The following is a 57671-nucleotide window of genomic DNA, read 5'->3' as shown; positions in this document are numbered from 1 at the left end:
TGGGACGGCGCGCCCAAGCTCCAGAACGTCCGCTACGTGGCGCTCTCCGGCAACCAGGCGGGTGCCGACGCGCTGGCCGCCGGCCAGATCGACTGGCAGACCGGGCCGGTGCCCGACATGGCCAACGTCGAGGAGAACTACCCGGGTTACAAGGCCATCACCGTCCACGCCTTCCAGATGGTCCTGGACACTTGCTCCGACGCGGAGCTCGGCTGTGAGGGTCCGCAGACCGACCCCGCGGTGCGCCGGGCCATTTACTACGCGATGGACCGCGACCAGCTCAACGCGCTGGCCTTCCAGAACACCGCCAGCGAGGTTTCCCCCGGATTCGCGCTCCCCGAGCGTGACGCGGCGTTCCTCTCCGCGGACCTGGAGACCCAGACCGCGCCGATGTCGGCCGACGTCGAGACCGCGCAGGAGATCCTGGAGGAGGCCGGCTGGTCCAGGGGCGGCGACGGCGTCTACGAGAAGGACGGCGAGAAGCTGGCGCTCAGCGTCACCGTCGTCTCCGGCTGGACCGACTACATCACCGCTGTTGACACGATGTCCGAGCAGCTCAAGGCCGCCGGCATCGAACTGACCGTCAACCAGGTCTCGTTCAACGAGATGTCGGACTCCCGCGGCCGGGGCGACTACCAGTTGCTGATCGACTCCCTCTACCCGGGCCCGGTCGCCGACCCGTACTTCGTTTACAACAACTTCTTCAACAGCTCGAACACCGCTCCGGTGGGCGAGACCGCCAACCCGAACTTCGCCCGGTACTCCAACCCCGAGGTGGACGAGGCCATCGACGCCATCGCCCAGATCAACCCGGAGGACGCCGAGGCGCGGCAGGAGCACTACGACACGATCCAGACCGCGCTCGAGCGGGACATGCCCTACATCCCGATCATGCTCGGCGGCACCACCAGCGAGTTCAACGCGGAGAAGTTCACGGGCTGGCCGACGGATGTGAACCTGTACGCCTACCCGGCCGTGTGGCAGAAGCCGGACCAGTCGCAGATCTACATGAACCTCGAACCGGCTGGTGAGTGACGTAATCCCATGAGGTACTACGCCCGGAAGCTCGGGTTCTATCTCGTCGCCCTGTGGGCGGCGCTGACCCTGAACTTCTTCATTCCTCGAATGATGCCGGGCAACCCTGTCGACACGCTGCTGGCCAAGCTCCAGCAGCGTGGCGGCTCGGTTGGACCCGAGGTCCGCAGGTCCTACGAGTTGATGCTCGGTACGGACACCGGAGACCCCCTGTACGAGCAGTACTTCTCGTACCTGGGCAACATGTTCCGCGGCGAACTTGGTGTCTCCGTCAGCGCCTTCCCGGCGAATGTCACCGACGTCATCTCGCAGTCCTTGCCCTGGACGATCGTGCTGGTGGGCATCGCCACCTTCCTCTCGTTCCTGGTGGGCGTGGTACTGGGCATGGTGGTCGGCTGGAAGCGCGGCAGTTGGCTGGACTCCCTGATTCCGGCCACCACCGTGCTGTCGGCGGTGCCGTACTTCTGGCTGGCGCTGATCTTCGTGCTGATCTTCGCGTCGACGCTGGACTGGTTCCCGCTCAACGGCGGGTACGACGTCACCCTGTCCCCGGGCTGGAACTACGACTTCATCGACTCCGCCGTGTACCACGGCTTCCTGCCGGCCCTGACGATCGTCGTCTCCTCGGTCGGCGGCTGGCTGCTGGGCATGCGGAACATGATGGTGTCGACGATGTCCGAGGACTACATCCTCACGGCGCAGGCCAAGGGTCTGCGCAACCGTCGGATCATGACCCGCTACGCCGCCCGGAACGCGGTCCTGCCCTCCGTGGCCGGCTTCGCGATCTCCCTCGGCTTCGTGGTCTCCGGCTCCATCATCACCGAACAGGTCTTCTCCTACCCCGGTATCGGATCGAAGCTCCTGCAGGCCGTGGAGAACAGCGACTACGCCCTGATGCAGGGGATCTTCCTGATCATCACGGTGGCGGTGCTCGCCGCCAACCTGGTCGTCGACCTGCTGTACGGCCTCATCGACCCCCGCACCCGAGTCGAGAACTGACCAGGAAGGAGCAGGCATCGTGACCAATATCAGCCCGCTCACCGGCAGCGCCGACGAGGGCGCGCCGCTCGCGGGGACCGCATCGGAGCCCGCGGGGAAGCCCGTCAAGCAGGGGCGCGCCAGCGGTATGCGCGCGCTGCTGCCGAGCTGGTCCCCCAAGCTCGCCATCGGCCTCTTCCTCGTCCTCGGCATCGGCCTGTTCGGCATATTCGGGCCCATGCTCGTGGGCGATCCGAACGCCATCAACAACATCGGCATGACCGAGCCCAGCGGCGACTACTGGCTGGGCACCACCCAGACCGGCCAGGACGTCCTGGCCCAGCTCGCCCACGCCACCCGGGGCTCCCTCCAGGTCGGCCTGGTGGTGGGCATCCTCGCCACCGTGCTGTCCGCCTTCTTCGGCATCATCGGCGGTTACGCCGGCGGCGCCGTGGACGAGGGCTTCAACCTCTTCTCCAACGTCATGCTGGTCATCCCCGGCCTGCCGCTGGTGATCGTCATCGCCGGCTTCGTGCCGGCCGAGGACCGCGGCTGGTGGACCGTCGCGCTGGTCCTCGCGGTGACGAGCTGGGCCGCCTCGGCCCGGGTGCTGCGCGCGCAGACCCTGTCCCTGCGCAACCGTGACTACGTGGCCGCGGCCCGGGTCGCGGGCGAGAAGCGCTGGCGCATCGTCACGGTGGAGATCCTGCCGAACCTGCTGCCGCTGCTGGCCTCGCAGTTCGTCTTCGCCATCATCGCGGCGATCCTCTCCGAGGCGGGCCTGTCGTTCCTCGGCCTGGGCGCGTCCAACTCCCACACCCTGGGCACGATGCTCTTCTTCGCCCAGAACGGCTTCGCCCTCCAGTACGAGGCCTGGTGGTGGTTCGGTCCTCCCGGCCTGGTGATCGCCCTCTTCGGCTGTGGCCTGTCGCTGATCAACTTCAGCATCGACGAGATCATCAACCCCAAGCTGCGCGTGGCCAAGCCGGCCGCGGCCAAGGCCGGCGCCGTGCCGGTCGCGCCGCCGGTCCCGGTGGCGGGCGTCGCGGCCGAGGCCCCGCCGACCGAGTCCCCGGCCGAGGCCGAGGCGCGGGCGGAGGAGCGCCGGAACGCGGTGCTCACCGTCAAGGGCCTCAACGTCATCTACCAGACCGAGAAGCCCGTGCACGCCGTCAAGGACGTCTCGATCAGTCTGGGCCGCGGCGAAATCCTCGGCCTGGCCGGCGAGTCCGGCTGTGGCAAGACCACGCTGGCCTACGCCATCAACCGGCTGCACCGCCCGCCGGCCGAGGTCGCCTCCGGCTCGGTCACCTTCCACGACCGCGACGGCAAGGACATCGACCTGCTGGCGCTGGACAAGGAGGAGCTGCGACAGTTCCGCTGGGCGAAGCTGTCGATGGTCTTCCAGGGCGCGATGAACTCGCTCAACCCCGTCATCTCCATTCACGAGCAGCTCGACGACGTGCTCACCACGCACAAGCCGGACATGCCCAAGAAGGAGCGGCGGGAGCGCTGCGAGGAAGTCCTCCGCCTGGTCGGGGTCGACCCCCAGCGGCTGGACTCCTTCCCGCACGAGCTGTCCGGCGGTATGCGCCAGCGCGTCATGATCGCCATGGCGATGCTGCTCGACCCCCAGGTCATGATCATGGACGAGCCCACCACGGCGCTCGACGTGGTCGTCCAGCGGGGCATCCTGCGGGAGATCATCCGGCTGCGCGACGAGCTCGGCTTCGCGGTCATCTTCATCACCCACGACCTGCCGATGCTGCTCGAACTCAGCGACCGGATCGCCGTCATGCGGGCCGGTGAGGTCGTCGAGTACGCGCCCGCCGACCAGATCTACGAGAGCCCCCAGCACCCGTACACCCGCCAGTTGCTGGACTCCTTCCCGAGCCTGACCGGCGAGCGGGGGGCGTTCATCCGCACCGGCGAATCCAGCGAACGCGCCGGCGGGCTCCGGACACCGAACGCGAACGAGAGGGCCCCGCGATGACCGCACTGGAGGTCCGCGACCTGGTCAAGGACTACCCCATCCGCTCGGGGCTGAGGCATTCCAAGCTCCGCGCGGTGGACCACGTCTCCTTCACGCTCACGCCCGGCCGCACCGTGGCGCTGGTGGGCGAGTCGGGCTCCGGCAAGTCCACCGTGGCGAAGATGATCGCCCGGCTGGAGCGGCCGACCGGCGGCGAGATCATCGCCACCAAGCCGGACGGCAAGCGCGTGGGCGACCGGGAGTACCGGGACCACGTGCAGATGGTGTTCCAGGACCCGTTCGCCTCGCTCAACCCGTTCCACACGATCGAGCACCACCTGGCCCGGCCGCTGCGTCTGCACGGCCGCGCCAAGGGGCGCGCGGAGACCCGGCGCCTGGTCGAACAGCTCCTGGAGCGCGTCAACCTGACGCCCGCGGACGAGATGGCGCCGCGCCGTCCGCACGAGCTGTCCGGCGGCCAGCGCCAGCGCGTGGCCATCGCCCGGGCGCTCGCGCCCGGCGCCCAGGTGGTCATCGCCGACGAGCCGGTGTCCATGCTGGATGTGTCCATCCGGCTGGGCGTGCTCAACCTGCTGGCGCGGCTCCAGCGCGAGGACAACCTGGCGGTGCTCTACATCACCCACGACCTCGCCACCGCGCGCCACTTCTCCGACGAGATCCTGGTGATGTACCGCGGCCATGTCGTCGAACGCGGACCCGCGGACGACGTCATCCTCACCCCGCAGCACTCCTACACGAAGCTGCTGGCCGCCGCGGCGCCCAACCCGGACGAGCGCGGCCGGTCGCTGGCCGACTCGCCCGGCGCGATCACCGAGGAGGACCTGACCAGGACGTACGACCACTACACCAAGTCCTGGCAGCCCTTCGTGAAGGCGGCGCCGATCGCCGCGGCGCTGGCCAACCCTGCCGGAGGAAAGCCCTGATGACCGACCGTACCCGGCTGGCCTGGGCCGGCGGTGACGCACAGCTCGTCCTCGGCGTGGGCGGAGAGCAGCCGGTCTCGCTGCTGTCGCTCCGCCCCGCCACGGCCGACGGGGCGCCGGAGCTCGACGAGGCGGCGGCCCCGCCGCTGGTCGAGCTCCAGGCGCTGGGGCACGGCCGGTTCCCCGGCAGCCACCGGTACGCCGACTCCACCGTCGGCGCCCGGCTGCGCTACGTCCGGCACGAGGAGTCCGCCGACGAGGCGGGCGCCGAGCTGCGCGTCGTCCAGGAGGACGAGGCCGCCGGCCTGGTCGTCACCTCGGTCTTCCGTGCCACCGCGGGCGTGCCCGCGGTGCGCACCTGGACCGAGGTGGCCGTCACCGGCGGCGCGCGCGTGCGGCTCCAGGCCGTCTCCTCCGTGGTCACCGGCGCGTTCCTGGCCGACTCCGGCCGCGGCGTCGGCGAACTCGACGTCGTCTGCGCCGACTCCGACTGGGTGGCCGAGTCCCGGTGGCGGCGCACGCCGCTGCGCGAGACCGGCCTGGTGGACATCGATCCCGAGATCCACCACCACGCCTCCCGCAGCCGGTTCGCCGTCACCTCGCGCAGCTCGTGGTCGACGGGCGAGCGGCTGCCCACCGGCGCCGTCGTCGCCGCGGACGACTCCTGGGCGCTGGCCTGGCAGATTGAGCACAACGGCGCCTGGCACTGGGAGCTGGGCGAACGGCGCAAGGGCGCGTATCTGGCGCTGCTGGGGCCCACCGACGCGGAGCACCAGTGGAGCACCGTCGTCACCGCCGAACGCGGGTTCACCACCGTGCCGGTGTCCCTGGCGGTCGCCGCCGGCGGCGTCGACGACGCGTTCGCCGCGCTCACCCTGCAACGCCGGGCCCTGCGGGCCGGGCGGTCGCGGGAGCTGCCGGTGATCTTCAACGACTACATGAACACCCTGATGGGCAACCCGACGACGGCCAGGCTGCTGCCGCTGATCGACGCGGCGGCCGAGGCGGGCGCGGAGTACTTCTGCATCGACGCAGGCTGGTACGACGAGGACGGCCGCTGGTGGGACAGCGTGGGGGAGTGGCGGCCGTCGGCCACCCGCTTCCCCGGCGGTCTCGGCGAGGTCGTGGACCACATCAGGAGCCGCGGCATGGTGCCGGGCCTGTGGCTGGAGCCGGAGGTCGTCGGCGTCCGCTCGCCGATGGCCGAACGGCTGCCCGACGAGGCGTTCTTCCAGCGGCACGGCGAACGCGTCATGGAGCACGGCCGTTACCACCTGGACCTGCGGCACCCCGCCGCGCGGGCGCACGTGGACGCGATCGTGGACGGGCTGATCGCCGAATTCGGCGTCGGCTTCTTCAAGTTCGACTACAACATCATGCCGGGGCCGGGCACCGACCTGGGCGGACTGACCCCGGGCGAGGGCCTGCTCGCCCACAACCGGGCTCATCTCGACTGGCTCGACGAGCTGTTGGAACGCCACCCCGGCGTGCTTATCGAGAACTGCGCCTCGGGCGCGATGCGGATGGACTACGCCATGCTCTCCCGGCTCCATCTGCAATCCACCTCCGACCAGCAGAACCCGCTGCTCTACCCGCCCATCGCCGCCGCGGCGCCCGCCTCCGTGCTGCCCGAGCAGGCCGGCAACTGGGCGTACACGCAGCCGGAGATGACGGTGGAGGAGTCGGCGTTCACCCTGGCCACCGGCATCCTCGGGCGGCTGTATCTCTCCGGGTACCTCAACCGCATGGCGCCCGGCCAGCTCGCGCTGGTCCGGCACGCCGTGACGGTGCACAAGGAGCTGCGCGCCGAGATCGCCGCCGCGGTGCCGTTCTGGCCGCTGGGCCTGACCGGCACCGACGGCACCTGGGTGGCGATGGGGCTGAGATCCCCGGAGCCGTCCGGCGGCAGCCTGCTCACCCTCTGGCGCCGCCCCGGCGCCCCGGGTGAGCTGACGGTACCGGTCGCCCATCTGCGCGGGGTGGACGTCACCCCGGAGGTCATCTTCCCCGGCCCGGGCACCGGCGCGGCCGACTGGACACTGGCATGGGACGCGGAACAGGGCGAACTGCGCCTGACGAGCCCGGACTCCGGGCCCGCGGCGACCGCCCGCGTCATCCGGCTGCGGTAGCCGCGCGTGCCCCGGCTCTTCTCCCGGACGGCGTCCGGGAGAAGAGCCGGGGTGCGGCCGGCCTAGACGGCCGTGGCGCGAACCAGCACCAGCCGTTCGGGGAAGAGCACCGGCGCCTGGAGCCCCGCGTCCTCCAGCACGCGGCCCGGCAGGCGCACCCCTTCCTCGGTCCACCACGGCAGGGGGACGCCCCAGCGGTGCGCGTTGCCGTCGGGGACGTCCCCGGGCGGCAGCGGCCGGACGTGGTAGGCGACGTCCGGCAGCAGGCCGGGCAGCCGGACCGGGCCGGGCGGGTAGAGCTGGGAGGTGGCGTGCGCGACGATCGCGAAGACCGCGTCGGAGCCGTCCTCCGCGACCACCCCGGACACCTCGTAGGCGGGGTCGGCGTGGTCGGCGTGCACGGCCGTCCCCGTGTGCAGCAGCCCGCGCAGCTCCTTGTACAGCGCCACCCACTCGGTCAGCCGCGCCAGGTCCGCCGGATCGGCCTTGGTGAGGTCCCATTCGATGCCGAAGTGCCCGAACAGGGCGGTGCCGGCCCGGAAGTCGATGGGGTGGCGGCGGTCGGTGGTGTGCGCGACGCCGGAGCCGACGTGCGTGCCCATGAGTTCGAGCGGGATCAGCGCGTTGGTCCAGCGCTGGATGCGCTGCCGCTCCAGGGCGTCGATGCAGTCCGAGACCCACACCCGGTCGGTGCGTTCCAGGATCTCCAGGTCCACGCGGGCGCCGCCGGAGGAGCAGGACTCGATCTCCACGTCCGGGTGGCGGCGGCGCAGTTCGTCGAGCAGCCGGTACACCGCGAGGGTCTGGTCGTGCACCCCGGCCCGACCGCCGGGCTGGTGCCCGGCCTCGACCAGGTCGCGGTTGTGGTCCCACTTGAGGTAGGAGACGGGGTAGCTGGTGAGGAGGTCGTCGAGGCGTTCCAGGATGTAGGCGAACGCCTCGGGCCGGGCCAGGTCCAGCACCTGCTGCGCGCGGGCCGAGCCGGGCAGCCGGCCGCCGGTGGCCATGATCCAGTCGGGGTGGGCGCGGGCCAGGTCGGAGTCCTCGTTGATCATCTCCGGCTCCACCCAGATCCCGAACTGCATGCCCAGGCCGGTGACATGGTCGGTGAGCGGGCCGAGTCCGTCCGGCCAGACCTCGTCGGAGACGTACCAGTCGCCCAGCCCGCGCCGGTCGTTCCGGCGGGAGCCGAACCAGCCGTCGTCCAGGACGAACCGCTCGGCGCCCACGGCCGCCGCGGCGTCGGCCAGCTTCCGCAGCCGGTCCAGGTCGTGGTCGAAGTAGACGGCCTCCCAGGTGTTGACGACCACCGGGCGCGGGGTCGCCGGGTGCTGCGGGCGGGCGCGCAACTGCCGGTGGAACCGGCCCGACACCTGATCGAGTCCCCTGCCCCAGGAGCCGTACTGCCAGGGGGAGGTGTAGGCGTCATCGGGGCCGAGCACGACCTCGCCGGACAGCAGCAGTTCGCCGGAGCCGAGCAACGACACGGAGTGGAAGGTGCGTTCGGCGAAGGTGCGGTGGTTGCCGGACCAGGCGGTGTGCACCGCCCAGACCTGGCCGGAGCGGTTGCCGAAGCCCTCGGTGCCGGCTGCGAGCAGATACGCCGCGTCGTAGCCGGTGCGGCCGGTGCGGTTCTCGCGAACCCGCAGGCCCTGGGTGAACGGCGTCCGCAGCGGGTCGCGTTCCCGCAGGTGATGGCCCGTGAAGTCGAGCAGTTCGGTCGCGTCGGGCGGCACCGGCAGGGTGAGGTTGACCGCGTCCACGGTGAACGGGGTGGTGCCGCGGTTGGTCACGGTGGCGCGCTGGCGCACCAGGCCGGCCGCGGTCAGCTCGATGGTGAGCGCCAACTCCAGCCCGGCGGCGGGGTCCTGGGCCGTGACCAGCACGCGCGTCTCGTCGGTCTCGGCCGCCGTCACCGTGAAGGCGGTGGAGAAGTCGGCGCCGCCCCGGTTGCCGACCAGGCCCGGGGTGCCGAGCCAGCCGGCCGACTGCTCGGGCAGCACGGCGACGTCCACGGGGCCGTCGACGGAGAAGCCGATGGGCTGGGGGCGTTGGGTGAGGTGGAGCGCGCCGAGCTCCTCGGACGTGAGCGGTCCGAGATCGGCTCCCCAGTACACGGCGCGGGGCAGCGTGGCGCCGGAGAGGTCGAGCACGAGGCTGACGCCGGCCGCGCGCAGGTGCGTCAGGCCGGAGTCGGCGGGAGAGACGGATGAAGGTGCCACGCGGATCTGAGTCCTTCGCTGATCGATGGTGTGCTGGTCTGTTGAGTCTGTTGACTTACTTTATTTGGTTGCATAACAATCTCTACCCGGTCCGAGCAGATAATTTCCAGGGAGTGTTCAACGATGATCCGCCACGCGTTGCATGACGGCTGGCACCTGACCGCGACTGCCGGGCCGGTCCCCGAGCACATCGCCGGCCGCACCGTTCCCGCACAGGTCCCGGGCAGCGCCCACCTCGACCTGATGGCGGCGGGCCTGATCCCCGACCCCTACCTGGACCGGGTGGAGGAGGAACTGGTCTGGGCGCACCGCACCGACTGGCGGTTCGCCACCACCGTCCAGGCCCCGGCCGCCGCCGACGACGAGCGCGTCGACCTCGTCTTCGAGGGCCTCGACACGGTCGCCACCGTCGCCCTGGCCGGCCAGGTGCTCGGCACCACCGCGAACATGCACCGCTCCTACCGCTTCGATGTCCGCGAGGTGCTGGACGGCGGCGAGGCCGACCTCGTCGTCACCTTCCGCTCGGCCCTCGAATACGCCGAGGAGAACCAGGAACGGCTCGGCTCCCGCCCCCGCGCCTACCCGCACGCCATGAACATGGTCCGGAAGATGGCCTGTAGCTTCGGCTGGGACTGGGGCCCGGACCTCCAGACCGCGGGCATCTGGAAGCCGGTGCGCCTGGAGCGCTGGCGCACCGCCCGTCTCGCCGAGGTGCGCCCGCTGGTCACCGTCGCCGAGGACGGCACCGGACGCGCCGAGGTGCACGCCGTCATCGAGCGCTCCGGCCTGGGCGACGACACCGACCTCACCCTCACCGCCACGGTGGACGGGCACACCGCCACCGTCACCGTGCCGGCCGGCGCCACCACGGCGCACGTCACGGTCGAGGTCCCCGGCGCCCGGCTGTGGTGGCCGGTGGGCCACGGCGAACAGCCGCTGTACGACCTCGCGGTCACGCTGGCCGGCGGCGACCGGGACGCGGAACTCGACACGTGGGAGCGCCGCATCGGCTTCCGCACCATCACCGTCGACACCACCCCCGACGAGGTGGGCACGCCGTTCACCTTCGTCGTCAACGGCAAGCCCATCTTCATCAAGGGCGCCAACTGGATCCCCGACGACCACTTCCTGACCCGCATCACCCGCGAGCGCCTGGAGCGCCGCGTGGACCAGGCCGTCGACGCGAACATGAACATGCTGCGCATCTGGGGCGGCGGCATCTACGAGACCGAGGACTTCTACGACGTCTGCGACGAGCGCGGCGTGCTGGTCTGGCAGGACTTCCTGCTGGCCTGCGCCGCCTACCCGGAGGAGGAGCCGCTGTGGAGCGAGTTCGAGGCCGAGGCGCGTGAGAACGTCGCCCGCCTGACGAGCCACGCCTCCCTCGCCCTGTGGAACGGCGGCAACGAGAACCTCTGGGGCTTCATGGACTGGGGCTGGCAGTATCAGCTCCAGGGTCGCACCTGGGGACTGCGCTACTACACCGAGCTGTTCCCGAGCATCGTCGCCGAGCTCGACCCGACCCGCGTGTACGCCGACGGCAGCCCCTACAGCCCGCGCTTCGCCCCCGAGGAGAAGCACCCCAACGACCAGGACCACGGCACCCGCCACGAGTGGGAGGTCTGGAACCGCGTCGACTACACCCACTACCGCGACCACATCCCGCGGTTCTGCTCCGAGTTCGGCTTCCAGGGCCCGCCCACCTGGGCCACCCTGACCCAGTGGATCCACGACGAGCCGATGACCCCCACCTCGCCCGCCTTCCTGCTGCATCAGAAGGCCGAGGACGGCAACGGCAAGCTCGACCGGGGCATGGCGCCCCACCTGCCGGAGCCCGCCACCTTCGCCGACTGGCACTGGGCCACCCAGCTCAACCAGGCGCGCGCCGTCGTCTACGGCATCGAGCACTTCCGCTCCTGGTGGCCGCGCACCGCCGGCTCGCTGGTCTGGCAGATCAACGACTGCTGGCCGGTGACCTCCTGGGCCGCGGTGGACGGCGACGAGCGGCCCAAGCCGCTGTGGTACGGCCTGCGGCACGCGTACGCCCCGCGCCTGCTCACCGTCCAGCCGCGCGCCGGCCGGCCCGCGCTGCTCGCGGTGAACGACACCGACGAGGCGTGGCAGGGTCAACTCAGCCTCCAGCGCCTGTCCTTCGACGGCGAGGTGCTGGACAGCGCTACGATCACCCTCGACGTGTCGGCGCGTTCCGTCGCCGAACTGGAACTGGCCGACTCGCTGGTGAAGCCGGCGGACGCGGCACGGGAGGTGTTGGTGGCCAGCGCGGACGAGACACGTACGGTGCACCTGTTCGGCGAGGACCGCGATCTGGCCTACGACGCGGGCGCGTTGACCGCCGAGGCGGTGGCGGTGCCCGGCGGCTACCGGGTCGACGTGCGCGCCGCGTCGTTCGCCCGCGATGTCGCCGTGCTGGCGGACCGCGTGGCGCCCGACGCCCGGGTCGACGACATGCTCGTGTCGCTGCTGCCCGGCGAGACGCGGTCGTTCACCGTTCGCACGGACGCCCAACTGGACCCGACCGAGCTGACCGGGCCGCTGGTGCTCCGCAGCGTCAACTCCCTCTTCGCGCCGGTGGCGGGCTGAGTGAGCCGCTCGGAGGCCGTCGGGCTCGTGCTCGCTCGCCCGGCGAGGCTGCTCGGCGTTGAACCGTTCTTCATGGAGTTCATCGCCGGTATAGAGGAGAAGCTCGCCGAGCGCGGTCTGTCCGTGCTGCTCCACGTCGTCGCCGCGCACGACGAGGAGATCGCCACCCACCGCCGGTGGGCCGGACGGGGACTGGTCGACGCGGTCGTCGTGGTCAATCTGACCGTCGACGACCGCCGGCCCGCCGTCCTCGCCGAACTCGAGCTGCCGGCCATCATGGTCGGCGCCTGGAACGGCGGGCCGGACACCCCCGCGGTGATCACGGACAACGCCGGACCGGTGCGGGAGGCGCTCGCCGAGCTGCTGCGCCTGGGGCACCGCCGCATCGCGCGCATCACCGGCCCGGCCGAGCTGGTCCATACCCGGGCCAGAACGGTCGCGTTGACCGAGGGCTGCGCCGCGGCCGGCATCGAGCCGGTGCTGCTGGAGGGCGACTACTCGGCGGAGGCGGGCGCCCGGCTCACCGCGCAGTTGCTGCGCCGCCCGGAGCGGCCGACGGCCGTCCTCTACGACAACGACGTGATGGCCGTCGCCGGGCTCGGCGTCGCCAAGGACCTCGGGCTGGCGGTGCCGGCGGAGCTGTCCCTCATCGCCTGGGACGATTCGACGATGTGCCGGCTGGCGTCGCCTGCGCTGTCCACGATGAGCGTCGATGTGCACCAATTCGGCATTTCGGTGGCCGAGTCGGTGCTGGAACTGATCGATGGCGCCCCCGTGGTGCAACGCTGGTCGCCGCCCGCGCGGTTCACCTCCCGCGGCACCACGGCCCCGGCGCCGGACCGCGCCTGACGGCCGGACGTTCCCGGTGCGGCGCGCCCCATCACGCGGGGCGCGCCTGGCCGTTCGCCTGTCGGTGCCGCCGACGGCGAACCATTGGGCGTCGCCGGGCCCGTTCAGCCCGCCGCGGTGGCCAGTGCGGCGGGGCCGACCTCGGTGACGGTCTCGGTGACCGCCACCCGGCCGCCCAGCCTCAGCGCGGAGAGCGGTCCCGGATCGTGGCCGAGCAGCAGACGCACCGCCGCCCAGGGCAGGTTCACCCCGGTGAAGGCCGTCTGGAAGATCCCCGCCGACGCGCGGGGGTTGGCCTCCAGCAGCACCGGCCGCCCGTGCCGGTGACGCAACTGGACATTGGAGAGATAGGCCAGCCCGAAGTGTCCGACCAACTGGCGGGCGATCGAGATGAGCGCCGGGTTGTCCAACAGGAGCCGATAACGGCCCTGTTTGGCCCGGGGTATGGCCGTCAGCAGCGTCCCGTCGGGGGCCGAGAGGCAGTCGACGCTGACCTCGGGCCCCTCCAGATACGGCATGACGATGAACTTCGGCACCTTCTCCTGCTCGTCCGCGGCCCTTTTCAGCGCGTCGGCCACGGCGTTCACCGAGACCAGCGGCCGGGCCGGGGCGAGCAGATCCCGCATGCTGAGCGGACTGTCGTCCAGGATGCGGAAGCCGAACGCCGAGTATTCGCCCGCGGGTTTGATGCAGACCGTGTCCCCGGCCCGCGCGATGTCCTCCACGGCCTCCCGCAGCCCGTCGGCGTCGGAGACGACCCGCCAGTCCGGCACGGGAACGCCGATGGCACGGGCCGCCTCATAGGTCCGGCTCTTGCTGGTGAGCACGCTGATCGCCGCGGGGGACGAGCACATCAGCCGGGTGCCGGCGGCGGCGAACGCGTCGGTGTGCCCGGCCAGGGCGTCGAGACGGCGGGGCGGAATGAGCACGTCGATCTCGTGCCTGCGGCAGAAATCGAGCGCGAAGTCGGCGTAGACGTCGTTGTTGACGCGATGGGGTTCGACCTCCCCCACATCGCAGGCCGCGAGGGCGGGCGCGGCGGGGTCCACGTTCGTTCCGTAGATACGGACCGCGGCGGCGTCGGGATTGTCGCGCAACATCCGGATCACCTGAGTCGTGGCTGCCCCCGCGCTGCTGAGCCAAATACGTAGTGCTATCGCGACGCTCCCCTCATCACCGAATTCTGTTGTCATAGTTCGCTCATGTAAGACCGCCGACGATCGCGCAGGGGCCAACTGCCCACGCCCGTTGCCACGGTCGCCAGCCATACATGATCAGGTGTGAAACGGATCCTAGCCCCGCCGGATTGCGTCGGTGTTTCCGCGCGCGGGGGAGCCGCCGGGCGCCCGCTCCCGGGGGCGGCCGAAAGTGTGCGCGTGCGGGGCAAGGATTGAGCCGCCCTTCCGGGCCGGCGCATCGCCCCCGCGGCGCGGGGGTATCCGTGAGGCGCAAGCAACGGGTGACCCGTCTGTGAAAGGAGTTTCATGTACGAGGAACCGTCTGCGGAGGAGCCGGAGGTCTATGAACCGCCGGTCCTGATGGAGGTCGGCGGCTTCGCCGAGGAAACCCAGGGCCAGTGGGGCTGGCGCTGGTCCGAGGGACCGGGGCGGGGCTACTACGGCACGTGAGGTCGTCGCCGCCCGATGGCGGGTGCCGCTTCCCGGCCCCTCTGGGCCGGGCGGCGGTGCCCGCCGCCCGGCGCCGGTGGATCGCCGGTCCGGGGAACCGCCCGTAACGAGCCCGGAGGGTTGGGACTGCCCATGGCAGACGCGTCCGAGACGTCCGTGTCCTGCGGCGCGAGCTGGTTCGTGGTGCTGCCGGACCACGAACGGGCCCGCGCCCTGGCCGGCCGACTGAGCGCCCGTGCCTGCCGCGTGCTGCCGCACGCCTCGGGCCGGCCATGGCTCGTCGGCTGCTGGGACGAGACGCGGATGACGGTGGCCGGCGCCGGTGGCGTCCGGCTGGCGGTGGCCGGCTCCTGTTCCCTGACCGCGCCCGAACTGACCGCGCGGAGCCGGGCGTTGCGCGCGGCGGCGGACGCGGAGTCGGTGGTGGCGGGCGTGGCGGGCAGCTTCCACCTCCTGGCGTCGGTGGACGGCGAGGTGTACGCCCGCGGCTCCCTGGCCGGCGACCGGCGGCTGTACCGGGCCCGGATCGACGGCGTCACGACGGTCGGTGACCGGGCGCGCACCCTCGCCTGGCTGACCGGCCGCGGGCCCGACCCGGCGCGGCTGGCGGCCTGCCTGGTCGTGCCGTCCCTGCCGTATCCGCTGGCCCATGAGTCCGTGTGGCGCGGCGTCACCACGGCGCCGCCCGGCGAGGCGCTGCACCTGGACGCGGACGGCTCGTTCCGCACCGCCCGCTGGTGGCGGCCGCCGTCGGCCGACCTCCCGCTCGACGACGCGGCGAAGGGACTGCGGGACGCGCTGCGGGCGGCGGTGGCGGCCCGCGTCTCGCCGGGCGAGGTGTGGGGCGCCGACCTGTCGGGCGGCATGGATTCGACCTCGCTGTGCTTCCTGGCCGCCGAGGCGGGTGCCCGGCTGGTGACAGTCACCCTGGAGTGGTCGGCCGTCGGCAACGAGGACGCCCACTACGCGCGCCGCGCCGCCGAACACCTGCCGGGCGTCACCCGCCTGACGTTCCCCTCGGCCGCCCTGCCAGCGCACTTCGCCGACCTGGGCGAACGGCGCGACCCCGGCGACGAGCCCACCGTGCTGCTGCGCGACCGCGCCCAGCAGCGGGAAGTGATCCGCGCGCTTGTCGAGCACGGCGCCCGGCGCCGGCTCTCCGGTTACGGCGGGGACCACGTGGTCACCCCGCCGCCCGCCTACCTCCACGCCCTGCTGCGCCGCCGCCCGGTGACCGCGCTGCGGCACGCCGCCGCGCACCGCGCCCGCGGCCGGTGGCCGCTCGCCGCCACCCTGCGGGAACTGCTCTCCCGCCGCCCGCTCGCGCAGTGGCTGGCGGCGCAGGCCGGCACCCTCGGGCCCACCGGCCGCGGCCCCGAGCCCGAGTGCGGCTGGGCGCCCTCGATGGCGCTGCCGCCCTGGGCCACCGGACGGGCGCGCGACCTGGTGTCCGAACTGCTGCGGCACGCCGCCGACGCCGGCCCCGAGCCGTCGGCCGCCGACCGCGGCGCGCACGCCTGGCTGCACACCGCCCGCGTCGCCGGCACCAGCGCCGCCCACCTCGCCCACTGGTCCGCCGGGGCCGGGCTGCCCGTGGAGACGCCGTTCTGCGACGACGCGGTCATCACCGCCGCCCTGCGGGTACGCCCCGACCTGGCCGGCCACCCGGCCCGTTACAAACCGCTGCTCGCCGCGGCCATGAGCGGCATCGTCCCCGCCCCGGTCCTCGCGCGCACCACCAAGGACCACAGCGGCGAGGAGTGGCTGACCGGCCTGTCCGCGCAACGCCGCCTGCTCGCCGCGTGGGCGGACGACTCCCGGCTCGCCGCGCTCGGCCTGGCCGACACCGGCGCGCTGCGCCGGGCCCTGCTCGCCCCCGGCCTGCTCAACGGCGGCGCCGCGGAGCTCGAATTCTCCCTCGGAACCGAGGCGTGGCTGCGCGATCTCGACGACCACCCCCACCCCGCCCACCTGAAGGAACACCCCAGTGAACCTGCCGAGTCCACGTCTGCGGCTGCGCCGTGACGTCACCGCCTGCGACACCGACGGCGGCATGGTCCTGCTCGACGAGCGGACCGGCCGCTACTGGCAGTTGAACTCCACGGGCGCCCAGGTGCTGCGCGCCCTGCTGGACGGTGCCACCCCCGAGGAGGTCACCGGCCGCCTCGCGGAAACCCGCGCCGTCGCCCCCGACCGGGTGGCCGCCGACATCGGAACGCTGCTCGGGCAGCTCGCGGACGCCGGTCTGACCGAGCCCGGAGCCACGCGGTGAGCGACGGGCATGCGGCTGCCGGGCCGCGGATACCGACGAGTCGCTCGCTATGCCGCATGGCCGGAGAAGCGAACGAGGAGGCGCTTTGAGCCAGATCCTGGACGCCCCCGGACACCGGCCGCCGCTGCGCCGCCGCGTCGCCGCGCGCACGGCCGTCGCCGCCGCCCGGCTCCTCGCCCGCCTGCCACCGCGCCGGATCCGCGCCGTGCTGAGCCTGGTGCGCCGCGGCGCCGCCCCGGCCAGTTACGACCAGGCGCTGGCCGCCCGCCGGGACGTCACCGCCACCAGCACCCGGTGCGCCGGCCGCTACTGCCTCCCGCGGTCCCTGGCCGCCGCGCTGCTGTGCCGCATGCGCGGCACCTGGCCCACCTGGTGCACCGGCGTGCGCACGCCCCCGTTCGCCGCCCATGCCTGGATCGAGGCCGACGGCAGGCCCGTCGGCGAACCGGCGGACACCGCCACCTACCGTTCCCTGATCCGCATCCCGCCGGCGGCGCCGAGGGGCTGAGCCCGCCCGCCGGCCTGTCATGGCGGTCCCGGCCGGTCGGCGGGCGGTGGCGCGGCCAGGTGCCGCGTCGCGCGCTCCGCCGTGGCCCGGGCCCGGCGCCCGGTGGTGGCCAGCCCCAGCAGCAGCACCAGGGCGCCGCAGCCCGCGATGACCGACCAGGCCGCGGTACGCGAGCCCGCGGCCAGCAGCGTGCCCACCACGGCGACGCCCAGCGCGGACCCGACCTGGCGGCCGGTCGAGGCGACGCCCGCGGCCACGCCCGCCTGGGCGCGCGGCATGCCGGTGACCGCGGTGTTGGTGATGGGCGCGTTCACCAGGGCGAAGCCGATACCGAACGCCACATAGGCGGTGAACAGCTCGGACAGCGGGGTGTCCGGCCCCAGACGCGTGAGCAGCACACCGCTGACGGTGATGAGCACGCCCGCCACCAGGAGCGGGACGCGCGGGCCGTGGTGGCCCACCAGGTATCCGGAGAGTGGCGCGAACACCAGCGTCGTCGCGGCCATCGGCAGCAGATGCAGGCCGCCGTCCAGCGCGGACAGGCCGCGGTCGTTCTGGAGGTAGAGCGTGTTGAGGAACAGGAAGCCGCCCAGCCCGGCGAACGAGGCGATCGCGATCACGAAGGCGCCGCTGAACGGCACGCTGCGGAAGAAGCGCAGCTCCAGCAGCGGATCGCGGCGGCGCGGCTCGTACAGCAGCAGGCCCGCCAGCGCGGCCAGCGCGATCCCGAAGCAGGTCAGCAGCACCGGCGAGGTCCAGCCGGCCCGCCCGCCCTCGATGATCCCGAACGTGAGCGAGCCCAGCAGCACGATCACCAGAAGCTGCCCCACCGGGTCCAGCCGCCGTGGCCGGGGCGCGCGAGACTCCGGCACATACCGCGAGGTCAGCACCAGCGCGGCCAGGCCCACCGGCAGATTGAGCCAGAAGATCGCCCGCCAGCCGAACGAGTGCACAAGCGCCCCGCCCAGGATGGGCCCCACCGCCATGGAGATGCCCACCACCCCGCCCCAGGCGCCGATCGCGCGGGCCAGCTCCCGGGGATCCCGGAACGTGTTGGTGATGATCGACATCGCCACCGGGTTGAGCATGGACCCGCCGACGGCCTGCGCGGCGCGGAAGACGATCAGCCAGCCCAGCCCCGGCGCCAGCGCGCACAGCACCGAGCCGGCCGTGAAGATCACCAGCCCGGTCCGGAAGACCCGGCGGCGGCCCACCCGGTCGGCGGTGGAACCGGCGAGCATCAGGAACGACGCCAGCACCACCGTGTAGACGTCGATCGTCCACTGGAGGCCGGAGACGTCCGCGCCCAGCTCGCGCTGGAGCGAGGGCAGCGCGACGTTCAGCGCGGTCACGTCCAGGCTCACGATCAGCAGGCTCATGCAGCAGATCGCCAGCACCAGGAACCGGCGGCGACGGCTGAGGCTCTCGGTCGTGGCCCTGCTCCTCACTGTGTCCGGGCGTTTTCGCGCGCTGTCCGGGCGGTCCGCACCGTCTTCCGCGGTAGCCCCGGCGGGTGGCGGGGAATCCCAGGAGGGAATACCGGTCACGCGGAACGCGTTGACCACTCTCTGGACCACGTGCCGCCGACTCGTTCCCAAGGAGGGCCCGTGCCCGAAGCCACACCGGAAACCAATGTCATCGCCTATCGTGCGGCCGAGCAACTGCTCCAGGCCCGCGACCCGCGCGGCGCGCTGAAGCTGCTCGACCCCGTGATCACCGCTCACCCGGAGAACACCGCGGCCCGGCTGCTGCGCGCCCGGGCCTTCTTCCTGGCCGCCCAGCTCAGGTCGGCCGAGCTGGAGTTCCAGCTGGTGCTGGAGCGCGAGCCCGACAACTCGTTCGCCCACTTCGCGCTGGCCCGCACTCTGGAGCGCGCCGGCCGCGACGCCGAGGCACGCCGCCACTTCCGGCTGGCCGCGGCGCTCGACCCGCGCCCGGACTTCGTGGCCGCCGCCCGTTTCGACAACGACCAGTAACCAGTAACGTGCCCCCGTGAGAGCGGATACGGCACGGGCGGCCGCGGCGGACTGGGTGCGGCGGCACGCCGGCGGGGACGACTCGTTCAGGGGCGCGTACTTCAGCGGATCCACCGTCGGGCTGCCGCCGGGCGCCGAGGTGCCGCTCGGCTCCGACGTCGATGTCATGGTCGTCACCGAGGACCCCGAACCGCCGGGCAAGCCCGGCAAGTTCCGCCACCGCGGCGCGCTGCTGGAGGTCACCCTCGTGCCGTGGGACCAGCTCGCCGACCCCGAGCGCGTCCTGTCCTCGTACCACGTGGCAGGCCCCTTCCGCACCGACACGATCATCGCCGACCCGCGCGGGGACCTGCGCCGGCTGCACGAGACCGTCGCCCGCCGCTTCGCCGAGCCCCGCTGGGTGCGCCGGCGCCGCGACGAGGCGTACGCCCGCGCGGAGAACGGGCTGCGCGCCGTGGCGGCGACGACCGAGGGCGCCACGCCCTGGCCGGGGACGGTGCTCTCCTGGCTGTTCCCGGCCGGTGTCACCACCCATGTGCTCCTCGTCGCCGGACTGCGCAACCCGACCGTGCGGCTGCGCTACCTCGCCGCCCGCGACCTGCTGGCCGAGCACGGCATGCTCGCGCGCTACGAGGAACTGCTGCGGCTGCTCGGCTGCGACCAACTGGACGCCGGGCGCGCCGAGCACCATCTCACCGAGCTCGCCCGCACCTTCGACGCGGCGGCGGCCGTAGCGGTGACCCCGTTCCCGTTCGGCTCGGACATCACCCCGGCGGCCCGGCCCATCGCGATCGACGCGAGCCTGGAGCACATCCGGGCCGGCCGCCACCGCGAGGTCGTCTTCTGGCTGGCCGCGACGTTCGCTCGCTGCCACCTCATCCTGGCCGCCGACGCCCCGGAGCCGCAGGTGCGGGAGCTCACGCCGCCGTTCGCCGCGTTCCTGGCCGACCTCGGCATCACCTCGCCCGACGACCTGCGCGACCGCGCCCGGGCGTGCCTCGCGCACCTGCCGGCGGTCCTGGAGACCTCCGAGGAGATCCTTCAGGCCGCCACGTCGGCGCCGGCCGAGGCGCCCACGTAACGGCGGACCGCCGCCACGATCGCCGCCGCGTCGATCCCGGCGTCCCGCAACTGCTCGGCCGGGGTCGCCGAGCCGGGCATCGTGTCCACCGCGAGCCGGATCAGCCGCGGCACCGCACGCCCGTCGGTGAACGCGTCGAGCACCGCGTCGCCCAGCCCGCCCTGCGACCGGTGGTCCTCCACCGTGAGCAGACAGCCCGTCCGGTCGGCGGCGTCCAGCAGCGCGTGCGCGTCCACCGGCTTGATCGAGTACATGTCCAGCACGCGCACCGCCACACCATCGGCGGCCAGTTCGTCCGCCGCGGCCAGCGCCTCGTGCACGGTCACCCCGGCCGCCACGATCGTCAGCCGGTCCTCCGCCGAGGAACGCAGCAACTTGCTGCCGCCGACCGGGAACTCCTCGTCCGGGCCGTAGATCACCGGGCTCGCGCCGCGCGACGTCCGCAGATACCGCACGCCGCCCGCGCCGTCCGCCATCGCCGCCACCAGCCGCGCCGTCTGGTTGGCGTCGCAGGGGTAGAGCACGGTGCTGCCGTGCAGGGACCGGAACATCGCCAGGTCCTCCAGGCCCATCTGCGAGGGCCCGTCCTCGCCGATGGCCACGCCCGCGTGCGAGCCGGCCAGGTTCAGCCCGGCCCGGCTGACCGACGCCATCCGCACGAAGTCGTGCGCCCGGGTGAAGAACGCCGCGAACGTCGACACGAACGGCGTCCAGCCGCGCACCTGCATTCCGACCGCGCTGGCCACCAGCTCCTGTTCGGCGATGTAGCACTCGAAGAAGCGGTCCGGATGTGCCTTGGCGAAGAACTCCGACCGCGTGGAGTCGCTGACCTCGCCGTCCAGCGCGACGACGTCCTGCCGGGCGCTGCCGACGGCGGCCAGCGCCTCGCCGTAGGCGTTCCGTGTGGCCACCTTGTCGCCCACCGTGTAACGCGGCAGGTCGGCGCGCACGCCATGGGTCTGCCGGGGCGCGGTGACCGCGGCCGGGCGCTCCACGTCGACCCGCAGGTCCCGCACCCCGCCCAGCTCCGCGACCGCCTCCTCGGCGTCCGGCACCGGCTTGCCGTGCATGCCCTCCCGGTCCTGCACCGCGGCCACCCCGCGGCCCTTCATCGTGCGCGCCAGGACGACCGCAGGCCGGTCGGTGACGTCCAGCGCCTCGCCGTACGCGGCGTCGATGGCCGCCGGATCGTGGCCGTCGACCTCGATCGTGTGCCAGCCGAAGGCCCCCATCCGCCGCGCGTACGCGTCCAGGTCCCACTCGTGCCGCGTCGGCCCGCGCTGCCCGAGCCGGTTCACATCGACGATCGCGGTCAGGTTCGACAGCTTCTCGTATCCGGCGTGCTCGAACGCCTCCCAGACCGCGCCCTCGGCCAGCTCGCTGTCGCCGCACAGCACCCACACCCGGTACGGCGCCTGCTCCAGCCGCTGCCCGGCGAGCGCGATCCCGACGCCGATCGGCAGGCCCTGTCCCAGCGAGCCGGTGGCCACGTCCACCCACGGCAGGCGCGGCGTGGGGTGGCCCTCCAGGCGGCTGCCGTGGTCGCGGAACGTCAGAAGCTCCTCGTCGGAGATCACCCCGGCCGCCTTGTACGCCGCGTACAGCAGCGGCGAGGCGTGGCCCTTGGACAGGATCAGGTGATCGTTGCCCGGATGGTCCGGCCAGTCGAAGTCGTACCGCAGATAGCGGGCCAGCAGCACGGCCATCAGATCGGCCGCCGACATCGACGAGGTGGCGTGGCCCGAGGCGGCGTGTGACGTCGCGCGGACCGCGTCCACCCGGAACTGCTGTCCGAGCTCGGCCAGGTACTGGTCTGTGGTCATGCGAGCCTCCTGGATCGGCTCCCGGTTGTGCCTTCCTTGCCCGGGAAACTGCTGTCGTGCCGGGGTGTCGTGCCGGGATACCGCCGTGCGCGGGTACCCCGGCGCCCGGCCGGCCTAACGGCGCGGGCCCGGCGCGGGCCCGGCGCGGGCCCGGCGCGGCCCCACCGCCCGTCAGCGCTCGGGGCGCGCCCCGCCGCCCGGCACGGTGCCCCCGTACGGCCAGCGCAGCAGCGCGCCGAGCCCGCCGACCGGCATCTGCCGGGGGCCGTCGCCGGTGGCCGGCAGCGGTACCACCTCGGCACCGGTCGCGACCGCCGAGCGCAGCAGCGCGTCGTCCGCGCGGGCCGCCGAGGGCAGCGGCTCGCCGAGGTACTGCGACTCCGAGCGGCGCAGCGCCAACTGGTCGGGCTCCGGCCCCACCCAGACATCGCGGTGCAGGTCGGGGCCGCCGGGCCGCATCAGCAGCTCCGCGATCCGGTGCTCCCGGGCCGCGTCCACCAGCGCGGGCACGCCCTCCGCGGCGTCGATGCGGTCGTGCGCGGGGATCCGCCCGGCGCGGAACCGGTCCATCGCCTCCTCGGTCTGCTCGCGGGTCCGCTCGTGGCGGGCCTGCTCGACCTCGGCGTCCAGCCGTTCGCTCTTGGTGCCGGCCGCCCGACCGCTGTAGTCGGACTCGACCGTCCTGGCCTGCAGGCCCTCGGGCAGCCGTTCGCGCACCTCGCGCCGCTCGCGCCGGTCACCGGCGAGCACCAGCAGCTCGGCGTGCGCCCGGGCGGCGTCGGTCGCCAGCGTCTCGGCGATGCGGGCGGCGTTCTCCTGCCAGGTGTTCTCCACGGCGAGCTGGAAGTGCCGCTGCGACCAGTCGGCCCGGCCGGTGCGGTGCATGGGCCACTCCCGCCCGGTCACCTCACCGGCCGGCCGGGGCTTGCCGTGCGTGCCGCGCAGTTCCAGATCGGCGCCTCTGCGGTCCACATAGGCGACCAGGCACGTGGGGTCCCGCTCCCCGTAGTCCAGGAGTGGGCCCAGCCGCGGCAGCACGCCCCAGTTGGCCAGCGGCGGGGCGGGCGGCGGCGCGGACAGCGGGATGTGCATCACCACCTCGCCGTCGGTGGCGAACACGGCCCGGCCGGCGTCGTCGCGGGTCGCGCGGCTGAGTTCGGCGTACACCGCCCGGCACGTCGCGTCGTCCGCGCCGAGGTCGGCAAGCTGGTCACAGGCTCCGCGCACCTCCAGTTCCTGGACCCGCTCGGCGTCCTCGGTGACCTCGGAGGTGCCGAGGTAGACCGACGCCCAGGGGCCGGGACGGTGCAGGAGCGGGTTGAGGTATCCGAGATTCATGGTTAGGCGGAAACCTTTCCGAACTCGCGGAGCATCGCCTCCGTGAACTGCTTCAGGTCGCCCGGCTTGCGGCTGCTGACCAGGGTGTTCGGCCCCTCGTTGCAGACCTGTACCGGCTCGTCGACCCAGTTCGCCCCGGCGTTGCGCAGGTCGGTGCGCAGGCTGGGCCAGGAGGTCATCGTCCGGCCGCGCACCACGTCGGCCTCGATGAGCGTCCAGGCCGCGTGGCAGATGGCCGCGACCGGCTTGCGGGCGTCGAAGAACGCACGGGCGAAGGCCACGGCCTTCGGGTTCAGCCGCAGCGCGTCGGGGTTCGCGACGCCGCCGGGCAGCACCAGCGCTTCGAACTCCGCGGGCGACACCTCGTCGAGGGTGCCGTCCACGGGGAAGGTGTCCCCCCGGTCGAGGTGCCGGAACGCCTGGACCCGGCCGGGGCTGGTGGAGATCAACTGAGGTGTCTCACCGGTCTTGGCCAGCGCGTGCCAGGGCTCCGTGAGCTCCACCTGCTCCACGCCCTCGGGCGCCGTCAGGAATGCGATACGCATGCTGTTCACCGTCCTCGTGCGGTTTGGACTGCGCCCCGGGTAACCGGCGGGACGGGCGGGAAACCCGGCGGCCGGCGTCGTTGCCACCGGTGGGGCATCTCCCTCGCCCGGGTGGTTTCGCAGCGAAAACGTCAAGTCACCCTCCGTTCGCAGGTAGGTTCCGGGCGCGGACCGATAGTCAGTCCGGTGCGCCAGGCACCGCAGGCACGGGGAGAGCCGATGACCTATTCAGTCACCACCCCTATGGCGAACAGCGTCGCCGTCCCGAGGCAGGGCACCGCCCCGGCGCCCGCGCTGCCGCTGCGGGGGAGCACCGAGATCCAGGGCGACATCCTGGCCGGCTTCAAGAAGGACCATGTCCAGCTCCTCTTCCTGACCTTCGGCGATCCGGAGCTGGCCAGGCGCTGGCTGGGGCGGCTGCGCCATCGCGTCGCCGCCACGCGCGAAGTGGCCGCGTTCAACGAGGCGTTCAGCCGGGCCCGGCGCAACGCGGCCGGCGGCGACCCGCACAACCTCAACGCCGTCTGGCGCGCCGTCAGTTTCACCTACTCCGGCCTGGCCGAGCTGGTCGGCGGGGACCCGATCGCGGACGTGCCCGCCGGCACCACGCAGTGGGCCTTCCGCGAGGGCGCCGCCCGGCGCGCGGACGCGCTCGGCGACACCGGGCCCAGCGACCCGGCGACCTGGCTGTTCGGCGCCGGTCACAACGACCCGGTGCACGCGGTGCTGACCGTCGCCGCCGACCGGGCGGAGGACCTGCGCGCGGCGCTGGCCCGGGAGCAGGAGGAGATCGCCACCCACCGGCTGGCCATCGCCTTCGAGCAGTACGGCGCCACGCTGGAGGGCGTGCGCCGGGGCAAGGAGCACTTCGGTTTCAAGGACTCCATCAGCCAGCCGGGCGTTCAGGGCTTCGACGAGCCGGATCCGGCCAACACCGAGTACCAGTTGGGGAAGCCGGGGACGCGGATCATTCCGGCGGGCGAGTTCCTGATCGGCCACGCCACCGACCACCGGCTGCCGGCGGCGCTGCCGGACTGGATGGTCAACGGCTCCTTCCACGTGGTGCGCCGGCTCGCGCAGGACGTGCCCGGCTGGTGGGCGCAGATCGCCGACCTGCTCGGGGCCCTGAAGGAGCGCGGCGCCGTGCCCCCCGAGGCGACCAGCGAGTGGCTGGCCGCCCGGATGTTCGGCCGCTGGCGTTCGGGCACCCCCGTCGTCAAGAGCCCGGACAGCGACCTGCCCGCGCACCCGGGCGCCGAGGCGGACAACGACTTCGGCTTCAAGGACGATCTGGATGGCCGGATCACGCCGCTCTTCAGCCATCTGCGCAAGGCCAACCCGCGCGACGGGCTGAAGGTGCGCCCCGACCAGCCGGAGCCGCTGGGGCTCAAGGGCGCGCTGGACGGCCGGCGGATCATGCGGCGCGGCGTCCCGTACGGCATGCCGTTCGACCCGGCGGGTGGCCCGGGCAACGGGCCCGACGCGCCGCGCGGCATGGTCTTCGTGTGCTATCAAGCGGATCTGCTCGAGCAGTTCGAGTTCATCCAGCGGACGTGGGTCGAGGGCGACAACTTTCCCGAGCGCCCCGAGGCGGTCGGCCGGGACGCGGTGATCGGCCGCGAGGGCGCCGTGTCGTTCCCGGCCGGCGGCGCCTCCTCGGCCGGGAACGTGCCGCTGACGCTGCGCCAGTTCGTGCGCACCGAGGGCTGCGTCTACGCCTTCGCGCCCTCGCTTCCGGCGCTGAAGCGGCTTGCCGAGGGGGACATCCCGCCCGGCGGCGGCTCGCCGGAGGAGCAGGTGCTCACGGCGCCGGCCGTGCTGCGGCGCGGCGAGGTCCTCAGCTCCGGCAAGGCGCGGCTGCGGTTCCGGGACGCCACCGGCGACCTCACGGTGCACGACGAGAACGAGGTGGAGCGGTGGAGCACGCGCATGTCGAACAATGACGCGGTCCGCGCCGAGTTCCTCGCCGACGGCCGGCTGGTTCTGCCGGACACCGAGGGCGCGATCCTGTGGTCCACGCCCACGGAGGGCAACCCGGGCGCCACGCTCGTCGTCCAAGTGGACGGGGACGTCGTGATCCGCGCCGCGGACGGCCGGACGCTGTGGCACACCGACACGGCACACGAGTAGCAGGGACCGTTGATTCCCGATCGCGAATCAACGGAATATGCCGATGGGAACGCCGGCCGCACTATAGGGAATCGATGGCCCCGGGGAAACCCCTATCGCACCCCCTAGCGTCCTGGGCTGCCCCGTTTGAATTCCGTCAAACGGCCAATTCTGGCCGGGGAAAGGCGTTGACAGCCGAGCGGTCTCGGAGTTTCATCGAAGGTGACCACCAGTACTGTTTGCCCCGTTTGCGCTCTGATAGGGGGAAATGTGTTCGTCCTTTGGGGGAATCGGGGGGCGCGTTCTGCATGCTAATGATCGGTAGGGAAGCAGAACTTGCACGATTGAGGACTGGTCTGGCCGATTGCGCGTCACGCAGAGCGAGCGCCGTAATAATTGAAGGCCCCGTTGGCAGCGGGAAGAGCGAACTGCTGGAGGCGCTTGCCGCGCACGCCGCGGGCGAGGGCGCGGTGGTTCTCCGGGCCACCGCATTGTCCTCGGAATACGCCCTTCCGCTCGGCGTGATGCGGCAGCTCGCCGCCAGCCCCGCGCTCGCCCCGGACGACGGCCGGCGAGTGCAGCGCCTTCTCGACGAGGACGACAGCCCGGCCGGCGGCCCGCGGCGGCCCGACCGGGTCTCCGCGGCCCACGCCGCCCGCATGCGGCGCGTCTGCTCGGCGCTGCACGAGGCGCTGGACGGCCGGCTCACGCTGATCGCCGTCGACGACCTGCACCTGGTCGACGCCACCTCGCTGGAATACCTCCTCCACATCACCGCCCGCTCGCGCGCGCTGCCGCTGATGACGGTCTTCACCGAGGCGCTGGACTACCGGCAATGGGCCCCGGCACACCGCACCGAGTTCCTGCGCCAGCCCAACTTCCGTCGGCTGCACCTGAGTTGCCTGGACCGGGAGCGCGTCGCCGCGCTGCTGGCCGCCTGCGGTCAGGACCCGCCGCCGGACGCGGTCGTCGACCACTTCCACTCCGTCACCGGCGGCAACCCCCTGCTGATGCGGGCCCTGTGGGAGGACTGCCAGATGGCCGCCGGCTCCGCCCCCGGGACCGCGCCGCCCGACCCGATGCCCGGCGACGCGTTCTCGCACGCCGTGCTGACCTGCCTCGACCGCGGCGGCCCGATGGCCGCCAAGGTCGCCGACGGCCTCGCCGTGCTCGGCGAGGCCGGCACCCCCGAACTGCTCGGCCGGCTCCGGGACCTCTCCTCGGACGGCGTGGCCCAGGGCATGCGCGCGCTGCGGGCCGCCGGCCTGACCGACGGCCTCGCCTTCCGCCACCCCGCCGCCCGCGCCGTCGTGCTCGACCGCATGGACGGCGCCTTCCGCCAGCGGCTGCACCGGCGCGCCGCCGCGCTCCTGCGCGCCGCCGAGGCGCCCGCCGCCACGGTCGCCAGCCATCTGGCGGCCGTGGGCCGCGCCGACGAGCCCTGGGCGGTGGCCGTTCTCCAGGACGCGGCGGAGGTCGCCCTGGCGAGGGACGAGGACCGGCGCGCCGGTGACTATCTGCGGCTGGCGCTGCGTTCCTGCGGCAACGCCTCGCAGCGCGTGGACATCCGGCTCCGGCTCGCCCTCATCCTCCAGCGGCGCGACCTCACCGCGTCCGAACGCACCTGCGACGACCTGCTGGCCGACCTGCGGGCCGGCGGGCTGGCGCCCCAGCAGTGCCTGGCGCTGGCCGACCTGTTCTTCGTCCACCGGCGCATCGACGAGGCCACCGAGGTGCTGGAGACGCTGCGCGCGATGGACGCCGAGAGCCCGCCCGGCTCGGTCGGCTGGGTCCCCAGCACCCAGACGGCGGTCGTGGAGTTCTACCACCCCTGGGGCGACGACGGCACCCCGGACCCCGACCTGGCCCCGCGCGGACAGCGCTACGAGATGCCCTGGCTGGTGCCCGTCGCGGCCAGCGGCGACGAGGTCGTCGCCGCCGCGGAGGAGCTGCTTCAGCGGTCGGTGCTCACCGACTCGACGTTCGAGCCGGTCACCAGCGCCGTCAAGTGCCTGCTGCACGCGGGCAAGTCGGAGCGCGCCCGGTACTGGAGCGAAACGTTCCTCGCCGAGAGCGAGCGCCGCGACATGCCGGGCTGGTACGCGCTGTTCGCCGGCATCCGGTCCGGCATCGCCTGGCAGATGGGCAACCCGCTGGACACCGAGAAGTACAGCGCGCTCGGGCTCGACCGCGTCCACGGGCGCAAGGAGTCCACCCTGGCCTGCGGGCTGCTCTCGCTCCAGGTGCTGGCGCAGACCGCGCTCGGCAAGTACGAGGCGGGCGCCCGCAGCCTCAACCAGCCCACCCCCGAGGCACTGTTCGGCAGCATCCACGGCCTGATCTTCCTGCGCGCCCGGGGCCGCTACAACCTGGCCACCAACCGGCTCAACGTCGCACTCGACGACTTCCTGGCGCAGGGTCAGCTCGCCCTGAAGTGGCGCCTGGACCAGCCGACCTGGGTGCCCTGGCGCGGCGACGTGGCGGAGGTGCTCCTGCTCCTCGGGGAACGGGAGGAGGCCGAGCGCCTGGTCACCGAGCAGCTCTCGTTGATCGGCAGCGGGCAGGAGCGGATCCGCGGCGTGTCCCTGCGCCTGCTCGCCGCCACCCAGGACCCGGGCAAGCGGCTGCCGCTGCTCACCAGGGCCGTGACGCTGCTCCAGTCCGCGGGCGACCGCATGGAACTGGCGCTGGCGCTGCACGACTTGGCCGAGACGCACAAGGCGCACGGCGAGACCGCGCAGGCGACGATGGCCTGGCGCCGCGCCTGGCAGTTGGCCAAGGAGTGCGGCGCGGAACCGCTGTGCGCCGCGATGCGGTTCGAGCACAAGGCGCCGGACCAGCCGGAGGAGACCGTCCCGCGCCAGGGCGAGCGGTCGGCCATCGATATCAGGAAGGCCAAACTCAGTGAATCGGAGAAGCGCGTCGCCGTACTGGCCGCCTGCGGCTACACCAATCGCGACATCTCTTCCCGCCTGTACATCAGTGTCAGCACTGTGGAGCAGCATCTGACCCGGGTGTACCGGAAGCTGAAGATAGGCGGTCGCGAACAGCTTCCGATCGATCTGCAATTCGAGGTCACCGAGATCGTCTGACCCCGCCCGCCCGAAACGCCTGCCGAATCGCCGGGCCCGGTCGGCGTTCCGGGCGGGCCCGGCGAACCCCTTGATTCGCCCCCTAGCGGCCCCTAGGAGAACGGCGGCGGCCCGGTTCTTTTCCGGGCCCGGCCGCTGATCCGGGCAATATCCCGCTCGCTTTAGACGTCCTTTAGGGTGCCGCACCATTGTCGACCGGCAGTCATTTCTGCGAACACGGCCGCAGAATGTAATGGGAGACAGCGTGGCTGAAACGGTGAATTCGGCGAAGGTGGCGCAGGCGATGTCGGGATCCGGGAAATCGGAGACTCCGACGCGATGGCGTGAACCGGTCGCCGTCATCGGCATGTCCTGCCGCTTTCCGCGGGCAACGGATGTGGCCGCCTACTGGAGGCTGCTCGGCGACGGCGTGGACGCCATCACCGACATCCCCGAGGCCCGCCGCGGCGCCGTCCCCGCCGACGCGTCGCCCGCCGTCACCCGGGGCGGCTACCTCGACTCCGTCGACGCCTTCGACGCGGACTTCTTCGGGATCTCCCCCCGCGAGGCCGCCGCCATGGACCCGCAGCAGCGGCTCATGCTGGAGCTCGGCTGGGAGGCGCTGGAGGACGCGGGCATCGTCCCCGCCACGCTGGAGGACAGCGACACCGGCGTGTTCGTCGGCGCCATGTGGGACGACTACGCCGCCCTGGTGCGCGGCTACGGGCCCGAGGCGTTCAGCCAGCACAGCCTGACGGGCCAGCAGCGCGGCGTCATCGCCAACCGCGTCTCCTACACCCTGGGCCTGCACGGCCCGAGCCTCACCGTCGACACCGGGCAGTCCTCCTCGCTGGTCGCCGTGCACCTGGCCTGCCGTGCCCTGCTCGCGGGCGAGGCCGACCTCGCCCTGGCCGGCGGCGTCAACCTGCGGATCTCGCCGGAGAGTTCCGCGATCGTGGACCGGCTGAACGGGCTGTCCCCGGACGGCCGCTGCTACGCGTTCGACGAGCGTGCCAACGGCTTCGTCCGCGGCGAGGGCGGTGGCCTGGTCCTCCTCAAGCCGCTGTCGCGCGCGCTGGCCGACGGCGACCGCGTCCACTGCGTCATCCTCGGCGGGGCCGTCAACCACGACGGCGCGTCGGACGGCCTGACCGTCCCCAGCACCGCCGCCCAGGCCGATGTGCTGCAACGCGCCTACGAGGCCGCCGGGCTCGACCCGGCCGGCGCCCAGTACGTCGAACTCCATGGCACCGGCACCCGCATCGGCGACCCCGTGGAGGCCACCGCGCTCGGCGAGGTGCTGGGCTCCGCCCGGCCCGCCGCCGACCCGCTGGCCGTCGGTTCGGTCAAGACCAACATCGGCCACCTGGAGGCGGCGGCCGGCATCGCCGGCCTGCTGAAGACCGCGCTCGCCCTGGAACACCGCGCCCTGCCGCCCAGCCTCCACTTCCGGGCGCCCAACCCCGCCATCGACCTCGGCCCGCTGCGGCTGCGCGTGCAGACCGAGCTGACGCCCTGGCCGCGGCCCGACGAGCCGCTGGTCGCCGGGGTCTCCTCGTTCGGCATCGGCGGCACCAACGCCCACCTCGTGCTCGGCGAGGCCCCGCGCCCCGCGCCCGTGACGGCGGCGCCGGGCAGCCCGCCCATCGGCGGCGGACTGCTGCCGTGGCCCGTCTCCGCCCGCGGCCACCGCGCCCTGCGCGGCCAGGCCGCCCGGCTGCGCCGGCACCTGGCCGACCGCCCCGGGGCCCGGCCCGCCGACATCGCCGCAGCCCTCGCCACCACCCGCGCCGCGTTCGAGCACCGCGCCGTGGTGCTCGCCGCCGAACCGGCCGGGCTGCTGGCCGGGCTCGACACCCTCGCCGGGGGCCACCCCGGCCCCGGCGTGGTCGAGGGCACGGTGGCCCCCGGCGCCGAACGCCCGGTGCTGGTGTTCCCCGGCCAGGGCTCGCAGTGGGTCGGCATGGCGGGCGAACTCCTCGCGTCCTCGCCCGTGTTCGCCCGCCGGATGGACGAGTGTGGGCGCGCCCTGGCGCCGCACACCGACTGGTCGCTGACCGAGGTGCTCACCGACGAGGCCGCGCTCGGCCGCGTCGATGTCGTGCAGCCCGCGCTGTGGGCGGTCATGGTGTCGCTGGCCGAACTGTGGCGCTCCTGCGGGGTGGAGCCCGCGGCCGTGGTCGGCCACTCCCAGGGCGAGATGGCCGCCGCCGTGGTGGCCGGCGCCCTCTCCCTCGACGACGCGGCGCGCGTCTCTGCGCTGCGCGCCCGCGCGCTGCGGAAACTGTCCGGCAAGGGCGGCATGGTGTCCATCCCCGAGTCCGCCGACGCCGTCCGGGAGCGCATCGCGCCCTGGGGCGACCGGCTGGCCGTGGCCTCGCTCAACGGCCCCCGCACCACCGCGGTCGCCGGCCTGAACCCGGTGCTGGACGAACTCATGGCCGCCTGCGAGGCGGCCGGCGTGAGCGCCCGGCGCATCGCCATCGACTACGCCTCCCACTCACCCCAGGTCACCGCCCTCCACGACGACGTCGTCGGCGCGCTCGGCGGCATCGAACCCCGGACCGCCGCCGTCCCGTTCGTGTCCACGGTCACCGGCCAGTTCCTGACCGGCAACGAACTCACCGCCGACTACTGGTACGCCAACCTGCGCCGCACCGTCCGGTTCCACGACGCGATCCGGGCGCTGCTGGACCGCGGCCACGGTCTGTTCATCGAGGTCAGCCCGCACCCGGTGCTCGGCGTCGGGGTGCGCGAGGCCATCGAGGACGCCGAGGCGCGCTCCGCGTTCATCGGCACGCTGCGCCGCGACGAGGGCGGCCCGCGGCGTTTCCTCACCTCGCTGGCCGAGGCCTGGACACACGGCGCCCGCGTCGACTGGACCGGCGTCGTCGCGGCCCCGGCCGGCGCCCGCGCCGAACTGCCCACCTACGCCTTCCAGCGCCGCCGCCACTGGATCGAGCCGCCCGCCGGGGAACGCCCCGCCCCGGCCCTCGCCGCCCGGCCCGAGACTCCGGGCGACCCCGAGCCCGAGGAACCCGGCACCACCACGCTCGGCGACACCCTCGCCGCGCTGCCGCCCGCCGACCGGGACCGCCACGCGCGCGAACTCGTGCTGCGCGCCGTGGCCACCGTGCTCCAGCACGACCACCCGCACGACATCGACGCCGAACGCACCTTCCGGGACCTCGGGTTCGACTCCTGGACCGTGGTCGAGCTGCGCGACCTGCTGCAACGCCTCACCGGCCTGCCGCTGCCCAGCACCGTGCTGTTCGAGGCCCCCACCCCGGTCGCGCTCGCCCGGCGGCTGCGGGACGAGGCGCTGGGCACCGACACCCCGGCCGCCGCCGGCCCCGCCACCCCGGCCACCGGGCCCGCCGAGGACGACGAGCCCATCGCCATCGTCGGCATGGCCTGCCGCTTCCCGGGCGGCGTCGCCTCCCCCGAGGACCTGTGGCGCGTCGTCGCCGAGGGCCGCGACGTCATCGGCCCGTTCCCAGACGACCGCGGCTGGGACCTGGCCGGCCTCTACGACCCCGAGGGCAACGAGCCCGGCAAGCACTACGTCCGGGCCGGCGGATTCCTGCGCGGCGCCGCCGAGTTCGACGCCGCGTTCTTCGGCATCTCGCCGCGCGAGGCCACCGCCACCGACCCCCAGCAGCGGCTCCTGCTGGAGACCGCCTGGGAGGCCCTGGAGCGCACCGGCCTCGACCCGACCACCCTGGCCGGCACGCCCACCGGCGTCTTCGTCGGCGCCACCTTCCAGGACTACGGACCCCGGCTGCACGAGGGAACCGAGGCCACCGAGGGCTACCTCATGACGGGCAGCCACCCCGGCGTCGCGTCCGGCCGCATCGCCTACGCGCTCGGCCTGGAGGGGCCCGCCCTCACCGTCGACACCGCCTGCTCCGCCTCGCTCGTCGCCCTCCACCTCGCCTGCCAGTCGCTGCGCCGCGGCGAGTCCACCCTGGCCCTGGCCGGCGGCGTCACCGTGATGTCCACCCCGGGCATCTTCGTCGAACTCACCCGACAGCGCGCCCTGTCGGCGGACGGCCGCTGCAAGTCCTTCTCCGCGAACGCCGACGGCACCGGCTGGGCCGAGGGCGTCGGCGTCCTGGTCGTCGAGCGGCTGTCCGACGCCCGCCGCAACGGGCACCGCGTGCTCGCCGTCGTCCGCGGCTCCGCCACCAACCAGGACGGCGCGAGCAACGGCCTCACCGCGCCCAACGGTGTCGCCCAGCGCCGCGTCATCGAACAGGCCCTGGCCGGCGCCGGGCTGACCCCGGGCGACATCGACGCCGTCGAGGCCCATGGCACCGGCACCCGCCTCGGTGACCCCATCGAGGCCCACGCCCTGCTGGCCACCTACGGCCAGAACCGGCCCGCCGACCGGCCGTTGTGGCTCGGCTCGGTCAAGTCCAACATCGGCCACACCCAGGCCGCCGCGGGCGTGGCCGGTGTCATCAAGACCGTGCTGGCGCTGCGGCACGCCATCCTGCCGCCGACCCTGCACGCCGACGAGCCGTCGCCCCACATCGACTGGTCCTCCGGCTCCGTGTCGCTGCTCACCGAGGCCCGGCCCTGGGCATCCGGCGACCGCCCGCGCCGGGCCGGCGTCTCGTCGTTCGGCGTCAGCGGCACCAACGCGCACGTCATCCTCGAACAGGCCCCCGAACCGGACCCGGTCGCCGATCCGACTCCGACCCCGATGTCGGAGACGGCGCCCGCCGCCGGGCCGCTGCCCTGGCCCGTCTCCGCCACCACCGGCGAGGCGCTCGCCGCCCAGACGCGGCGCCTGCACGACCACATCGCGGCCGGCCCGGACCTGGCGCCCCCGGACGTCGCCCTCTCCCTGGCCACGACCCGCGCCGCGTTCCGGCACCGCGCCGTTGTCGTTGGCGAGGACCGCGACGACTACCTGACCGGGCTCGCCCGGCTTGCCGACGGCGTCGTGCCGCAGCACGCCGTGACCGGCACCGCCGACGCGACCGGCAAGGTCGTGTTCGTCTTCCCCGGCCAGGGCTCGCAGTGGGCCGGCATGGCGCTCGAACTGCTCGACTCCGCCCCGGTGTTCGCCGCGCGCTTCGCGGAGGTCGCCGCCGCCGTGGAGACCCATGTCCCCTGGTCCCTGCACGAGGTGCTGACCGGCGCCGAGGGCGCGCCGTCCCTGGACCGCCTGGAGGTCGTCCAGCCCACGCTGTTCGCCGTCATGGTGTCCCTGGCCGAACTGTGGCGCTCCTGCGGCGTCGAGCCGGACGCCGTCGTCGGCCACTCCCAGGGCGAGATCGCGGCGGCCTGCGTCACCGGCGCGCTGTCCCTCGACGACGCGGCCCGGCTGATCGTCGCCCGTTCCCAGCTCTTCGCCGACGAACTCACCGGCACCGGCGCGCTGGCCTCCCTCGGCCTGTCCCGCGCCGAGGTCGAGGCGCGCATCGCCTCCTACGAGGGCGAGGTGACCATCGCCGCCGACAACGGCCCCCGCTCGGTCACCGTCGCCGGCCCCAGCGAGCGACTGGCCGAACTGGTCGCCGCCTGCGAGGCCGACGGCGTCCGCGCCCGGCTGCTCGCCTCCTCCGTGCCGTCGCACTCCGCCCACGTCGAGCCGCTGCGCCCGGCGATCCTCGCCCTCGCCGCCGGGGTGACCCCGCGCACGGGCTCCGTGCCGCTGTACTCCACCGTCACCGGCACGGTGCTGGACGGCCCGGAACTGGACGCCGCGTACTGGTACGACAACTGCCGCCGCCCGGTCTCGTTCGCGCCCGTCGTGCGCGCCCTGCTCGCCGACGGCTACCGCGCCTTCATCGAATGCAGCGCCCACCCCATCCTGACCGCGGGCGTCGCCGACATCGCCGAGAACGCCGGAACGCCCGCCGCCGCGCTGGGCACGCTGCGCCGCGACGAGGGCGGCGCGCGCCGCTTCCACCTCTCGCTGGGCGAGGCGTGGACGCGGGGCGTGTCCGTCGACTGGCCGGCCGTCCTCGCCGGCCGGGGCGCGACCGCCGTCGACCTGCCCACCTACGCCTTCCAGCGGGAGAGGTACTGGCTGGACACCCCCGCGGCCGGCGCGGGGGACGCCACCGCCCTCGGCCAGGCCCCGGCAGACCACCCGCTGGCTGGCGCGGTGGTGTCGGTGGCGGAGGACGGCGGGCTGTTGCTGACCGGGCGGGTGTCGTTGGTCTCGCATCCGTGGCTCGCGGATCACGCGGCGCTGGACACCGTGCTGCTGCCCGGCGCCGCGCTGGTCGAACTGGCGCTGCGCGCCGGTGACGACGCCGGCCTTGACCACCTGGACGAACTCGTGCTGGAGGCACCGCTGGTGCTGCCGGAGCGGGGTGAGGTGGGGCTTCAGGTGGCGGTGGGCGCGCCGGGTGCGGACGGGCGGCGTTCGGTCGCGGTGTTCTCGCGGGTGGTTGAGGGCGAGGGCGAGTGGGCGCGGCATGCGGTGGGCGTGCTGGGCCGCGGTGTCGGCGGTGCGGCCGATGAGTTGGGGGGTGTCTGGCCGCCGGCGGGCGCGGAGCCGGTGGATCTGGCCGGTTTCTACGCCCGTGCGGCCGAGGCCGGTTATGGGTATGGGCCGGCGTTCCAGGGGCTGCGTGCGGCATGGCGGTCGGGCGAAGAGGTCTTCGCCGAGGTCGTGTTGGACGGGGAGGCGCGCGGGGACGCCGATCGGTTCGGGCTCCACCCCGCCCTCCTCGACGCCGCACTGCACGCCGAGCAACTGACCCGCCCCGACACCGGCCGGCCGCCGGAGGTGCTGCTGCCCTTCGCCTGGCGCGGCGTCGCCCTGCACGCCACCGGCGCCACCACGCTCCGCGTCCGCCTCGCCCGGCAGGGCGCCGACTCCATCCGGTTCACCGCCACCGACCCCGTCGGCCGGCCGGTCGCCACCGTCGACGCGCTGGCCCTGCGCCCGCTCGACCCCGGGCAGCTCCGGGCACCGGGCGCGAACCGCGGTCCGCACCATCTCGCCTGGACCACGCTGGCCCCGGTCCCCGAGCCGGCGACGCGGCCGGTCTGGGCGGCGCTGGGCGGCGACACGCTCGGCGTCGGCGCCACCGCGTTCCCCGACCTCGACGCGCTGACCGCCGCCCTCGGCCAGGGCGCGCCCGCCCCCGACGGCGTCCTTCTCGACCTCCGCGCCCGGGACTTCACCCCGGCCGCCGCGCACGCCGCCACGGCCGACGCGCTCGCCGTGGTGCAGTCCTGGCTCGCCGGGGACCAACTGCCCGACGCGCGGCTGGTGGTGGTCACTCATGGGGCGGTGGCCGCCGGGCCGGGCGAGGACGTCACCGACCTGACCCATGCCCCGGTGTGGGGTCTGGTCCGCTCCGCCGCCACCGAACAGCCCGACCGCGTCGTCCTGGTGGACCTCGGCCCCGGCGACCCCGACCCCGTGGGCCCGCTCGCCCGGGCCCTGACCGCCGGCGAACCCCAACTCGCCCTCCGCGACGGCGCCTTGCTCGTTCCCCGCCTCACCCGGGTGGGCGCGGGCGGTGGGGTGGCCGGTCCGGTGTGGGACCGGGAGGGTGCGGTGCTGGTGACGGGTGGTACGGGTGCGTTGGGTGGTCTGGTGGCCCGGCATCTGGTCACGGTGCATGGGGTGCGGCATCTGGTGCTGACCAGCAGGCGGGGTATTGATGCGCCTGGTGCGGGTGAACTGGTGGCTGGGCTGGAGGAGTTGGGCGCGCAGGTGCGGGTGGTGGCCTGTGACGTGGCCGACCGCGAGGAGCTGGCCGAGGTGCTGGTCACGGGGGTTCCCGTGCGTGGCGTCGTGCATGCGGCGGGGGTGCTGGACGACGGCGTGGTGGGCTCGTTGACGCCGGAGCGGCTGGCGGCCGTCATGCGGCCCAAGGTGGACGCGGCCTGGCACCTCCATGAGCTGTCCCGTGACCTGGACTTGACCGCGTTCGTCCTCTTCTCCTCCATCGCCGGCGTCTTCGGCAATCCGGGGCAGGCCAACTACGCGGCCGCCAACGCGTTTCTCGACGGGCTGGCGGCGCACCGGCGTGCGGCCGGGCTGCCCGCGACCTCGCTGGCCTGGGGCCTGTGGGAGCAGCCCAGCGGCATGACCGCCCACCTCGCGGACGGCGCCCAGGACTGGATGCCGCGCGCCGGAATCCTCCCGCTGCCCGCCGAGGCCGGTCTCGCCGCCCTCGACACGGCCCTCACCGACCACGGCGAGCACGCCCTGCTGGTCCCCGTCCGCCTCGACCACCGCGTCCTGCGCAACCGCGCCACCGCCGGGCTCCTCCCGCCCCTGCTGCGCGACCTGGCACCCACCCCCGCGCGCCGCACCGCCCAGCCGGGGCCCGACACCGAGACCTCGCCGCTCGCCGCCCGGCTCACCGCGCTCCCCGAGGGCGAACGGGACCGGCTCCTGCTCGACCTCGTGCGCGGCCAGGTAGCGGCCGTCCTCGGCCACGCCGACTCGGCCGCGATCGGCGGCGACCGCGCGTTCAAGGAACTGGGCTTCGACTCGCTGACCGCCGTCGAACTGCGCAACCGGCTCAACGCGGCCACCGGGCTGCGCCTGCCCGCCACCCTGGTGTTCGACCACCCCACACCGACCGCCGTCGCCGGCGTCCTGCGCGGCGAACTCCTCGGCGCGGCCCCCGCCTCCGCCGCCCCCCGCACCGCCACCGCCGCCGACCCCGACGAGCCCGTCGCCATCGTCGGCATGGCGTGCCGTTTCCCGGGCGGCGTGCGGTCCCCCGAGGACCTGTGGCGGCTGGTCGCCGACGGCACCGACGCCATCTCCGGCTTCCCGGCCGACCGCGGCTGGGACCTCGACACCCTCTTCGACCCCGACCCGGAGCGCCGCGGCACCAGCTACGCCCGGGAAGGCGGATTCCTGCACGACGCGGGCGACTTCGACGCCGCCCTCTTCGGCATCTCGCCCCGCGAGGCGCTGGCCATGGACCCCCAGCAGCGGCTGCTCCTCGAAACGGCCTGGGAGACCTTCGAACGCGCCGGGATCGACCCCGCCTCCGTCAAGGGCACCCCGACCGGCGTCTTCGCCGGCCTCATGTACCACGACTACGGCGCGGGCGCCGACGCCGCCGCCGAGAACACCGAGGGCTACCAGATCACCGGCACCTCCGGCGGCGTCGTCTCCGGCCGGCTGTCCTACACATTCGGCCTGGAGGGCCCGGCCGTCACCGTGGACACGGCCTGCTCCTCCTCGCTGGTCGCGCTGCACCTGGCCGCCCAGTCCCTCCGGCAGGGCGAGTGCGCACTCGCCCTCGCCGGCGGCGTCACCGTGATGGCCACCCCGCACGTCTTCGTCGAGTTCAGCCGCCAGCGCGGCATGTCGCCGGACGGCCGCTGCAAGTCGTTCGCCGCCGCCGCCGACGGCGCCGGCTGGTCCGAGGGCGCCGGCCTGCTGCTGCTGGAACGCCTCTCCGACGCGCGCCGCAACGGGCACCGCGTGCTGGCCGTCGTCCGCGGCTCCGCCGTCAATCAGGACGGCGCGAGCAACGGCCTCACCGCCCCCAACGGCCCCTCCCAGCAACGCGTCATCGAGCAGGCCCTCGCCAGCGCCGGGCTGACCCCGCACGAGGTGGACGCCGTCGAGGCGCACGGCACCGGCACCACCCTGGGCGACCCCATCGAGGCGCAGGCCGTCCTCGCCACCTACGGCCGCGACCGGGCGCCCGAACAGCCGCTGTGGCTGGGCTCGTTGAAGTCCAACATCGGCCACGCCCAGGCCGCGGCCGGCGTCGCCGGCGTCATCAAGATGGTCCAGTCGATGCGGCACGGCGTGCTGCCCCGGACCCTGCACGTCGACGAGCCGACCCCGCACGTGAACTGGACGGCCGGCGCCGTCGAGCTGCTGACCGAGCCACGCGACTGGCCGTCGAACGGCCGCCCGCGCCGCGCCGGGGTCTCCTCGTTCGGCATCGGCGGCACCAACGCCCACGTCATTCTCGAACAGGCCCCGAGCACCGAGGCCGCGCCCGCCACCGAGCCGGTGCCCGCCCCCGCCGGGCCGCTGCCCTGGCCGCTGTCCGGCCAGAGCCCCGCCGCGCTGCGCGACCAGGCCGCCCGGCTCGCTGACCACCTCGACAGGCGCCCCGGGCTCGCCCCCGCGGTCGTCGGCCACGCCCTCGCCACCACCCGCGCCGCGCTGGACCACCGGGCCGTCGTCCTCGCCGACGACCCGGACGCGTTCCGCGCCGGGCTGCGCGCACTGGCCGCCCCCGAGGACGCCACCGGGGTGGTGCGCGGCACCGCCACCGACGGCGGCGGGCTCGCGTTCCTCTTTTCCGGACAGGGCACGCAGCGCCCCGGCATGGGCCGCGAACTCCACGCCACCCACCCGGCGTTCGCCGCCGCCCTGGACGAGGTCTGTGCCGAGATGGACCGCCACCTCGAACGCCCCCTGCGCGAGGTGCTGTTCGCCGACGATCCGGAGCTGCTGGACCGCACCGAGCACACCCAGACCGGCCTGTTCGCGCTCGAGGTCGCGCTGTTCCGGCTCGCCGAATCCTTCGGTCTGAGCCCCGACTTCGTCGCCGGCCACTCCATCGGCGAGATCGCCGCCGCCCATGTGGCGGGCGTCCTGACGCTGCCCGACGCCTGCCGCCTGGTCGCGGCCCGGGGCCGCCTGATGGGCGCCCTGCCCCCCGGCGGCGCCATGGTCTCCGTCCTCGCCCCGGTGGCCGAGGTCCGCGCGCTGCTGCCCACGGACGAGGACGCCACCGTGGACATCGCGGCGGTCAACGGCCCCCGCGCCACGGTCATTTCCGGGGACGAGCCCACCGTCCTCGCGCTGGCCGCCACCCTGGCCGAACGCGGCCACAAGACCCGGCGGCTGCGAGTCTCGCACGCCTTCCACTCGCCCCTGATGGATCCGATGCTGGCGGAGTTCCGCGCGGTCGCCGAGGAACTGGCCCACGCCGCGCCGCGCATCCCCGTCGTGTCCAACCTGACCGGCGAGCGCGTCCACGAGTTCACCGCCGCCTACTGGACCGAACACGTCCGCCGCGCCGTGCTGTTCGACGACGGCGTGCGCTGGCTGGCCGGGCAAGGCGTGACACACTTCCTCGAAATCGGCCCGGACGGCGTGCTCTCCGCCATGGCCCGCGAGAGCCTCGGCGAGGACTTCACCGGACTCACCATCCCGCTGCTGCGCAAGAACCGCGCCGAGAACGACGCGTTCACCGAGGCCCTGGCCCACGCCTGGACCCAGGGACTGCCCGTCGACTGGGCCCCGTCGTTCCCCGGGGACGCCGCGCGCCACGCCCCGGACGCCGACCTGCCCACCTACGCGTTCCAGCACCAGCGCTACTGGCTCACCCCGGGCCGGGGCGGCGGCGACGCCGGCGGCCTCGGCCTGGCCGCCGCCGGTCACCCGCTGCTGGGCGCGGCCGTGCACCTGGCCGACGGCGACGGACTCGTCCTCACCGGCCGGCTGTCGGCCACGGCCCAGCCCTGGCTCCCCGACCACACCATCGCCGGCACCACCCTGCTGCCCGGCACTGCCCTCGTCGAACTCGCCATCCGCGCCGGTGACGAGGCGGGCTGCGGCCGCCTCGACGAACTGACGCTCCAGGCCCCGCTGATCGTCCCGGCCGAGGGCGCGCTCCGCTTGCAGGTCAACGTCGGCCCGCCCGACCCGGACGGGCGACGGCCCGTGTCCCTGCACTCCAGCCCCGAGAGCGCCGACCCCGCCACGGCCACCTGGACCCGGCACGCCGAGGGCACCCTCGGCCCCGCCGGAAGCCCGCCGCCCGCGACCCCCGCCGCCTGGCCCCCGGCCGACGCCGAACCCATCGCCCTCGACGGCTTCTACCAGGCGCTCGCCGAGACCGGATACACCTATGGCCCGGCGTTCCGCGGACTGCGCGCGGCCTGGCGCGCCGGGGACGACGTCTACGCCGAGGTCGCCGCCCCCCAGGGGCTGGCGCAACGGCAGGACGCGGGCGGCGCCGCCCACGCCCTGCACCCCGCACTGCTCGACGCGGCCCTGCACGGCCTGCTGCTCGACGCGCTGCCCGGCGGGCCCGCGGGCGGCGAGCTGCGCCTGCCGTTCGCCTGGCGCGGCGTCACCCTGCACGCCGCGGGCGCCACCGCGCTCCGCGTGCGCGTCAGCCCCGCCGGAACCGACACCGTGACCGTGTCCCTCACCGACCCCACCGGCCTGCCCGTCGCCGACATCGAGGCCCTGACCCTCCGCCCGGTCCGGCCGGAACAGCTCCGGCCCGCGCCCGGTGGCGATGAGGCGTTGTTCGGGGTGGAGTGGGTTCCGGTGGCGGTGCCGGAGAACGTTTCGGAAGTGGAGTCGACGGTTGTGGAGTTGGCGCCTGGGGAGGTGTCGCCGGGGGTGGTTGGTGCGGCGACGGTGAAGTTGTTGGGTGTGGTGGGGGAGTGGCTGGCTGCGGATCGTTCGGATGTGTCGCGGTTGGTGGTGGTGACGCGGGGCGCGGTGGCTGTGCGGTCGGGTGAGGGTGTGCCCGACTTGGCGCATGCGGGCGTCTGGGGGTTGGTGCGGTCGGCGCAGGCGGAGAATCCCGGGCGGATCGTGCTGATCGACCGCGACGGGGACGGTGAACTGCCCCTCGACGCCGCCCTCGCCACCGGAGAGCCCCAGCTCGCCATCCGCGACGGCCGGTTCCTCGCTCCCCGCCTCACCCGGAACGCCGCGGACGGAACGCTTGTCCCACCGGACGACGCCCCCGCCTGGCGGCTGGACACCACGGCCGCCGGCACCCTGGAGAACCTGGCCCTGGTGCCGTCCCCGGAGAGCGAGGCGCCCCTCGCGCCGGGCGAGATCCGGGTCGCGGTGCGGGCGGCCGGGCTCAACTTCCGCGATGTCCTCATGTCCCTCGGCATGTATCCGGGAACGATCGCCCTGGGCAGCGAGGCTGCGGGCGTGGTCACCGAAGTCGGCCCGGACGTCGCCGACTTCGCCGTCGGCGACCGCGTAATGGGCATGATCCGGGACTCCTTCGGACCGGTCGCGATCGCCGACGCCCGGATGGTGACCCGCGTCCCGGACGACTGGTCGTTCGAGCAGGCCGCCTCCGTACCCGCTGTCTATCTGACGGCCTATTACGCGCTGGTGGATCTGGCGGGGTTGCGGTCGGGGGAGCGGGTGCTGATTCACGCGGCCGCCGGTGGCGTGGGCACGGCCGCCATGCGGCTGGCCCGGCATCTGGGCGCGGAGGTGTTTGGCACGGCGAGTGAGTCCAAGTGGGGCGTGCTGCGGGCGGCCGGGCTGGATGACGCGCATATCGCCTCCTCCCGCGACGCGTCGTTCGAGGAACGTTTCTCGGGCGGCGTGGAGGTGGTACTGGACTGTCTGGCCGGGGAGTTGGTGGACGCGTCGCTGCGACTGCTCTCCGAGGGCGGGCGGTTCATCGAGATGGGCAAGACCGACGTTCGCGACCCCGACGACGTGGCGCGCGCTCACCCCGGCGTCGCCTACCAGGCGTTCGAGCTGATGGAGGCCGGGCCCGACCGCATCGGCGCCATGCTGTCGGCCCTCGGGGAACTGTTCGACTCGGGTGTGTTGGAGCCGTTGCCGGTGCGGGTGTGGGACATCCGGCGGGCGCCGGAGGCGTTCCGCTTTATGAGTCAGGCGCGGCATGTCGGCAAGCTGGTGCTGACCGTGCCGCAGTCGTGGGATCCGGAAGGGACGGTGCTGATCACCGGCGGCACCGGAACGCTCGGCGCGGCGCTGGCCCGCCACCTGGTGACCACGCATGGGGTGCGGCATCTGCTGCTGACCAGCCGCCGGGGACCCGACGCCCGGGGTGCGGACGAACTCGCCGCCGACCTGGCGGAGTTGGGTGCCGTAGCGAGCGTGGTTGCCTGTGATGCCGCCGACCGCGAGGAACTGGCCGCCGCGCTGGCCGGGATCCCCGCCGAGCACCCGCTGCGCGCCGTCGTCCACACCGCCGGCGTCGTCGACGATGGCGTGCTCGCCTCGTTGACCCCGGAACGCGTGACCAGCGTGCTGCGGCCCAAGGTCGACGCCGCCTGGCACCTGCACGAGCTGACCCGCGAACGGGACCTGACCGCGTTCGTCCTCTTCTCCTCCCTCGCCGGCGTGCTCGGCAACGCCGGGCAGGCCAACTACGCGGCGGGCAACACGTTCCTGGACGCGCTGGCCGCGCACCGCCGTGCCCAGGGCCTGCCCGCCACCTCCCTCGCCTGGGGCTACTGGGCCCAGGCCAGCGGCATGACCGGCGACCTCGCCGCCGCCGACCTGGCCCGGCTCAGCCGCACCGGGCTGCTGCCCATGCCCACCGAACAGGGCCTCGCCCTCTTCGACACCGCCTGCCGCCGCGACGAAGCCCTCCAGGTCCCCACCCCGCTGGACCTCGCCGCGCTCACCGCCCAGGCCGACGCCGGCACGCTCGCCCCCCTGCTGCGCGGGCTCGTCCGCACCACCGCGCGCCGCGTCGTCGACACCACGGCGACGGCCGCCCCCGGCGAGCCCGCACCGCTGCCGCGCCGGCTCGCCGCGCTCCCGGAGGCCGACCGCGAACACGCCGTGCTGGAACTCGTCCGCACCCACGCCGCCACCGTGCTCGGGCACGGCGCCGCGGGCACGATCGGCGCGGACCGTTCCTTCAAAGAGCTGGGCTTCGACTCCCTCACCGCCGTCGAGTTCCGTAACCGGCTCAACGCGGCCACCGGGCTGCGCCTGCCCCCCACGCTCGTCTTCGACTACCCGACGAGCGCCGCGCTCGGCGGCTATCTGCTCCGCGAACTCGCCCCCGCCGCGCCCGCGCCCGCCACCGGCGGCTCACTCCTCGCCGAACTGGAGCGGCTGGAGGCGGCCGTCTCCGCGGCCGCGACCGACGGCACCGACGGGGCCGACTACGACCACGGCACCATCACCAGCCGCCTGGAGGACCTGCTGCTCCGCTGGAAGGAAGCCGCCCGGACCGCGCGCGGCAACGGCGTCACCGACCGGCTCCGGTCGGCCTCCGCCGACGAGGTCCTCGACTTCATCCAGAACGAGCTCGGGGTCTGACACAAGCCCCACCGCACCACGGACTACAGGGACAGGGAAGGACGCGCCGCATGGCGAACGAGCAGGAACTCGTCGACTACCTCAAGCGAGTCGCCGCCGAACTGCATGACACCCGCGAGCGGTTGCGCGACGCCGAGGACAGGACCCGGCAGCCCATCGCGATCGTCGGCATGGCCTGTCGTTTCCCGGGCGGCGCCCGGTCCCCCGAGGACCTGTGGCAGCTCGTCACGGAGGGCAGGGACGCCATCTCGGGCTTCCCCACCGACCGGGGCTGGGACCTCGACGCGCTCTACGACCCCGACCCCGACCACCCCGGCACCTCCACCACCCGACACGGCGGATTCCTGGACGATGCCACCGAGTTCGACGCCGGGCTGTTCGAGATATCGCCGCGCGAGGCGCTGGCCATGGACCCGCAGCAGCGGCTGCTGCTGGAGACGTCCTGGGAGGCGTTCGAACGCGCCGGGCTCGCGCCGGAGCGGCTGCGCGGCAGTACCACCGGCGTGTTCGTCGGCGCGGCCACCTCCGGCCATGTCGTCGGCCTCCAGCGCGGCGGGCCGGGCATCGAGGGATACGCGCTCACCGGCAGCTCGGGCAGCGTCGTGTCCGGCCGCATCGCCTACACCTTCGGCCTCGAAGGACCGGCCGTCACGGTCGACACCGCCTGCTCCTCCTCGCTGGTCGCGCTGCACTGGGCGTGCCAGGCGCTGCGCGCCGAAGAGTGCGGGCTCGCGCTGGCCGGTGGCGTGACCGTGATGTCGGTGCCGGGGATGTTCATCGAGTTCAGCCGCCAGCGCGGCCTGGCCCCGGACGGCCGCTGCAAGGCGTTCGCGGCCGGCGCCGACGGCACCGGCTGGGGCGAGGGCGTCGGCCTGGTCGTGCTGGAACGCCTCGCCGACGCGCAACGCAACGGCCACCGCGTCCTCGGCGTCATCCGGGGCTCGGCGATCAACCAGGACGGTGCCTCCAACGGCCTCGCCGCGCCCAACGGCCCCTCCCAGCAGCGCGTCATCCAACAGGCCCTGGCCAACGCCCGGCTGACCGTCCACGACGTGGACGCCGTGGAGGCGCACGGCACCGGCACCACCCTCGGCGACCCGATCGAGGCGCAGGCGCTGCTCGCCACCTACGGCCAGGGCCGGCCCGAGGACCGGCCGCTGTGGCTGGGCTCCCTCAAGACCAACATCGGCCACACCGCCGCCGCCGCGGGCATCGGCGGCGTCATCAAGACCGTGATGGCGCTGCGGCACGCCCAACTGCCGCCCACGCTGCACGTCGACGCCCCGTCCCCCTACATCGACTGGTCCGCCGGATCGGTGCGGCTCCTCACCGAGGGCCGCCCCTGGCCGTCGAGCGGCCGCCCGCGCCGCGCCGGGGTCTCCTCGTTCGGCATCAGCGGCACCAACGCGCACATCATCCTCGAACAGGCCCCGGACGACGCCCCCGAGGCGCCGCCCCGGGCCAACGATCAACCCCAAGTCCCCGCCGTCTTCCGCCCGGACGTCACCGCGCCCTGGCCGCTGTCCGGCCGGGGCCCGGACGCGCTGCGGGCCCAGGCGGCGCGGCTGGCCGCGTTCGCCGGGGCCGATGTGTCCCCGGACGATGTCGCGCTGTCCCTGGCCACCACCCGGGCCGCCCTGTCCCATCGCGCCCTCGCCCTCGGCGAACACTCCGACGGCCTGCGCCGGTTCGCCGGTGGGGAGACCGCCACCGGCATCGTCCAGGGGCTCGCGGACATCGAGGGCAAGGTCGCCTTCGTCTTCCCCGGTCAGGGGTCGCAGTGGGTGGGGATGGCGTTGGAACTGCACGCGTCCTCGCCGGTGTTCGCGGTGCGGTTGGAGGAGTGTGCGGTGGCGTTGGCGCCGCATGTGGGGTGGTCGTTGCTGGATGTGCTGGGTGATGCTGCCGCGTTGGAGCGGGTGGATGTGGTGCAGCCGGCGTTGTGGGCGGTGATGGTGTCGCTGGCGGAGCTGTGGCGTTCCTGTGGTGTGGAGCCGGCGGCTGTGATCGGGCATTCGCAGGGGGAGATCGCGGCTGCTGCGGTGGCGGGTGTGCTGTCGTTGGAGGACGCGGCGCGGGTGTCGGCGTTGCGGGCGCGGGCGTTGCTGGCGCTGTCCGGGCGGGGCGGCATGGTCTCGGTCGCCGAGCCTGCGGAGAACGTGCGGGGACGGTTGGCGCGGTGGGGTGAGCGGTTGTCGGTGGCGTCGGTGAACGGGCCCGGCTCCACGGTGGTGTCGGGTGAACCGGCGGCTTTGGACGAGTTGTTGGCCTCCTGCGAAGCGGAGGGGGTCCGTGCCCGGCGGATCGCGGTGGACTACGCGTCGCACTCGCCGCAGGTGGCGGAGATCCGCGACGACATCCTCACCGCGCTGGAGGGGATCGAACCCCGCGCCGCCACCGTGCCCTTCGTCTCCACGGTCACCGGCCGGGCCATCGACGGAGTCGAACTCGACGCCGCCTACTGGTACACCAACCTCCGGGAAACCGTCCGCTTCGAGGACGGCGTCCGCGATCTGCTCGACCGGGGCCACGCGGCGTTCATCGAGGTCAGCGCCCACCCGGTGCTCACCATCGGCGTCCAGGAGACCATCGAGGCGGCCGACGGCCGGGCGGCCGCCGCCCTGGGCACGCTGCGCCGCGACGAGGGCGGCCCGCGCCGTTTCCTCGCCTCTCTGGGCGAGGCGTGGACGCGGGGCGTGGCCGTCGACTGGCCCGCCGTCCTCGCCGGCCGCGACGCCGCCGTCATCGACCTGCCGACCTACGCCTTCCGCCGCCGCCGCTACTGGGCCGACGGCTCCCAGGGCGTCCCCGGAGATGTCACCGCCACCGGCCACCCGTTGGCGGGTGCGTCGGTGTCGGTGGCGGAGGACGGCGGCCTGTTGCTGACCGGGCGCGTCTCGCTGCGCGCGCATCCCTGGCTGGCGGATCACGCGGCGCTGGACACGGTCCTGCTGCCCGGCACCGCGCTGGTCGAACTCGCCCTGGCGGCAGCCGACGACACCGACTGCGACACCCTCGAGAGCCTCACCATCGAAGCCCCTTTCCCTCTGCCCGAACAGGGCGAGGTGGGGCTTCAGGTGGCGGTGGGCGCGCCGGGTGCGGACGGGCGGCGTTCGGTCGCGGTGTTCTCGCGGGTGGTTGAGGGCGAGGGCGAGTGGGCGCGGCATGCGGTGGGCGTGCTGGGCCGCGGTGTCGGCGGTGCGGCCGATGAGTTGGGGGGTGTCTGGCCGCCGGCGGGCGCGGAGCCGGTGGATCTGGCCGGTTTCTACGCCCGTGCGGCCGAGGCCGGTTATGGGTATGGGCCGGCGTTCCAGGGGTTGCGTGCGGCATGGCGGTCGGGCGAAGAGGTCTTCGCCGAGGTCGTGTTGGACGGGGAGGCGCGCGGGGACGCCGATCGGTTCGGGCTCCACCCCGCCCTCCTGGACGCCGCACTCCACGCGGGCCTGCTCACCGGCCCCGACAACACCTCCGAAGTGCGACTCCCCTTTGACTTCGGCGGCGTCACCCTGCACGCCACCGGCGCCACCGCTCTCCGCGCCCGCGTCAGCCCCGCCGGGGACGGCACCCTCGCCGTGCACGCGGCCGACCCCACCGGCCGGCCCGTCGCCACCATCGACGCGCTGACCCTGCTGCCCGTCGACGAGACACAACTCCGCCGCGCGGCCGATGGCCGGAACGAGGACCGCGTCCTCCACCGGACCGACTGGACCGCGCTGCCGACCGGCACGCCCGCCCCCGGCGCGACAACTCCCGCCTGGGCGCTGCTCGGTACGGCTCCCGCCGGTGAACTGCCCGGCACGCGCTACCCCGACCTCACCTCGCTCGCCGAGGCCGTGGCCTCCGGGGCGCCCGCGCCGGACATCGTCGCGGTCCTCCTCGGCGAGGCACCCGGCGCCACCTTCGCCGAACGGTCCCACGCCGCCACGGCCGACGCGCTCGCCGTGGTGCAGTCCTGGCTCGCCGGGGACCAACTGCCCGACGCGCGGCTGGTGGTGGTCACTCATGGGGCGGTGGCCGCCGGGCCGGGCGAGGACGTCACCGACCTGACCCATGCCCCGGTGTGGGGTCTGATGCGCTCCGCCGCCACCGAACACCCCGACCGCTTCCTGCTCGCCGACCTCGATGACACCCCCGAATCGCAGGCGGCCCTGCCCGCCGCCGTCGCCCATGCCATGGCCGCCCACGAGAACCAGTTCGCCCTGCGCCGGGGCACGGCCCTGGTGCCGCGTCTGGTCCGCGTCGGCACCGGCGGTGGGGTGGCCGGTCCGGCATGGGATCGGGAGGGTGCGGTGTTGGTGACGGGTGGTACGGGTGCGTTGGGTGGTCTGGTGGCCCGGCATCTGGTCACGCTGCATGGGGTGCGGCATCTGGTGCTGACCAGCAGGCGGGGCATTGAGGCGCCGGGTGCGGCTGAACTGCTCGCCGAACTGGGGGAGTTGGGCGCTGAGGTGCGGGTGGTGGCCTGTGATGTGGCCGACCGCGAGGAGCTGGCCGAGGTGCTGTCTCCCGAAGCCGGGGTTCCGGTGCGTGGCGTGGTGCACGCCGCGGGGGTGCTGGACGACGGCGTGGTGGGTTCGTTGACGCCGGAGCGGCTGGCGGCTGTGCTGCGGCCGAAGGTGGACGCGGCCTGGCACCTCCATGAGCTGTCCCGTGACCTGGACCTGACCGCGTTCGTCCTCTTCTCGTCGGCGGCCGGTGTGCTCGGCAATCCGGGGCAGGCCAACTACGCGGCCGCCAACGCGTTTCTGGACGGGCTGGCGGCGCACCGGCGTGCGGCCGGGCTGCCCGCGACCTCGCTGGCCTGGGGCCTGTGGGAGCAGCCCAGCGGCATGACCGCCCACCTCGACACGGCCCAGGAAGACGGCGGTTGGGCCTCCCGCGCCGGGATCCTGCCGCTGCCCGCCGAGGCCGGTCTCGCCGCCCTCGACACGGCCCTCACCGACCACGGCGAGCACGCCCTGCTGGTCCCCGTCCGCCTCGACCACCGTGTTCTGCGCACCCGCGCCGCCAACGGCGTGCTGCCCGGCGCCCTGCGCGGCCTCGTCCGGACCCCGTCCCGGCGCGCGGCCGAAGGGCCCGCCGAGGCGCCCGAGACGGCGGCCTGGGCAACGAGCCTGGCCGGCCTGCCCCAGGCGGAACGCGAACGGCGACTGCTCGACCTCGTGCGGGACCAGGCGGCCGCCGTCCTCGGCCACGCGACCGCCGACGCCATCGACGGCGACCAGGCGTTCAAGGAGCTGGGCTTCGACTCACTCACCGCCGTCGACCTCCGCAACCGCCTCTCCGGCGCCACCGGTCAACGGCTGTCCGCCACGCTGATCTTCGACCACCCCACCCCGGCCGCCGTCGCCCGCCACCTCGGCACCACCCTGTCGGCCATCCCCGCACGCCGCTCCGGAACCCCGGCCCCGCCGCCCGAGGCCACCGACGCCGACGAGCCGGTGGCCATCGTGGGCATGGCGTGCCGTTTCCCGGGCGGCGTGCGGTCTCCCGAGGACCTGTGGCGGCTGGTCGCCGAGGGCGGCGACGCCATCTCCGGCTTCCCGACCGACCGGGGCTGGGACCTCGACACCCTCTTCGACCCGGACGGTGCCCGGCCTGGCACGTCCTATGTGTGCGAGGGCGGGTTCCTCCACGAGGCCGCCGACTTCGACCCGGACCTCTTCGGCATCTCGCCGCGCGAGGCCGTCACCATGGACCCCCAGCAGCGGCTGCTCCTCGAAGCGGCCTGGGAGACCTTCGAACGGGCCGGGATCGACCCCGCCTCCGTCAAGGGCACTCGGACCGGCGTCTTCGCCGGCGTCATGTACCACGACTACGCGTCCCACGTGGAGAAGGCCGGCGACAGCGCCGAGGGATACCTGCTCACGGGAACGTCCGCGAGCGCCGTCTCCGGGCGGCTGTCCTACACCTTCGGCCTCGAAGGCCCGGCGGTCACCGTGGACACGGCCTGCTCCTCCTCGCTGGTCGCGCTGCACCTGGCCGCGCAGGCACTGCGGCAGGGGGAGTGCGCACTCGCCCTCGCGGGCGGCGTCACCGTCATGGCCACGCCGAGCGTGTTCGTCGAGTTCAGCAAGCAACGCGGCCTGGCGCCCGACGGCCGCTGCAAGTCGTTTGGCGCGGGGGCGGACGGCGCCGCCTGGTCGGAGGGCGTCGGGGTGCTGCTGCTGGAAAGGCTCTCCGACGCGCGCCGCAACGGGCACCGCGTGCTGGCCGTCGTCCGCGGCTCCGCCGTCAATCAGGACGGCGCGAGCAACGGCCTCACCGCCCCCAACGGCCCCTCCCAGCAACGCGTCATCGAACAAGCCGTGGCCCGCGCCCGGCTCGCCCCGGGGGACATCGACGCGGTGGAGGCGCATGGCACGGGTACCACGCTCGGCGACCCGATCGAGGCGCAGGCGCTGTTGGCCACCTATGGTCAAGGGCGGCCCGCGGAAAAGCCGTTGTGGCTCGGGTCCGTGAAGTCCAACATCGGCCACACGCAGGCCGCGGCGGGCGTGGCGGGCGTCATCAAGATGGTGCAGTCGATGCGGCACGGGCTGCTGCCCCGCACGCTGCACGCGGACGAGCCGACCCCGCACGTGGACTGGTCGGCCGGTGCTGTCGAGCTGTTGAGCCAAGAGCGCGAGTGGCCGTCGAACGGCCGCCCGCGCCGCGCCGGGGTCTCCTCGTTCGGCGCGAGCGGCACGAACGCCCACGTCATTCTCGAATACGACCCGTCCGAAGCCGCCGACACCACGGACACCGCGCCGCCCAGGCCGACCACTGACCCGGTGCCGTTCAGTGGCGGCCCCCTGCCCTGGGTGCTCTCGGCCAGGAGCCCCGAGTCCCTGCGGGGCCAGGCCGAGCGGCTGGCCCAGTACGCGGCGGGCGCGGACGGGCCCCAACCGGCCGACATCGCCCTGTCGTTGGCGGCCACCCGCGCGGCGCTCGACACCCGCGCCGTGGTGATTGCGGAGAACAACGAGGGCTTCCGCGCGGCACTCGCCTCGCCCGAGAGCGGAACGGTCACCAAGGGCGTGGATCGTCCGGTGTTTGTGTTTCCGGGGCAGGGGTCGCAGTGGGTGGGGATGGCGTTGGAACTGCACGCGTCCTCGCCGGTGTTCGCGGTGCGGTTGGAGGAGTGTGCGGTGGCGTTGGCGCCGCATGTGGGGTGGTCGTTGCTGGATGTGCTGGGTGATGCTGCCGCGTTGGAGCGGGTGGATGTGGTGCAGCCGGCGTTGTGGGCGGTGATGGTGTCGCTGGCGGAGCTGTGGCGTTCCTGTGGTGTGGAGCCGGCGGCTGTGATCGGGCATTCGCAGGGGGAGATCGCGGCTGCTGCGGTGGCGGGTGTGCTGTCGTTGGAGGACGCGGCGCGGGTGTCGGCGTTGCGGGCGCGGGCGTTGCTGGCGCTGTCCGGGCGGGGCGGCATGGTCTCGGTCGCCGAGCCTGCGGAGAACGTGCGGGGACGGTTGGCGCGGTGGGGTGAGCGGTTGTCGGTGGCGTCGGTGAACGGGCCCGGCTCCACGGTGGTGTCGGGTGAACCGGTGGCTTTGGACGAGTTGTTGGCCGCCTGCGAGGCGGGCGGGGTGCGGGCTCGGCGGATCGCGGTGGACTATGCGTCGCACTCGCCGCAGGTGGCGGAGATCCGCGACGACATCCTCACCGCGCTGGAGGGGATCGAACCCCGCGCCGCCACCGTTCCCTTCGTCTCCACGGTCACCGGCCGGGCCATCGACGGAGTCGAACTCGACGCCGCCTACTGGTACACCAACCTGCGGGAGACCGTTCGCTTCGAGGACGGCATCAGGGCGCTGCTGGCGCGCGGGCATGGGGTGTTCATCGAGGCGAGCGCCCACCCGGTGCTCACCATCGGCGTCCAGGAGACCATCGACGCGACGGGCAGCCAGGCCGTGACCGCCGGCTCGCTGCGGCGGCACGAGGGCGGGCCGGAGCGTTTCCTGACCTCGCTCGCCGACGCCTGGACCCGGGGCGCCCCCGTCGACTGGACGGCCGTGCTCGCGGGGCTCGACGCCCGCACCGTCGAGCTGCCCACCTATGCCTTCCACCACCGGCGCTACTGGCCGGACACCGGCGGCGCGGCCACCGATGTCTCGGCCGCCGGGCTGGTCTCGGCGGATCACCCACTGCTCGGCGCCGCCGTCACCCTCGCCGAGGACGAGCAGACCGTCCTCACCGGCCGCCTCTCCCTGCTCAGCCACCCATGGCTGGCCGATCACGCGGTCGGCGGAACGGTGATCCTGCCCGGCGCCGCCTTCGTCGAGCTCGCCGTCCGCGCCGGTGACGAGGTCGGCTGCGATGTGCTCGACGAACTCGCCCTGGAGGCCCCCCTAGTCATCCCCGATCGGGGAGGGGTCGGGCTCCAGGTCGTCATCGGGGCCACGGACGGCGCCGGGAAGCGCGCACTGTCCATCCACTCCCGCCCCGACGACCCCGGGAATACGGCGGGAAGCTGGGTGCGGCACGCCACCGGCACCCTCGCCGCCGGCCGGGAGGAGCCGTCGTTCGACCTGGCCGCCTGGCCCCCGGCCGGCGCGGAGCCCATCGACCTCAACGGCTTCTATGCAGGGCTGTCGGGGACGGGTTACGGGTACGGCCCGGCCTTTCAGGGGTTGGCCGCGGCCTGGCGGGCGAGCGACGGTGACCAGGTGTTCGCCGAGGTGGAGCTGGCCGAGACGCAAGCGCGGGAGGCGGGCCGGTTTGCCCTGCATCCGGCCCTGCTGGACGCCGCGCTGCATGCCGTCGTCGGCACGGGACAGGAGCAGGAACGGGGCCGCGTGCGGCTGCCGTTCGCGTGGGGCGGTGTCCGCCTGTACGCCGATGGCGCCACCCGCCTCCGGGTCCGGCTGAGGCCCTCCGGCGGCGGCTCGTTCGCCATCGACCTCGCCGACGCCGCCGGTCGTCCCGTCGCCTCCGTGGACTCCCTCGCGACGCGCCCCGCCTCGCTCGACCGGATCGGCGCCCTGATGCCGGGCGGCGATGAGGCGTTGTTCGGGGTGGAGTGGGTTCCGGTGGCGGTGCCGGAGAACGTTTCGGAAGTGGAGTCGACGGTTGTGGAGTTGGCGCCTGGGGAGGTGTCGCCGGGGGTGGTTGGTGCGGCGACGGTGGAGTTGTTGGGTGTGGTGGGGGAGTGGCTGGCTGCGGAGTCTTCGGATGTGTCGCGGTTGGTGGTGGTGACGCGGGGCGCGGTGGCCGTGCGGTCGGGTGAGGGTGTGCCCGACTTGGCGCATGCGGGTGTCTGGGGGTTGGTGCGGTCGGCGCAGGCGGAGAATCCCGGGCGGATCGTGCTGATCGACCGCGACGGGGACGGTGAACTGCCCCTCGACGCCGCCCTCGCCACCGGCAGGGAGCAACTGGCCCTGCGCGACGGCCGGTTCCTCGCCCCCCGCCTCACCCGGAACGCCGCGGACGGAACGCTCCCCCTGCCCGCCGAGGACACCTGGGTCCTCGACACCACGGCCGCCGGCACCCTGGAGAACCTGGCCTTCGGCCCGCATCCCTCCGCCGAACGCCCCCTCGCGCCCGGCGAGGTGCGGGTCGCGGTGCGGGCGGCCGGGCTGAACTTCCGCGATGTGCTGGCCGCCCTGGGCATGTATCCGGGCGAGGCGACGATGGGCAACGAGGCCGCGGGCGTGGTCACCGAAGTCGGCCCGGACGTCGCCGACTTGACTGTCGGCGACCGTGTGATGGGGCTGATCCCCGGCGCGTTCGGGCCGCTGACCGTGGCCGATGCCCACATGGTCGCGCGGTTCCCCCGGGACTGGTCGTTCGAGCAGGCCGCCTCCGTGCCGTCCGCCTATCTGACGGCCTATTACGCGCTGGTGGATCTGGCGGGGTTGCGGTCGGGGGAGCGGGTGCTGATTCACGCGGCCGCCGGTGGCGTGGGCACGGCGGCGGTACGGCTGGCGCGGCATCTGGGCGCGGAGGTGTTTGGCACGGCGAGTGAGTCCAAGTGGGGCGTGCTGCGGGCGGCCGGGCTGGATGACGCGCATATCGCCTCTTCCCGCGACGCGTCGTTCGAGGAGCGCTTCTCGGGCGGTGTGGAGGTGGTACTGGACTGTCTGGCCGGGGAGTTGGTGGACGCGTCGCTGCGGCTGCTCTCCGGGGGCGGGCGGTTCATCGAGATGGGCAAGACCGATGTCCGCGACCCGGACGACGTCGCCCGCGCCCACCCCGGCGTCGCCTACCGCGCCTTCGACCTTGTCGAAGCGGCGGGCCCCAAGCGCGTCGGAGAGATGTTCGCGGAGCTGAACGACCTATTCGCCTCTGGTGTGTTGGAGCCGTTGCCGGTGCGGGTGTGGGACATCCGGCGGGCGCCGGAGGCGTTCCGCTTTATGAGTCAGGCGCGGCATGTCGGCAAGCTGGTGCTGACCGTGCCGCAGTCGTGGGATCCGGAAGGGACGGTGCTGATCACCGGTGGCACCGGCACGCTCGGTGCCGCGCTGGCCCGCCACCTGGTGACCACGCATGGGGTGCGGCATCTGCTGCTGACCAGCCGCCGGGGACCCGACGCCCCCGGCGCGAGCGAACTCGCCGCCGACCTGGCGGAGTTGGGTGCCGTAGCGAGCGTGGTTGCCTGTGATGCCGCCGACCGCGAGGAACTGGCCGCCGCGCTGGCCGGGATCCCCGCCGAGCACCCGCTGCGCGCCGTCGTCCACACGGCAGGCGTTCTGGATGACGGCGTGCTCGCCTCGTTGACCCCGGAACGCGTGACCAGCGTGCTGCGGCCCAAGGTCGACGCCGCCTGGCACCTCCACGAGCTGACCCGCGACCTGGACCTCACCGCGTTCATCCTCTTCTCCTCCCTCGCCGGAGCGGCCGGCAGCGCGGGCCAGAGCGCCTACGCGGCGGGCAACACCTTCCTCGACGCGCTCGCCGCCCACCGCCGGGCCCAGGGTCTGCCCGCCACCTCCCTCGCCTGGGGCCACTGGGCCCAGGCCAGCGGAATGACCGGCGACCTGGCCGCCGCCGATCTCGCGCGCATCAGCCGCACCGGACTGCTGCCCATGCCCACCGAACAGGGCCTCGCCCTCTTCGACACCGCCTGCCGACGCGACGAAGCCCTCCAAGTGCCCGCGCGGCTCGACCTGTCGGGCCTCCGGAAGCAGGCCGACGCGGGCACGCTGCCGTTCCTCTACAGCGGCGTCGTCCAGGTCGCGCCGCGCCGCCGCGCCGCCTCGGGGGGCCCGGCCGCGGGCTACGCCGACGCGCTGGCCGCCCGCCTCGCCGGGCAGTCCGAGCGCCAGCGGGCCGAAACGGTGCTGGACCTGGTGCGCGACCATGCCGCCACCGTGCTCGGGCATACCTCCGCCGAGGCCATCGACGCCGACCGGGGCTTCCTGGACCTCGGCTTCGACTCCCTCACCGCCGTGGAGTTCCGCAACCGGCTGGGGGCGGCCACCGGCGTGCGCCTGCCCACCACGGTCATCTTCGACCACCCCTCCCCGGCGGCTCTGGCCTGCCACCTCCTCACCGCCCTGGCGCCGGCCGACGGCACCTCCGGCGAGGCCGGAGACCCGGCCGGTGAGGTGCTCACGGCCATGGCCTCCTGGGAGGCCCGGCTCGCGGCCCTGCCGCAGGACAGCGGCGGCCGGGCCCGGGCCGTGAAGCGGCTGCGGGCGTTGCTCTGGAAGCTCGAAGGCGACGAGGCCCCCGAGGGCCAGGAAGCCGCCACGGACGAGAAGGCCGGGCTCGACTCGGCGACGGACGACGAGATGTTCGCCCTGATCGAGAAGGAACTGGGCCTCAACTGAACGGGAGTCAGCGTCGGATGGCCAGCAACGAACAGAAGCTCCGCGAGTACCTCAAGCTCGTCACGGCCGATCTTCAGCAGACGCGCGCCCGTTTGCAGGCCGTGGAGGCGAAGGGGCAGGAGCCGGTCGCCATCGTGGGCATGGCCTGCCGCTACCCGGGCGGCGTCGCCTCCCCCGCGGACCTGTGGGAGCTGGTCAACGGGGGCTGCGACGCGATCGGCGCGTTCCCCGACAACCGGGGCTGGGACCTGGACGCCCTCTACGACCCCGACCCGGAGGCGTCCGGCCGGACGTATGTGCGCGAGGGCGGCTTTCTGCATGACGCGGGCGACTTCGACGCGGACTTCTTCGGGATCTCGCCGCGTGAGGCGCTGGCGATGGATCCGCAGCAGCGGTTGCTGCTGGAGACGTCGTGGGAGGTGTTCGAGCGGGCCGGGATCGACCCGACCTCGGTCAAGGGCAGCCAGACCGGCGTCTTCATCGGGGCGGGCAACCCCGGCTATCTCGGCGGCGGCATCCGCAACCCGGAGCAGGAGGTGGAGGGTTACACCCTCACCGGCAACGTCAACAGCGTCATCTCCGGTCGCATCGCGTACTCCTTCGGTCTGGAGGGGCCGGCCGTCACCGTGGACACGGCCTGCTCCTCGTCGCTGGTCGCGCTGCACTGGGCGTGCCAGGCGCTGCGCGCCGAGGAGTGCGGCATGGCCCTGGCCGGGGGCGTCGCCGTCATGCCGAACCCATGGCTCTTCGTGGAGTTCAGCCGGCAGCGCGGGCTGGCCCGCGACGGCCGCGTCAAGGCGTTCGCGGCCGGCGCCGACGGCACCAACTGGGGCGAGGGCGTGGGCGTGTTGCTGCTGGAGCGGCTGTCGGACGCGCGGCGCAACGGGCACCGGGTGCTGGCGGTCGTGCGCGGCTCGGCGACCAACCAGGACGGCGCCAGCAGCGGACTGACCGCGCCGAACGGCCCGTCCCAGCAGCGTGTGATCGAACAGGCCCTGGCGAGCGCCCGGTTGGCGCCGGGTGATGTCGACGCGGTGGAAGCGCATGGCACGGGCACCGCGCTGGGCGATCCGATCGAGGCGCAGGCGCTGCTCGCGACCTATGGCCAGGACCGGCCCGGTGAACGGCCGTTGCTGCTCGGCTCGATCAAGTCCAACATCGGCCACACAACGGCGGCGGCGGGCGTGGCCGGGGTCATCAAGATGGTGGAGGCGATGCGGCACGGGGTGCTGCCGCGCACGCTGCACGTGGACGAGCCGACCCCGCACGTGGACTGGTCCGAGGGCGCCGTCGAGCTGCTGGCCGAGCCCACCGAGTGGCCCGAGACCGGTCGGCCGCGCCGGGCCGGGGTCTCCTCGTTCGGGATCAGCGGCACCAACGCCCACATCATCCTGGAGGAGGCGCCGGAGGCGGAGTCCCCGGAGGCGGAGTCCCCTGCGGTGGTGGATGGTCCGTTGCCGTATGTGCTGTCGGGCCGGGGTGAGGCGGCGCTGCGCGCCCAGGCCGCCCGGCTGCGCGACCACCTCCAGGACCGGCCGGAGCTGCCGTTGCCCCGGCTGGGCGCGGCCCTGGCCACCACCCGGGCGGCGCTGGACGACCGGGCGGTGCTGCTGGCCGAGGACCGCGACTCCCTGCTCGCGGGGCTGACCGCGCTGGCCGAGGACATACCGGCCGGGGATGTGCTTCAGAAGACCGCGCGTCAGACGAAGATTGCCTTCCTGTTTTCCGGTCAGGGGTCGCAGCGGGTGGGGATGGGTCGGGGTTTGTATGGGTGGTTTCCGGTGTTCGCGGGGGCGTTGGATGAGGTGTGTGGGGTGTTGGACGGGTTGGTGGGGTGTTCGGTGCGGGAGG

Annotated in this window: 24 protein-coding genes (1 of these 24 running past the window's edge); 18 read left to right on the top strand and 6 right to left on the bottom strand. The window is 73.8% G+C overall.

All coding sequences use genetic code 11. The annotated features are described in order from the left end of the window. The 5 genes in view from RM590_RS16695 to RM590_RS16675 are tightly spaced (at most 19 nt apart) and all read left to right on the top strand, a layout consistent with a single transcriptional unit that may run on beyond the window. Positions 1-1035, top strand: partial view of an ABC transporter substrate-binding protein gene (locus RM590_RS16695; protein ID WP_311705380.1) — the 3' portion only. It extends 609 nt beyond the left edge of the window; the window shows 1035 of its 1644 coding nt (coding positions 610-1644); its start codon lies beyond the left edge, outside the window; it ends in the stop codon at positions 1033-1035. A gap of 9 nt (positions 1036-1044) precedes the next feature. After that, complete coding sequence (locus tag RM590_RS16690; RefSeq protein ID WP_311705379.1) at positions 1045-2034, top strand: ABC transporter permease; 990 nt, start codon at positions 1045-1047, stop codon at positions 2032-2034. Positions 2035-2053: 19 nt separating this feature from the next. Then, entirely contained in the window at positions 2054-4006 is a 1953-nt protein-coding gene (locus RM590_RS16685) for a dipeptide/oligopeptide/nickel ABC transporter permease/ATP-binding protein (protein ID WP_311705378.1), read from the top strand. Continuing rightward, positions 4003-4929 carry an ABC transporter ATP-binding protein gene (locus RM590_RS16680; RefSeq protein WP_311705377.1) on the top strand — a complete coding sequence of 309 codons (927 nt, stop codon included), beginning with the start codon at positions 4003-4005 and terminating at the stop codon, positions 4927-4929. The genes RM590_RS16685 and RM590_RS16680 overlap by 4 nt, the downstream gene beginning before the upstream one ends. After that, the gene (locus tag RM590_RS16675; protein ID WP_311705376.1) at positions 4929-7058 is read left to right on the top strand and encodes a glycoside hydrolase family 36 protein; all 2130 of its coding nucleotides are present in this window, start codon (positions 4929-4931) and stop codon (positions 7056-7058) included. The genes RM590_RS16680 and RM590_RS16675 overlap by 1 nt, the downstream gene beginning before the upstream one ends. Before the next feature lie 62 nt (positions 7059-7120). Here the strand turns inward: RM590_RS16675 and RM590_RS16670 are convergent, their stop codons facing one another. Further along, entirely contained in the window at positions 7121-9280 is a 2160-nt protein-coding gene (locus RM590_RS16670; protein ID WP_311705375.1) for an alpha-galactosidase, read from the bottom strand. A gap of 123 nt (positions 9281-9403) precedes the next feature. On the opposite strand from RM590_RS16670, the gene RM590_RS16665 reads away from it, so the two are divergent. Next, entirely contained in the window at positions 9404-11881 is a 2478-nt protein-coding gene (locus RM590_RS16665) for a glycoside hydrolase family 2 protein (RefSeq protein WP_311705374.1), read from the top strand. Next, positions 11882-12730, top strand: coding sequence for a LacI family DNA-binding transcriptional regulator (locus tag RM590_RS16660; protein WP_311705373.1), 849 nt, complete (start codon positions 11882-11884; stop codon positions 12728-12730). 104 nt (positions 12731-12834) lie between these two features. Here the strand turns inward: RM590_RS16660 and RM590_RS16655 are convergent, their stop codons facing one another. Further along, the gene (locus RM590_RS16655; protein WP_394813882.1) at positions 12835-13923 is read right to left on the bottom strand and encodes an ATP-grasp domain-containing protein; all 1089 of its coding nucleotides are present in this window, start codon (positions 13921-13923) and stop codon (positions 12835-12837) included. 291 nt (positions 13924-14214) lie between these two features. Between RM590_RS16655 and RM590_RS16650 the strand changes: the two genes are divergently transcribed. From RM590_RS16650 to RM590_RS16635, 4 genes are all read left to right on the top strand, one after another. Continuing rightward, on the top strand, positions 14215-14358 hold the full coding sequence (locus RM590_RS16650) for a lasso RiPP family leader peptide-containing protein (protein WP_311705371.1): 144 nt from the start codon (positions 14215-14217) through the stop codon (positions 14356-14358). Between the two features lie 132 nt (positions 14359-14490). Continuing rightward, the gene (locus tag RM590_RS16645; RefSeq protein WP_311705370.1) at positions 14491-16383 is read left to right on the top strand and encodes an asparagine synthase-related protein; all 1893 of its coding nucleotides are present in this window, start codon (positions 14491-14493) and stop codon (positions 16381-16383) included. Beyond that, positions 16346-16630: a lasso peptide biosynthesis PqqD family chaperone gene (locus tag RM590_RS16640; protein WP_311705369.1), complete on the top strand. Its 285-nt coding sequence runs from the start codon at positions 16346-16348 to the stop codon at positions 16628-16630. The genes RM590_RS16645 and RM590_RS16640 overlap by 38 nt, the downstream gene beginning before the upstream one ends. Positions 16631-16715: 85 nt before the next feature. After that, the gene (locus RM590_RS16635; protein ID WP_311705368.1) at positions 16716-17138 is read left to right on the top strand and encodes a lasso peptide biosynthesis B2 protein; all 423 of its coding nucleotides are present in this window, start codon (positions 16716-16718) and stop codon (positions 17136-17138) included. A 17-nt stretch (positions 17139-17155) separates the two neighbouring features. Here RM590_RS16635 and RM590_RS16630 read toward each other — a convergent pair whose 3' ends face one another. Further along, positions 17156-18517: an MFS transporter gene (locus RM590_RS16630; RefSeq protein WP_394813881.1), complete on the bottom strand. Its 1362-nt coding sequence runs from the start codon at positions 18515-18517 to the stop codon at positions 17156-17158. Positions 18518-18745: 228 nt separating this feature from the next. Between RM590_RS16630 and RM590_RS16625 the strand changes: the two genes are divergently transcribed. Both RM590_RS16625 and RM590_RS16620 read left to right on the top strand, forming a co-directional pair. Next, the gene (locus RM590_RS16625; RefSeq protein WP_311705366.1) at positions 18746-19114 is read left to right on the top strand and encodes a tetratricopeptide repeat protein; all 369 of its coding nucleotides are present in this window, start codon (positions 18746-18748) and stop codon (positions 19112-19114) included. Positions 19115-19130: 16 nt separating this feature from the next. Continuing rightward, positions 19131-20195 carry a hypothetical protein gene (locus tag RM590_RS16620; RefSeq protein ID WP_311705365.1) on the top strand — a complete coding sequence of 355 codons (1065 nt, stop codon included), beginning with the start codon at positions 19131-19133 and terminating at the stop codon, positions 20193-20195. Here the strand turns inward: RM590_RS16620 and RM590_RS16615 are convergent. From RM590_RS16615 to RM590_RS16605, 3 genes are all read right to left on the bottom strand, one after another. Beyond that, positions 20156-22018, bottom strand: a complete 1863-nt coding sequence (locus RM590_RS16615) for a transketolase (protein ID WP_311705364.1) — start codon at positions 22016-22018, stop codon at positions 20156-20158. The two genes, RM590_RS16620 and RM590_RS16615, sit on opposite strands and share 40 nt — an antisense overlap. A gap of 171 nt (positions 22019-22189) precedes the next feature. Then, positions 22190-23356 carry a baeRF2 domain-containing protein gene (locus RM590_RS16610; protein WP_311705363.1) on the bottom strand — a complete coding sequence of 389 codons (1167 nt, stop codon included), beginning with the start codon at positions 23354-23356 and terminating at the stop codon, positions 22190-22192. Between the two features lie 2 nt (positions 23357-23358). After that, positions 23359-23901, bottom strand: coding sequence for a type 1 glutamine amidotransferase domain-containing protein (locus tag RM590_RS16605; RefSeq protein WP_311705362.1), 543 nt, complete (start codon positions 23899-23901; stop codon positions 23359-23361). 219 nt (positions 23902-24120) lie between these two features. Between RM590_RS16605 and RM590_RS16600 the strand changes: the two genes are divergently transcribed. The 5 genes from RM590_RS16600 to RM590_RS16580 all read left to right on the top strand — a co-directional run. Next, positions 24121-26031 carry a Dyp-type peroxidase gene (locus tag RM590_RS16600; RefSeq protein ID WP_311705361.1) on the top strand — a complete coding sequence of 637 codons (1911 nt, stop codon included), beginning with the start codon at positions 24121-24123 and terminating at the stop codon, positions 26029-26031. Between the two features lie 74 nt (positions 26032-26105). After that, positions 26106-29102, top strand: a complete 2997-nt coding sequence (locus RM590_RS16595) for a helix-turn-helix transcriptional regulator (RefSeq protein WP_311705360.1) — start codon at positions 26106-26108, stop codon at positions 29100-29102. A gap of 283 nt (positions 29103-29385) precedes the next feature. Beyond that, complete coding sequence (locus RM590_RS16590; protein WP_311705568.1) at positions 29386-44067, top strand: SDR family NAD(P)-dependent oxidoreductase; 14682 nt, start codon at positions 29386-29388, stop codon at positions 44065-44067. A gap of 50 nt (positions 44068-44117) precedes the next feature. Next, positions 44118-55820 (top strand): SDR family NAD(P)-dependent oxidoreductase, encoded by an 11703-nt coding sequence (locus RM590_RS16585; protein ID WP_311705359.1) that lies wholly within the window; start codon positions 44118-44120, stop codon positions 55818-55820. Positions 55821-55837: 17 nt separating this feature from the next. Then, the coding region (locus RM590_RS16580; RefSeq protein WP_311705358.1) for a type I polyketide synthase at positions 55838-57671 on the top strand (1834 nt) is incomplete at its 3' end.

Origin of the sequence: Streptomyces litchfieldiae, assembly GCF_031845365.1 — a bacterium.
In the GTDB taxonomy this organism is placed as follows: Bacteria; Actinomycetota; Actinomycetes; order Streptomycetales; family Streptomycetaceae; genus Streptomyces; species Streptomyces litchfieldiae.
Note: the sequence above shows the minus strand (reverse complement) of the source record. Positions and strands in the feature narration are given on the sequence as shown.

Bases quoted from the DNA above. Each gene is read 5' to 3' on its own strand.
- RM590_RS16690 (WP_311705379.1), top strand. From the start codon at position 1,045: ATGAGGTACTACGCCCGGAAGCTCGGGTTCTATCTCGTCGCCCTGTGG.
- RM590_RS16680 (WP_311705377.1), top strand. From the start codon at position 4,003: ATGACCGCACTGGAGGTCCGCGACCTGGTCAAGGACTACCCCATCCGC.
- RM590_RS16675 (WP_311705376.1), top strand. From the start codon at position 4,929: ATGACCGACCGTACCCGGCTGGCCTGGGCCGGCGGTGACGCACAGCTC.
- RM590_RS16665 (WP_311705374.1), top strand. From the start codon at position 9,404: ATGATCCGCCACGCGTTGCATGACGGCTGGCACCTGACCGCGACTGCC.
- RM590_RS16655 (WP_394813882.1), bottom strand. From the start codon at position 13,923: ATGACAACAGAATTCGGTGATGAGGGGAGCGTCGCGATAGCACTACGT.
- RM590_RS16650 (WP_311705371.1), top strand. From the start codon at position 14,215: ATGTACGAGGAACCGTCTGCGGAGGAGCCGGAGGTCTATGAACCGCCG.
- RM590_RS16645 (WP_311705370.1), top strand. From the start codon at position 14,491: ATGGCAGACGCGTCCGAGACGTCCGTGTCCTGCGGCGCGAGCTGGTTC.
- RM590_RS16630 (WP_394813881.1), bottom strand. From the start codon at position 18,517: ATGAGCCTGCTGATCGTGAGCCTGGACGTGACCGCGCTGAACGTCGCG.
- RM590_RS16615 (WP_311705364.1), bottom strand. From the start codon at position 22,018: ATGACCACAGACCAGTACCTGGCCGAGCTCGGACAGCAGTTCCGGGTG.
- RM590_RS16610 (WP_311705363.1), bottom strand. From the start codon at position 23,356: ATGAATCTCGGATACCTCAACCCGCTCCTGCACCGTCCCGGCCCCTGG.
- RM590_RS16605 (WP_311705362.1), bottom strand. From the start codon at position 23,901: ATGCGTATCGCATTCCTGACGGCGCCCGAGGGCGTGGAGCAGGTGGAG.
- RM590_RS16600 (WP_311705361.1), top strand. From the start codon at position 24,121: ATGACCTATTCAGTCACCACCCCTATGGCGAACAGCGTCGCCGTCCCG.
- RM590_RS16595 (WP_311705360.1), top strand. From the start codon at position 26,106: ATGGCCCCGGGGAAACCCCTATCGCACCCCCTAGCGTCCTGGGCTGCC.
- RM590_RS16590 (WP_311705568.1), top strand. From the start codon at position 29,386: ATGTCGGGATCCGGGAAATCGGAGACTCCGACGCGATGGCGTGAACCG.
- RM590_RS16585 (WP_311705359.1), top strand. From the start codon at position 44,118: ATGGCGAACGAGCAGGAACTCGTCGACTACCTCAAGCGAGTCGCCGCC.